The organism is Lentzea miocenica, from assembly GCF_033949945.1.
In the GTDB taxonomy this organism is placed as follows: Bacteria; Actinomycetota; Actinomycetes; order Mycobacteriales; family Pseudonocardiaceae; genus Lentzea; species Lentzea miocenica.
Window position 1 is genome coordinate 113,638 of the sequence record NZ_JAXAVW010000011.1, and the last position, 55,924, is coordinate 169,561.

A 55,924-nucleotide genomic window follows, 5' to 3' on the forward strand; every position below is an offset into this window, starting at 1 on the left:
GACCGAAGAAGCGCTGGCACAACAAGACATCGGCCGCGGCGCCTGCGGAACCGCCGCCGCCCAGCTCGAACGGCTCGTCGTCAGCCATCCGCTACGAGAACGCTTCTGGGAGCTGCTCGCCGACGCACAACTACGTGGCGGCCGACGCGCGGATGCGTTGAGCACGGTCAGACGAGCCCGCAACGTGCTCGTCGAGGAGCTCGGCGTCGACCCCGGACCTGGCCTGCGCGCGGTCGAGGCGGCAGCACTCGCCTGTCCCCCGCCGGACGAGAAGGCCGGTCTGGTCGGACGGCAGCGCGAAACCCAGGACATCATGCGGCTGCTGGACAAGGCGCGGCTCGTGACGCTCACCGGACCGGCCGGCTGCGGCAAGTCGCGGCTCGCCCAGCACGTCACGCCGTCGTCCACAGTGGTCGATCTGACCTCGGCGAACAGCGTGGAGGACGCGGTCGCGGCGGCGTTCGCCATCACGACCCGGGAACTCAACTCGCTCGGCAACACCGTGTTAGTGCTCGACAACTGCGAACGCCTAAGAGCGAAGTGCGCCGTGTTCGTCGCAGCGCACCCGCGGTTGCGTGTGCTCGCCACGAGCCGTGAACCTCTCAACGTCCCAGGCGAAACCGTCTACCCGATCCCGCCGCTCGCCGTGCCCGACCCCGACGTCCCGCGCTCGCTGACCGAACTGGCCGCGTACGACGCCGTGCAGCTGTTCCTGGACCGCGCCGCCCACGCGTACACCGACGCCGACGCACCGGCGATCGCCCAGCTCTGCGCGGCACTGGACGGGCTCCCGCTGGCGCTGGAACTGGCCGCCGCCCGCACCTCGGTCCTCACGCCCGCCCAGATCGTGCGCCGGCTGCGCGACAGGTTCGGTCTGCTGGGACCGCTGCGGGCCGCCATCGCGTGGAGCCACGACCTCCTGACGGCCTCGGAACGCTCGCTGTTCGCCGATCTCGCGGTGTGCGCGGGCGGATTCCCGGCAGACCTCGTGGAAGCGCTGGCCAGCTCGCTCGACGCACTGACGGGTTTGGTCGCGAAGTCACTCGTGCGGGTCTCACGGGTGGCAGGCGAAACCCGTTTCTCCATGCTGGAAACCGTGCACGCGTTCGCACTGGAACAGCAGTCGGCCGCACACGCCGGTGTCGCGGACTTCTTCTTACGTCTGGCCGAACGCGCCGAGGCTGACTCGACCGGCACGTTGCTCAACGAGTTGCGTGTGGAGCACGCGAACCTGCAACGCACCATGGACTGGTTCACGGCAGCAGGCGACACGGACAAGATCCTGCGTCTGGTCGTCGCGTTGAACCGCTACTGGCACCGCACCGGCAATTACCACGAGGGCCGGCAGTGGCTGCACATCGCACTGAAAGGCTCAGGACCGTTGCGCGGCAAGGCTTTGGCCTCCGCGGCAACGTTGGCGATGCTTGAATGCGACTACGCGGAGGCCGTCCGCTACGCTCGGGACGGACTGGAGGCCGACCCGTCGCTCGCCGGCCGGCTGCACCGGCTGCTCGGCTCGGTCGCCCGAGAACGCGGCCACTACGAAACCGCGCTGCACCACTACCAAGAGGCCGCGCGCGCGTCGAACCCCGTGCACGCCGCCTATGCCCGCCAACTCGCCGGGGCTACGTCCTGGCTGGCCGGTGACTTCGCGGTCGCGGAGGCCGATCTTCAGGCATCACTGAAGTCACTGCGAGATTTGGGTGATCAACGCGGCGCCACGTCCTCGCTCGCCTACCTCGGCGCCGTCGCCTGGTACCGGGGCGACGAGGCGGAGGCACGCGAACTGCTGGACGAGGCGCTGGACACGTTCGGCGAACTGGAGTTCAAGGAGGGCATCGCCTGGGCGCTCAACCTGCTCGGTGTCGTCGAACAGGGCACTGGCAACGTCGCGGCCGCACGGTCGTTGCTGGAACGCAGCCTCATGCTGCACCGCGAACTCGGCGACCGCTGGCGTCAGGCCAGCGTGCTGGAGGCGTTGGCCGACGTCACGCAGAACCGATCGCTGCGGGCCCAAGCGGCGGCGATCCGCACCGAGATCGGAGCGCCCGTGCCGACCGTGGAACTGGACATGGCGCGCTCCGGTTAGCGTTCGGGCAACGCACCACCGCGACTCTCAGGGCATGAGAATTCACACCACAGCAGCCATCTCGGCGCTCTGCATCGCATTCTGCACAGTCGGTGTCGCCCAGGCCGACGAGGTGCCACCGCCGTTCCAGAACCGCCCGACGCCCGCAGCCTGCTACAACTCCGTGCCGACGATCGTCGGCGCCGGAGTGATCGTCGGCGGTCCCGGCGCGGACGTCATCTTCGGCAGCGCGGGCCCGGACACCATCTTCGGCATGGGCGGCGACGACGTGATCGTGGGCCTGGGCGACAACGACACCGTGTTCGGCGGTACCGGTGACGACCTGATCTGCCTGGGCTGGGGCAACGACCAGGCCCAGGGCGGCGCGGACGACGACACCGTCTACGGCGAGCCCGGCGACGACGACATGCGCGGCGGCGACGGGATGGACCTGTTGTCCGGCGACCCGAACTTCGACCGCGGTGACGGCGAACTCGGCTTCGACTACTGCTCGCCGTCCACGGAGGTCCAGATCAGCTGCTGACCGACTGTCGCAGCAGGATCTCCGTGGCAGGATCGGGGCGTACCCCGAGCTGCCGCAACGAGTCCAGCACGCGCGCACGGGTCCGCGAGGTCCTTTGTGGATTCCGTGCGCGCAACGCGGCGGCGAGCGCCAGGCGGTGACCGCGCGGCTCGAACGGTTCCAGCGCCAGCGCGCGATCGGCCAGCCGCCACGCCTGGGCGGGATCCGCGCTGACGAGCCGGAGTTCGCCCAGCGCCAGCAGGTTGTGCACGTGCCGGGCCCTGATCCGGGCGATCTCGGCCTCGCACAGGTCGGCCAGTTCGGCGAGCGGCTCTCCTCGCCACAGCGCGATCGCCTGGTCGAGTTGGTCCGTGTCGCTGAGCTCGTGGAACGACCACAGGTCCACGCTCAGCATCTCACTGCGGACCAGACGGATCGTCTCGCCGTCGCTGCGCACGCAGTAGGTGGCCTCACCACCGGCACGCTCGGGTTCCAGGAGCCGCCGGAGATGAGTCATGGTCACACGCAGATTCCTTGCCGCACTGGCGGAATCGAGCTCCGGCCAGAGCAGGTCCATCGCCTGGTCCCGGTTGAGCACCGGACTCAGCACGAGCAGGCCCAGCAGCTGACGCACCCGTGCGCGCCGCAGCTCCGGTGCGTCCACAGCGACACCGTTGCGGGTCACGCGCATCGGTCCGAGGACCTCGATGCCGATCGGGTGGTCCGGCGGTGTGGGCACGGTGGCGAGCAGCTTGGCGGCACCGGCGGCGAGGTCCGGATCGTGAACGAGATCGCGGAGTTTCTGGTGCACCGCGGCGTGATCGGACAACCAGGCGCCCAGCTTCGTCTTGCCTGTGGCGGCCAGGCGCACGGCCAGTTCGATCGACCACGGCAACGGCAGGAAGCACAACGCGTGCGCTTCTGGCAGATCTGACGAGAGATCGCCTTGTCGGGCTCGCACGAACGCACGCCCCGCCGCCCGTGCCTTCTGATGTGACGGGCCCAAGTCCGTGTTGTCCCAACGCTCTCTCAGCTCGTCGCTCAACACGTATCCCAACGTCAGAAAGCGGCGCAGGTGCCGTTCGGCGACCTTGACGTCCGCGGGCCACTTCGCCAGATGCCGCTTGTAGACGTCACGGGCCAGCTCCTCGTCTCCGCGCGTCACGGCCACCGCCGCCTGTGCCGCACACGCCAGGACCGCGTCGCGCGGGTTGTCCTTCTCTGCGGGATCACCACACGGCAGTTCGGTCGTGGTGTCACCGAACGACGCGGCGATGACGGTGTGAAAGGCCCGCGCCACGAACGCGTCGCGTGCCGTGCTGTCCACGCTGTCCGGTGTAGTCGTGGGTTCGCCGTCGAACCACCGCGCCACGGCCGCGTGCCGGCGGGCGAGGTCGTCGTCCAGCATCCGTTCGGCGAGCTCGGCGGCCTCACGTCCGCGTCCGCACATGGCCAGGCAATGCACGTGGAACCGCGTGGTGGACACGGAAAGCGCCCTGGGCACTTCGCTGGTCGGCGCCTGGGCGAGGTGCACGAGTCCCTGCTCCGGGTCGCCCGCGAGTTCGGCGAGCACCGCGTTCGCGCTGTGCCGCAACAACCTGAGCACGGGTGTGGACGCGTCGAGGCGCTGGGCCCGATGCGCGATCTCGGCCAGCCTGACCAGGTCTCCCCTGGAGTGCGCGGTGATCACGGCCTGGCCCAGCGCCACCGCTGCCGAGTCCTGGTCGCCCTTCTCCACCATTTGTGCGCACGCGCGGTCGACCAGGCGGTCGATGGACGGGTCGGTGAAGTCGCGTGCGTGTGTCATCGCGGCCTGGAGCAACAGGAACGCCGGCTCTTCGCGGTGGCGGGCCGGCACCGCTTTCAGCCACCGCTGGGCTGTCGCGGCCGGCAACACCGACAACGTGGTCCGCACGAGTTCGACCGCGAGACGCGCCAGCAGCGGCCAGTCGTGCGCCCGGCAGGCGATCCGCCCGGCCCCGGCCAGCTCACCGCGAGCGGCCAGCACCTCGACCGCCTTGGCGCGCAGGTGATCGGCGGGCACGATGCCGGCCCACAGGTCGTGCGCCCGGTACCGGCCGTCGTCCAGCCGGACGACCAACGGGACTTCGCGAGCGAGGCGGTCGAGATCTACAGGCCCATCGGCGACCGTGCCGACCTCTTCCTCGGTCGCACACCCGAGGGTCACCAACGCGGCCAGTGCTCTTCGCACCGGCTCGGCGAGCCGGTGCAGCACCTCCTCCGCGGCATAGCGCCAGGACGCGGCGGGACCGGCGCACAGCGACAACCTGATGAGCGCGGGCCAGCCGTGCAGGTCCTGGGGGAGCTCGCGGCCGAACCTCGTGGCCAGGGCGGCGGTTTCGGCGTCGGTGAAGGCCAGGTCCTCGGTGCTGAGCGCGGCCAGCTCGCCAGCGGCCTCCCTGCGGGCCAGCGGCAGGTCCGGCGTGCGGCGCCCGGACAGCACCAGGTGTGCGGTGCCGGGCAGGGCACGTGCGATGGCGGCGAGCAGGGTCGCGCCCGGTGAGCTGCCGGGGATCTCGTGGACGTCGTCCAGCAGGAGACAGATGTCCAGCGGGGCCCGGCGCCGGAGGGCCTCGAGCACTTCCGGCGCGCCGGGTTCGGGGCAGGGAACCGTGTCGAGGGCGGCCAGGATCGTGCGGGCCAGGTGGCTCGCGTCCTCGTGGTCAGGGCCGCAGGTGACCCAGGCGTCGACGCCGCGGGGTTCGAGGAGGTTCGCGCGGACGGCCTGGGCCAGCGCGGTGGTCTTGCCGAAGCCGGGGCCAGCGACGACCAGCGTGATCGGGCTGGTCCAGCGTTGGCGCAGGCGGTCGACCAGCCGCAACCGCGGCAGCTCGACGTCCAGCGGCCGCGGCACCCCGTGCAACGGCAGGATCGTGTTGTCCCCCACGCACTACGGAGTCGCCCGGCACCTAGGAGATACCGCGAGCGCGCACACGGGCCACGAGAGGGCGCGCACCGAGACCCTCGAAGATCGCGAGCGCCTCGGCCAGGTCGCCGGGGTCGTCGCTCTCGAGGAGGGCGACGGCGTACCAGTGGTCGCACCCGGCCTGCTGCCACGTCTTGGCGGCCTCACGCCATCGGCCCGCCGCCAGCAACGCGTGAGGATGGCCGGAGTCGTCCACCGGCACCGGACAGCCCGCGATGCGCAACCAGTACGCCAGTTCCGCGACCAGCGCCCGCACGCCGAGCCGCTGTGCTTCCGCGTGCAGGGTTTCGAGCACCGCGGCCGCGACCTCGTCGCCGCGCAGCCACGCCGCCTCGGCACGGGCCGCGGCGACCGGGCCGATGTTCTGCAGCTCCCCGGTTTGTCGCGCGATGTCCCAGGCCTCCGCCAACACCGCCTCACCGCCGGGCAGACCGCGGCGCACCCGCACCCTGCCCAGTGCGGTGAGGGCGGGACACCGGGTCGGCGGGTTGGCCGGCGGTTGCGCTCCGGCCACCAGCTCCGCGTCCGTCGTCGCCTGGTCCCAGTCGCCCGTCTCCACCGCGACCGTCGCCCGGCACGTGTACATGCGGTTCAGGTACCGGAGCTCCTCCGCGTTGTCCGCCATCGCGATCGCCGTCGTGACGCAGTCCACGGCCTCGTCGAGGCGGAGCTCCCAGAGGAGGAACTCGACGACGTTGACGGTGAGCCGGCAGAAGTCGCTGACCGAGCCGGACGCCAGTGCCACCCGCCGGGCTTCCGTCAGAGTGGTCCACGCCTCCGCCAGACCCAGGTCGGCCTGCGCGGTGCCGACGCTCGTCAACGCGTGGGCGAGGATCTGCTGATCTCCGACCGCGCGGGCGAGGACCACCGCGCGCTCCCCCAGCATGAGACTCTCCTCCGCGCGGTAGGCGATCGACCGCAGGGCGCTCTGGTGGGTCAGCGCGCGGGCAAGCACCCTGTCGTCGCCCGCACCCTCCAGCAGTGCGAGGGCCTCGTCCGCGCTGCTGCCGGTGAGCTCGGGAATGCCCGCCTGCCAGCAGATCCGCGACAACCACGCCAGGTCGGCGCCGAGCGCGCGGACGTCACCGAGACCGCGCCGCAGTGCGACCGCCTCCCGCTGGGCCTCCACCGCCGGGCCCATGTCCCCGATGACGCTGTTCTCGATCGCATAGCGGCCCAGCAGGTCGGCCTGCCGCTCCTGATCGAGCAGTTCTCGCCGCTGCAGCACGAGACGCAGGTGCGCCGCCGCCTCCAGGTGCGAGCCGGCCCGGCTCGCGGCCTCGGCGGCCTCGGGGCCATGCCGCACGATCGCGCCGGTGTCACCGGCCTCGGCGGCGTGGTGCACGACGCGCGCCAGGTCGACACCGTCTCGTGCCACGAGTGCGGCGAGGACGTGGCGGTTCAGCTCGACCCGCCGGGCCACCTGCAACGCGTCCGCGACGGTGCGCCGGATGAGCTCGTGCCGGAACCCGGTGCGGGCCGGTGTCACGGTGAGCAACCCGTGCCGTTCCGCGGCCACCACGGCGGCGACCCCGTCCGGCAGCAGCGCGTCGACCAACCACCGCTCCACAGTGGATGGAATGACCGCGAGCTGCGCCAACGCCTCCTGACCGTCGCGGTCCAGCCGATCCAGCCGCGCGAGCACCGCGTCGGCGACCGTCGGCGGGACGCGGTCGAGGTGTCCTGCCGCGAGGATCTCGGTGACGAAGAACGGGTTTCCCCCTGTCACGGCGTACACCTCGCGCGGGTCGAGCCCGCTCGCCGTGACCAGCCGTCCGACCGCCGCGGCCGACAGCGGCGCCGGCTCGAACCGCCGCACCCGAGGCGCCGCGGCCACCTGCCCGAGCAGGCGCTGCAGCAACGGTCCTGCGGTGCGGTAGGTCAGCATGAGCAGCACGGGCAGCGAAGCCACTCGTCTGACCAAAAAGGACAGTGCGTCCACGGTGGCCTCGTCCGCCCAGTGGACGTCCTCGATGACGAGAACCGTCGGCCGGGCCAGCTCGGCGAGCAGCACCTCGAACACCTCGTCCCGGTCCCCCGCGGCACGCAGCCGTGGACCGAACAGGTCGCGGAACGGGCCGAGCGCGCGTGGCGTGGCGAGGTCGTCGCAGCATCCGACGAGCAACCGGGCCTGTCGCGGCGCCCTCCCCCGCACCGCGTCCACCAATGCCGACTTGCCGACGCCGGGCTCGCCGGACACCAGCACCACCGAGCCGTTCCCCGCGACCGCCTCCCGTGCGGCGGCGGTCAGTTCGGAGAGCTCGTGCTCGCGCTCCAGCAGAACACCGGCCCGCGACGTGAGCGCGACTCCCGGCAGGTCGAGTGCGACGTCCTGGCGCAGGACGGCCGCCTCCAGCTCCCGCAGAGCGGGGTTCGGGTCGATCCCCAGTTCCTCGCCGAGCGCGTGCCGCAGCCGCTGGTACGCCGTGAGCGCCTCGGCCTGACGTCCGCAGCGGTACAGCGCGAGCATCAGCTGTCCGTGCACGTGCTCGCGGAACGGCTGCTCCCGGCTGCGCCATTCCAGCTCCGGCACCAGCATCGCGTGCTCGCCGAGCGCCAGCCGCACCTCGGTCAACGCGTCCTCGGCCTCGGTTCTGAGCGCGGCGATGCGCTCGGCCTGCTCGTCCAGCCAAGCGTGCCCGGTCACGTCCACCAGTGGCCGGTCCCGCCAGCACGCGAGCGCCGCCCGCAGGTGCGCCGCTCGAGCGGCCGGGTCGGCCTCGCCCTTGCTCTGTTCGATCAACCGTTGGACCGCAAGGAGATCCGTGTCGGCGCCGAGCACGTACCCCGGCGCACGCACCGCGATCGCCGCACGATCGCCGAGCACGCCACGCAGATAGGACACGTGGTGCTGAAGCGTGTTCGCGGCCGTCCGGGGCGGATGGTCGCCCCACACCACCTCGCCCAGCCGATCCGTGCTCACGATCTCGCCCGCCCGCAGCGCCAGCACGGCGAGCACCGCCTTGCGGCGCAGGCCTCGCACCTCCCTCGGCATGCCGTCCACCGTCACGTCGACCGGTCCCAGAATCCGCACCCGCACACCAGGTAGTCGTCCGGCGACCCGGTGATGTCAGCCTGGAACGCCGTTTCCGTCAGGTTTCAGGTCCGTGCCAGGCCCGGCCGCCATGGTTCGGCCATGAAAATTCGGAGAAAGATGCTCGTCGTGCTGGCGGCGCTCGGACTGGCGCTCACGGCGACCGGCGGGGTCGCGAACGCCGCCGGTGTCTTCAAACCCATCAAGAACACGTGGAGCGGCCTGTGCCTGCAGCCCGAGGGCGGCAGCACGTTCGACGCGCGGATCGTGCAGATGCCCTGCGTTCCCGGCAGCGCCATCCAGAACTGGCACTTCGACAGGATCTCCAGCAACAACTACCAGATCATCAACGAGGCCAGCGGCCGCTGCTTCTACATGAACGGCCCGGTCCGCCGCGGGTCGCCCGTCGCCCAGGTGGCATGCCTGCCGCGGGTCAGCAACCACGTGTGGAAGACCATCCCGGCGCCGCCGAGCATCGCCGAGATCGAGTCGATGGCGGGCGGCGACCACAACCTGTGCCTCGACGTACCGGGTGCCCAGACCACCGTCGGGCTGGCCATGCAGACCTGGGACTGCAACAACACCCCCGCCCAGCGCTTCGTCATCGGTTTCTGACAGCGCGACGGCCCGCCTCCCGGCAGGGAAGCGGGCCGTGTCAGCGAACGATCAGCCGCCGGCGGCCTTGCGCAGGGCGTCGGCGCGGTCCGTCGACTCCCACGGCAGGTCGACGTCGGTGCGGCCGAAGTGGCCGTACGCGGCGGTCGGGGCGTAGATCGGGCGCAGCAGGTCGAGGTCGCGGATGATCGCGGCGGGCCGGAGGTCGAACACCTCGGTGATGGCCTGCTGGATCTTCTGCGGGTCGACGGTCTCGGTGCCGAACGTCTCGACGAACAGGCCCACCGGGGCCGCCTTGCCGATGGCGTAGGCGACCTGGACCTCGACGCGGGTGGCCAGGCCGGCCGCGACGGTGTTCTTGGCGACCCAGCGCATGGCGTAGGCGGCGGAGCGGTCGACCTTCGACGGGTCCTTGCCGGAGAAGGCGCCGCCGCCGTGGCGGGCCATGCCGCCGTAGGTGTCGACGATGATCTTGCGGCCGGTCAGGCCCGCGTCACCCATCGGGCCGCCGATGACGAAGCGGCCGGTCGGGTTGGTCAGCAGGCGGACGCCGGAGGTGTCCAGCGACAGCGCGTCGATCTCGGGCTGGACGACGTGCTCGCGCAGGTCGACGCCGAGCAGCTTCTCGAGGTCGATGCCGTCGGCGTGCTGGGTGGAGATGACGACGGTGTCGAGGCGGACGGGCTGGTCGCCCGCGTACTCGATGGTGACCTGGGTCTTGCCGTCCGGGCGCAGGTACGGGACGGTGCCGTCCTTGCGGACCGCGGTCAGGCGGCGCGACAGGCGGTGGGCCAGCGCGATCGGCAGCGGCATGAGTTCGGGCGTGTCGGTGCACGCGTAGCCGAACATCAGGCCCTGGTCGCCGGCGCCCTGCTTGTCGATCTCGTCGTCGGCACCCTCGACCCGGTTCTCGAACGCGGTGTCGACGCCCTGCGCGATGTCCGGGGACTGCGCGCCGATGGCGACGTTCACGCCGCACGAGTTGCCGTCGAAGCCCTTCTGCGACGAGTCGTAGCCGATCTCCAGGATCTTCTCGCGGACGATCGTGGGGATGTCCGCATACGCCTCGGTGGTGACCTCACCCGCGACGTGGACCTGCCCGGTGGTGACCAGCGTCTCCACCGCAACCCGGGAGCGCGGGTCCTTCGCCAGCAGCGCGTCGAGGATCGAGTCGCTGATCGCGTCGCAGATCTTGTCGGGGTGTCCCTCGGTCACCGACTCACTGGTGAACAGCCTGCTGCTGTGCTGGCTCACGGACACTCCTTATTAGCGGGTTGGACTGGAGAAAAGTCTACTGAGACTCAGTCAAGCGAGCGGTAACTGCGTCCCACACCACGGACGCCACTTGCGTCTTGGGCCCGTGCGGTATAGGGGTTTCCGCGCCTTCGCGGGTCAGCAGCCAGCCGGCGTTGTCCTCCTGCTCGAACGCCTTGCCGTCACCGACAGCGTTCACCACCAGGAGGTCGCAGCCCTTGCGGTGCAGCTTGGCGCGGCCGTAGTCGAGCACCGACGTGGTCTCGTCGCCGGTCTCCGCGGCGAACCCGACGATGACCTGACCCTCGCGACGTGCGGAAACGAGCTCCACGAGGATGTCGGGGTTCTTCGTCAGCGCGATCGGGTCGGGATCGGCGGAGGTCTTCTTGATCTTGTGGCCGGTCAGCGACAACGGCCGGAAATCGGCCACCGCGGCGGCCATCACGACCACGTCCGCGTCCGCCGCGACCTTGTGCATCGCCTCGCGCAGCTCGACCGCCGACCCCACCCTGACCAGGTCGACCCCGGCCGGCGTGGTCAGGTCCGCGGTGTTGCCGGCGACCAACGTCACCCGTGCACCGCGCTGGGCCGCCACCCGTGCGAGGGCATAGCCCTGCTTGCCGGACGAGCGGTTGCCGATGAACCGCACCGGATCGAGTGGTTCCCGCGTGCCACCGGCGGAGATCGCGACGTGCACACCTTCGAGTGTCCGCCGCAACGCCTCGGATTGCACCAAGAGCAGCCGGGCCAGTTCGACGATCTCGGCGGGGTCCGGCAGCCGTCCCTTGCCGGTGTCCTTGCCGGTCAGCCGGCCGGACGCGGGTTCGGCCACGACGACACCGCGCGACCGCAGCAACGCCACGTTGTGCTGGGTGGCCGGGTGCTCCCACATCTCCGTGTGCATCGCCGGCACCAGCAGGACCGGGCAGCGCGCGGTCAGCAGGGTGTTGGTCAGAAGATCGTCCGCGAGGCCGTGCGCGGCCTTCGCGATGAGGTTCGCGGTCGCCGGGGCGACCACCACGAGGTCTGCGTTCTGCCCGAGCTTGACATGCGGCACCTCGTGCACGTCGTCGAACGGGTCGGCGGTCACGACCTGGCCGGACAGCGCCTCGAACGTGGCGGCTCCCACGAACTTCAGCGCGCCCTCGGTGGGGATGACCCGCACGGAGTGGCCGGATTCGGTCAGCCGCCGCAGAACCTCACAGGCCTTGTACGCGGCGATGCCCCCGCCAACCCCAAGAACGATCTTGGGCTTGATGGGGGCATCGGCGTCAGATGCAGCGGAAGTCAACAGCTCTCCTGTGAGGAACGACCGGCCAGGGTCACGCCTCCGCGAGGAGGAACCCCGCTGGGGGTCCGGAGCCAGGCCCCGGCTGAGACGAGGTGAGGGCTCGGCCCCCTACTCGCCTTCGGTGTGCTCGAGCAGACCTGCGTGAATCTCGCGCAGGGCGATCGAGAGGGGCTTCTCACGCGGGCCCGGCTCGACGAGCGGGCCGACGTACTCGAGCAGGCCCTCGCCGAGCTGCGCGTAGTAGTCGTTGATCTGGCGGGCACGCTTCGCGGCGTAGATCACCAACGCGTACTTCGAGCTCACCTGCTCAAGCAGGTCGTCGATCGGCGGGTTGGTGATGCCCTCCGGGGAACCGGTCAGGTGACCGAGCTCGGTGTGGGTGATCACTCGTCAATCTCCTGAAATTCGTGGTCCGACCATCAAGGATAGCAAGTCGGCCGCCGCGGACTTCACGTCGGCGTTCATCACCACCTCGTCGAACTCCTTTTCGGCCGCGAGCTCCTCACGGGCGATGTCGAGCCTGCGCTCCACCACCGCCGGATCCTCGGTGCCACGGCCGGTCAAACGCCTCACCAGGTGCTCCCACGACGGGGGCATCAACATCACGAGCTGGGCGTTCGGCATCGCGACGCGGACCTGGCGCGCGCCCTGCAGTTCGATCTCGAGCAGGGCGGGACGGCCGGAGGCCAGGGCCTCCTCGACGGGCCTGCGGGGAGTTCCGTAGCAGTTTCCCGCGAACTCGGCGTGTTCGAGGAACTCGCCGGCCTCGATCATCTGCTGGAACTTCTCGCGGTCCACGAAGTGGTAGTGCACTCCGTCGACCTCGCCCGGCCTCGGCTTCCTGGTGGTCGCCGAGACGGAAAAGTAGATATCGGGTTGCTGCCTGCGCAGCTCCGCCAGAACGCTGGATTTCCCCACGCCTGACGGCCCGGACAAGACGGTGAGGCGGGAGCGGGCAGAACCCGCCCCCGCCTCGGTGCCAATCACTCTCCGCTGAACTCGGAGAGCAGGGCCTTGCGCTGGCGGTCACCAAGACCGCGCAGGCGACGGCTGGGAGCGATCTCGAGGCGCTCCATGATCTGCTGCGCGCGAACCTTGCCGACGCCCGGGAGGGCCTCGAGCAGCGCGGACACCTTCATCTTGCCCAGGACCTCGTCGCTCTCGGCGGCCTTGAGCACGTCCGTCAGGGTCGTGCCGCCGCGCTTGAGGCGCTCCTTGAGCTCAGCCCGAGCGCGACGAGCGGCAGCAGCCTTCTCCAGCGCTGCGGCTCGCTGCTCCTCGGTAAGCTGGGGAAGAGCCACGATTTCCTCCGTGGTGTGGATTCTTTTCGGATCGGTGCCGCGACCGTACCGACCGCAATTGCCTGAGTACAACGTGACCCAGTCAGGTAAATCTTCAGCGGTCATGATTGCGGCGGGTGGTAGTAGTACCAACACCCTCCGGCGGCCTGATCACCGCCCTCCGGCAACTCGTCGCCCACTCTAGGTGTGCTATGAGGCCGGTGACCAGCGGGGCAGCCGGTGGGCTGGACCCTACCAACACATGTTTCCCCAGGTGAGCGCGCCACACCCCAAAAGTTGCGGCGCGCCCCTCCTCAGAGGCTCTCCTGGACCCTCCGCACGGCGCTGACCAGCGACGATACGTCCGGGCCATGCCGGAGAACATCTCGTGAAGAAGTCGGAAAGACGTTGCGCATGTCGGGTCCGAAGAGCCGTTTTAGATCCGCCACCGAGCCTCCCTGAGCGCCGAAACCGGGCGCCAGGATCGGTCCGTTGAACCCGGAGAGGTCCACATCCGTTTCACCGATCGTGGCACCCACGACGAGACCAACATCGCCGCACGGGGAAATGCCGGAATTCCGAGCGGTGGCGAAATCGATGATCGTCCGGGCCACGGTTCGCCCGTCCGGAGCAACCGCGCGCTGCACCTCGGCCCCTTCCGGGTTCGACGTCAGCGCCAGCACGAACACGCCACGACCGGTCGCCCTGGCCGTGTCGAGGGCGGGCTGCAGCGACCCGAAGCCGAGGAACGGCGACACCGTGACCGCGTCACCGGCCAGCGGCGAGCCGTCGCCCAGGTACGCCTGGGCGTAGGCGGCCATGGTCGAACCGATGTCGCCGCGCTTGGCGTCCACCAGCACCAACGTGCCGGAGTCGCGCAGCTCCGCGATCACCCGTTCCAGCACGGCGACCCCACGCGACCCGTAGGCCTCGAAGAACGCCGCCTGCGGCTTCACCATCGCGACCTTGCCGCCGAAGGCCTGCACGGCCGTCAGAGCGAACCGTTCGAGGCCCTCCGCGGTCCGGGAGAGGCCCCAGGCGTCCAGCAGGCTCGGGTGGGGGTCGATCCCGACGCACAGAGGCCCGTGCGCGGCAACGGCTTTCGCGAGCTTGTCGCCGAACGTCATGCGTCACCCCTCAACGCGGCCTGGAGCGTCTGCAGCGACGTCACCCCGATGTCGCCCTGGATCAGCGCCTCGATGCCGTGCACGGCCGCGGCAGCGCCCTGGATCGTGGTGACGCAGGGGATGTCCTTCGCCACAGCGGCGGTGCGGATCTCGTAGCCGTCGATGCGCGGGCCGCTGTTGCCGTACGGCGTGTTGAAGATCATGTCGATCTCGCCCGCCAGGATCATGTCGACGACGTTGCCCTCGCCCTCGAAGTGCTTGCGCACCTCGGTGCACGGGATCCCGTTGCGCTTGAGCACCTCGGCGGTGCCGGAGGTCGCGAGGATCTGGAACCCGAGGTCGGCCAGCCGCTTGACCGGGAAGATCATCGCGCGCTTGTCGCGGTTCGCGAACGACACGAACACCTTGCCGGAGGTCGGCAGCGAGCCGTACGAGGCCGTCTGCGACTTCGCGAACGCCTTGCCGAACGAGGAGTCGATGCCCATGACCTCGCCGGTGGACTTCATCTCCGGGCCCAGCAACGAGTCGACGCCGTGGCCTTCCGGCGTGCGGAAGCGGTGGAACTGCATGACCGCTTCCTTGACCGCGACCGGCGCGTGCTCGGGCAGCCGGGCGCCGTCACCGGTGGCCGGCAGGATGCCCTCCACGCGCAGCTCCGCGATCGTGGCGCCGAGCATGACCCGCGAGGCGGCCTTGGCCATCGAGACCGCGGTCGCCTTGGACACGAACGGCACCGTGCGCGACGCACGCGGGTTTGCCTCCAGGACGTACAGCACGTCGTCCTTGAGCGCGTACTGGACGTTCAGGAGGCCCTTCACGCCGATCCCCTTGGCGATGGCCTCGGTGGAGCGGCGGACGTTCTCGATGTCGGAGGCGCCGAGCGTGATCGGCGGCAGCGCGCACGACGAGTCGCCGGAGTGCACACCGGCTTCCTCGATGTGCTCCATCACGCCGCCGATGAACACCTCCTCGCCGTCGCACAGCGCGTCGACGTCGATCTCGATGGCGTCGTCGAGGAACCGGTCGACCAGCACCGGGTGCTCGGGCGTCACCTCGGTCGCGCGGGCGATGTAGCCCGACAGCGACTCCTCGTCGTACACGATCTCCATGCCACGGCCACCGAGCACGTAGGACGGCCGCACGAGGACCGGGTAGCCGATCTCGTCGGCGATCTCCTTCGCCTCGTCGAACGACGTGGCGGTGCCGAACTTCGGCGCGGGCAGCCCGGCCTCGTTGAGCACCTTGCCGAACTGGCCGCGGTCCTCGGCGAGGTGGATCGCCTCGGGCGTGGTGCCCACGACCGGCACACCGGCGTCGGCCAGGCGCTGCGCGAGACCCAGCGGCGTCTGGCCGCCCAGCTGCACGATGACGCCCGCGACGGTGCCGGAGCGCTGCTCGGAGTGCACGACCTCCAGCACGTCCTCGAACGTCAGCGGCTCGAAGTACAGGCGGTCGGACGTGTCGTAGTCCGTCGACACGGTCTCCGGGTTGCAGTTGACCATGACGGTCTCGTACCCGGCCGCCCGCAACGCCATCGCCGCGTGCACGCACGAGTAGTCGAACTCGATGCCCTGCCCGATGCGGTTCGGGCCGGAGCCCAGGATCAGCACCTTCGGCTTCACCCGCTGCTCCGCGACCTCGGTCTCGGCGTTCGGGTCGAGCTCGTAGGCGGAGTAGTGGTACGGCGTCTCGGACTTGAACTCCGCCGCGCACGTGTCGACCGTCTTGTAGACCGGGCGCACGCCCAGACGGTGCCGCAGCCTGCGCACGCCGTCCTCACCGGCCAGCTCCGACCGCAGCACGGCGATCTGGCGGTCCGACAGACCAGCGCGCTTCGCCTTGCGCAGCAACGGTTCGTCCAGCACCGGCGCGTCCAGCAGCTCCTGGCGCAGGGTGCCGAGCCACGCGATCTGCTCGATGAACCACGGGTCGATGCCCGAGGCCTGGTAAACGTCCTCAATGGACGCACCGAGCCGCAGCGCGCGCTCGACCGTGTAGAGGCGGCCGTCGTGACCGCGCTCCAGCTGCTTCAGCGTGGATTCGAGGGTCGCGTCCTCCGGGTCGGGCTGCGTCCAGAACCCGACGGACTTGGTCTCCAGCGACCGCAGCGCCTTGCCCAGCGCCTCGACGAAGTTGCGGCCGATCGACATGGCCTCGCCGACCGACTTCATCGTGGTCGTCAGCGTGGGGTCCGCGCCGGGGAACTTCTCGAACGCGAACCGCGGCGCCTTCACGACCACGTAGTCGAGCGTCGGCTCGAACGACGCCGGCGTCTCCCCCGTGATGTCGTTGGTGATCTCGTCGAGCGTGTACCCGATGGCGAGCTTCGCGGCGATCTTGGCGATCGGGAAGCCGGTCGCCTTCGAGGCCAGCGCGGAGGAACGCGACACCCGCGGGTTCATCTCGATGACGACCATGCGGCCGGTCTCGGGCTGGATCGCGAACTGGATGTTGCAGCCACCGGTGTCGACGCCGACCTCGCGGATCACGTCGATGCCGACGTCGCGCATGTGCTGGTACTCGCGGTCGGTCAGCGTCATGGCGGGCGCGACCGTCACCGAGTCACCGGTGTGCACGCCCATCGGGTCGATGTTCTCGATCGAGCAGATGACGACGACGTTGTCGTTGCGGTCGCGCATCAGCTCGAGCTCGTACTCCTTCCACCCGAGCACGCTCTCCTCGATGAGCACCTCGGTGACCGGGGACTCCTCGAGGCCGATGGACGCGAGGCGCTCCAGCTCCTCCTCGGTGTACGCCATGCCGGAACCCAGGCCGCCCATGGTGAACGACGGCCGGATGACCACGGGCAGCCCGAGGTCGGCGACGGTCTTGCGCACCTCGTCCATCGACTTGCAGACCGCCGACCGCGGGACCTCGGCGCCGATCCTGCGCACCAGGTCCTTGAAGATCTGCCGGTCCTCGCCGCGCTGGATGGCGTCGATGTCCGCGCCGATCAGCTCGACGTTGTACTTCTCCAGCACACCGCGCTCGTGCAGCGCGATGGCCGTGTTGAGCGCCGTCTGCCCGCCCAGCGTCGCCAGGATCGCGTCCGGGCGTTCCTGCGCGATGACCTTCTCCACGAACTCGGCCGTGATCGGCTCGATGTAGGTGGCGTCGGCGAACTCCGGGTCGGTCATGATCGTCGCCGGGTTGGAGTTCACCAGGCTGACCCTGATGCCCTCCTCCCGCAGCACCCGGCACGCCTGGGTGCCGGAGTAGTCGAACTCGCAGGCCTGACCGATGACGATCGGACCGGAGCCGATGACCAGAATGTGCTTGAGATCAGTCCTCTTGGGCATCAGCGGGCCTCATTCATCATGGTCACGAACTCGTCGAACAGCGGCGCGGCGTCGTGCGGGCCCGCCGCGGCCTCGGGGTGGTACTGCACGGAGAACGCCGGCGCGTCGAGCAGCCGGACGCCCTCGACGGTGCCGTCGTTGGGGCAGTAGTGCGACAGCACGGCGCGGCCGAACTCGGAGGAGAACTCCTCCCCCGGCGTGCCCTCCAGCGCGAACCCGTGGTTCTGCGAGGTGATGGCGACCTTGCCGGTGGCCACGTCGATCACCGGGATGTTGATGCCGCGGTGGCCGTAGCGCATCTTGTACGTCCCGCGGCCGACCGCGCGGCCGAGGATCTGGTTGCCGAAGCAGATGCCGAACAGCGGCAGCTTGCGGCCCAGGGCTTCCTTGGTGAGCGCGATCGCGTGGTCCTGCGTGGCCGGGTCGCCCGGGCCGTTGCTCAGGAACACCCCGTCCGGGCTGACCTTCAGGATGTCCTCGAACGAGCTGGTCAGCGGCAGCACGTGCACCTCGATGCCGCGCGCCGCCATCATCCGCGGGGTGTTCGACTTGATGCCCAGGTCGAGTGCGGCGACGGTGAACTTCTTCTCGCCGATGGCTTCCACGACGTACGGCTGGTCGGTCGTGACGTCGACCGCGAGGTTCGCGCCGAGCATCTCGGCCGACGCCTTGACCTGCTCGACCATCGACGCGTCGTCGGTGAGCTCGGCGCCGGAGAACACGCCGGCGCGCATCGCGCCCTGCTCACGGATGTGGCGGGTGAGCGTGCGGGTGTCGAGGCCCGCGATGCCGACGATGCCCTGGTTCGTCAGTTCCTCGTCCAGGCCGCGCTTGGACCGCCAGTTCGACGGCGTGCGCGCGGGGTCGCGGACGACGTAGCCGGCGACCCAGATCTTCGACGACTCGTCGTCCTCGTCGTTCCAGCCGGTGTTGCCGATCTGCGGCGCGGTCTGCACCACGATCTGGCGGTGGTAGGACGGGTCCGTCAGGGTTTCCTGGTACCCGGTCATGGCCGTGGAGAACACGACCTCGCCGAGCGAGACGCCGGTCGCTCCGTACGCCTCACCGCGGAAGACGCGACCGTCTTCCAGCACCAATGCCGCGTTCGTCACGCCTTGCCTCCCACTAGAGCCGCAACCCATTCGTCGTAAACGTCTTTGTCGTCACCGCGGAAACCGGTGTCGAACAGGTGGCCGTCGTTCTCCCACTGGACCACCAGAAGTCCCTCTTCGCTGAACATGACCTTCCCGGCGAGCCCGCGGTCGGTGCGGGCGTCCCGGATGGACCCGGCCGGGATGAAGATCGGCGACGCGCCGGTCCGTTCGATCGCGATGCCTTCCGGCACAAGGCTCAGCGTGGCCTCCGCGCGGTGGCCGATGTCGCCGACCTGGACGCGGTCCTGCCAGTTGCCCGCGTTCGTCGTTCCGATGTAGACGCCCGTGGTGGCGAGCTTCGGCGCACCCAGGGTGTCCGGCGTCGAGGGGAACGCGGGGAGGTCGGCCTGCTTGCGCTGGCGTCGCTTCCAGCCGTGCCACATGCCATAGACGCACAGCGCGAAGAAGACCAAAACCGCCACGGAGAGAAGTACGCGGGTCATTCCGCAATCCTTCCCGCCATCGCGGTCACCCGGCCACGCAAGATGGTGGCCGTCACCGCGCCGGGCAGTTCCATGCCCTCGAACGGGGTGTTGCCCGCGATGCTCGCGAGCTGCGCGCCGTTCACCGTCCACGTCGTGTCCGGGTCGACCAGCACGAGGTTCGCGGGCTCACCGACGGCGATCGGACGGCCCTGGTCGGTCAGGCCGGCGATCTCGGCGGGCTTCTCGCTCATCACCCGTGCGACGCCGCGCCAGTCCAGCAGGCCGGTCCTCACCATCGTCTCGACGACGATGCCGAGCGCGGTCTGCAGGCCGAGCATGCCTGGCCGCGCTGCCGACCACTCGCAGTCCTTGTCCTGGATCGCGTGCGGGGCGTGGTCCGTGGCGACGCAGTCGATGGTGCCCTCCGCCAGTGCCTGCCGGAGGGCGTCGACGTCTTCCTGCGTGCGCAGCGGCGGGTTGACCTTGTTGACCGGGTCGTAGGTGCTCAGCCGGTCGTCGGTGAGGATCAGGTGGTGCGGGGTGACCTCGGCGCTGACCTTGGTGCCGCGTGCCTTGGCCCACTTCAGGACGTCCGCCGTGCCGGTGGTGCTGACGTGGCAGACGTGCAGCTTGGCGTCGACCTGCTTCGCGAGGATGCAGTCGCGGGCGACGATCGACTCCTCGGCCGCGGCCGGCCAGCCCTGCAGGCCGAGCCGGGACGCGTTCTCGCCCTCGTGCGCCTGGGCGCCGATGGTGAGGCGCGGTTCCTCGGCGTGCTGGGCGATCACGGCGTTGAGGGCCTTCGAGTACTCGAGGGCGCGGCGCATGATCAACGGGTCGTGCACGCAGTGGCCGTCGTCGGAGAAGATCTTCACGTTGGCCTTGGAGTTGGCCATCGTGCCGAGTTCGGCGAGCTTCTCGCCCTTGAGCCCGACGGTGACGGCGCCGACCGGGTGGACGTCGACCAGGCCGACCTCCTGGCCGCGGCGGGCGACGTGCTCGACGATCACGGCGTTGTCGGCGACCGGGTCGGTGTTGGCCATGGCGAACACCGCCGTGTAGCCACCAAGAGCGGCTGCACGCGAGCCCGTCTCGATGGTCTCGGTGTCCTCACGGCCGGGTTCGCGCAGGTGGGTGTGCAGGTCGACGAAGCCCGGCAGCAGAACCGCGCCGTTGCCTTCGATGACCTCCGCTTCTTCTCCGTGCTGGATTGAATCCTCTTGGCGAGCGATGACGCCGTCACGGATCAAGATGTCTTGCGGCTCCCCCTCGCCATAGGGACGTACTCCCTTGAGAAGCAAGGGTTTCACGCGTTTTCCTCCTCGTGGGCAAGCAGGTGGTACAGCACGGCCATGCGCACGTGGACACCGTTGCGGACCTGCTCGGTGATGGCGGCCTGCGGGCTGTCGGCGACCACGGAGGCGATCTCCATGCCGCGCAGCATCGGGCCGGGGTGCAGCACGACGGCGTGCTCGGGCAGCAGCTTCAGGCGGCGTTCGTTGAGGCCGTAGGCGATGGAGTACTCGCGGGCGCTCGGGAAGAACCCGCCGGTCATCCGTTCGGCCTGCACGCGCAGCAACATCACCGCGTCCTGCGACGCGAGCTCGGAGTCGATCTCGTGAGAGACCGTGACCGGCCACTTCTCCACGCCCGTCGGCAGGAGCGTGGGCGGGGCGACCAGCGTGACCTCGGCACCGAGCGTGGTGAGCAGGTGCACGTTCGACCGGGCGACCCGGCTGTGCAGCACGTCGCCGACGATCGCGACGCGGCGGCCGTCGAGGCTGCCGAGCCGGTCGCGCAACGTGGCGGCGTCGAGCAGCGCCTGCGTCGGGTGCTCGTGCATGCCGTCGCCCGCGTTCACGACGGACGTGTTGGTGTGCTTGAGCCAGCCCGCGAGCCGGTGGGCCGCACCGGACGCCGGGTGCCGCACGATCACGCAGTCCGCACCGGCGGCCTGCAGGGTCAGCGCGGTGTCGCGGAGACTCTCGCCCTTGCTGACGCTGGAACCGGAGCTGCTGACGTTGATCACGTCGGCGGACATCCACTTGCCCGCGATCTCGAAGGAGACGCGGGTGCGGGTGCTGTTCTCGTAGAACATCGTGATCACGGTGCGTCCACGCAACGTCGGCAGCTTGCGGACCTCGCGGCCGAGCAGCGCCTGCTTCAGGCGGTCGGCGGTGTCGAGGATCGCGATGGCCTGGTCGCGGTCGAGGCCGTCCGTGGAGAGCAGGTGCTTCACTTCAGCACCACTCCGTCGCGGCCGTCGAACTCGTCCAGCATGACCACGACGTCCTCGGTCTTGGACGTCGGGAGGTTCTTGCCGACGTAGTCCGCGCGGATCGGCAGTTCGCGGTGACCGCGGTCGACCAGCACGGCGAGCTGCACCGCGCGGGGACGGCCGTGGTCGCGCAGGGCGTCGAGCGCGGCGCGGATGGTGCGACCGGAGAACAACACGTCGTCCACCAGCACCACGAGCTTGTCGTCGATGCCGCCCTCGGGCAGCTTCGTCGTCTCCAGCGGCCGCGTCGGGCCACGGCGGAGGTCGTCGCGGTAGAGGGTGATGTCGAGCGTTCCCTCGTGCACCCGGTGGCCGGAGAACTCGGCGATCTTGGCGGCCAGGCGGCGCGCGAGAGGAGCACCCCGGCTGGGGATACCCATCAAGACGACGTCGGGTGCGCTCGGTGCATCGAGTGCGGTCTTCTCGATGATCTGATGGGCCATTCGGGCGACAGTGCGCGCGACGTCTCCGGCCGACAGGATCTCGCGATCCCCGGCCGGATCCGTCGCGCCACGTTGACGTGACGCCACGGCTGGACCTCCTTCCCCGCCTCACTGGACGGGTCCTTAAAGGACGTCGGACACCTAGTAATAACTAGGCTGACCTGCACCGTATCACCTACGGACGGTCAACCATCCGAGTGGTGTCGCACGCGTGGCGCTCGTCTCTCCTTGAGATCAGCTTGACCTGTCGACCACGGCGAGTAATCATTACTCTGCGTATCGATCGAAGCCTCCCCCGCAGCACTGCCGTACTGCTGTCGGGGCGAATGAACGGAGAACCGCCACATGGGCGACTACGCCAAGGCGCTGGGGGCCAAGCTCCGCGCTATCCGCCAGCAGCAGGGTCTGTCCCTGCACGGCGTCGAGCAGAAGTCCGGCGGTCGCTGGAAGGCCGTGGTCGTCGGCTCCTACGAGCGTGGTGACCGCGCGGTGACCGTGCAGAAGCTGGCCGAGCTGGCCGACTTCTACGGGGTCCCCGTCGCCGAGCTTTTGCCTGAAGGCCGCGTGCCCTCCGGCGCCGAGCCGGCCACCAAGATCGTGATCAACCTGGAACGGCTCCAGCAGCTGCCGGTCGAGAAGGTGGGCCCGCTGGCCCGCTACGCCGCGACCATCCAGTCGCAGCGCGGTGACTACAACGGCAAGGTGCTCTCCATCCGCACCGAGGACCTGCGTTCGCTCGCGATCATCTACGACATGACCCCGGGCGAGCTCACCGAACAGCTCATCGACTGGGGCGTGCTGCCTCCCGAGGCCCGCCCCGCGAAGGAAGACTGAGCTTCACCTCCTTCCTGGTTTTCACTGCACGTAGTGGCTTCCCCGACGTCCAGACAGTCGCCCAGCGGACGTCGAGGAAGCCACTGCTGCATTCGTGGCGGATGTGCTCATTCGGGTGAGAAAAGCCGGTCGACGTGCTGCCGGTCCGTGATCGCGTGGATCGCCGCGATCTTCCGCTCGCGCACCGTGAACGCCACCAGCGCGACCGGCCTGCCCTCCACCGTCGACACCAGCCCGGCCTCGCCTCCGACGACCGCGGGCTCCACGCACGGCGTCGCCCGCAGCACCGCCGCCCTGGGTGCCACCATCCCTGACCCGCGCAGCCAGATCTCCTCCGACCGCAGCGTCACGTCCGGATCCAGCACGTCCTTGCCCGCCATGAACGCGTCGACCACGTCGCGCTGCCCGTCGAGGTCCACATCGGACGCCGGCCGGCTCGCCACCCGCTGCCGCGCCCGTGCCTCCACCTGCAGCGCAGCGAGCGGCGTGCGGCCGATCAGCGGCGCGACCTGCTCGAACGGCTCCTCGAACATGTCGTGCAGCACGTACGCGACCCGTTCGTCGGGAGTCAGCGCGTCCAGTGCGGTCAGCACGCCCAGGCCCACCTCGTCGTTCGGACCTTTGCTCACCACCGGGTCCGGCATCGCGAAGCCTTTGTCCCGCACGCGCAGCATCGTGAGGCTCACGCGCGCCACCACCGTGCCCAGCCAGCTCGGCTCGCCGGTCTTCTCGATCTTGCGGCGTGCCTCGCGAACCGCGTCGGCGGCTTCGGCGAACCGGCCCAGCAGCCGGTAGGCGAGTCTGTCCTCCTGGTCCAACTCCCCGATCATCGTTGGTCCCCTTCACGTCGAGCGCCCACTTGGACAGACATCAGGTGGGCGCCGAACGTGACCAGCGACAGCAGTGGTCTTGCTCACGGAACAAGCGCGGCCAGTTGTTCTTTGTCCTGAATCACGTGAATTGCGGCGATCTGTCCGTCGCGGACCGTGAAGGACATCGCCGAGAACAGCACGCCGTCGACCCAGCTGATGAAGCCCGCCTCGCCACCGATGAGCGCGAACTGGACCTCGGCCATCGTCGCGAACTGGCGGAACGTGCTCGCCCGGCCGGCCACCTTCCGCCCGCCGATGACCTCCAGAGCACCCGCGCGCAGCACGACGTCCGGGTGCAGCACGGAGACCAGGCCCTCCAGGTCGCCTTCCTTGGAGGCCTTGAGGAACGCCCGCACCACTTCGCGCTGCTTCGGCAGGTCGACGTTGGGCTGCGGCCGGTCCTGCACACGTTTGCGCGCACGGGACGCGAGCTGCCGTGTGGTCGTGGGCGTCTTGTCGATCAACGGCGCGATGTCGTCGAACGGCACGGCGAACATGTCGTGCAACACGAACGCCAACCGCTCATCAGGCTTCAACGTGTCCAGCACGATCAGCATCGCCAGCCCGACCTCGTCCTTGGCGACGGCCTGCTGTTCCGGCTCGTCGCGGACGTCGATCACCGGGTCCGGCATCTCGAACGCGTGCTCACGCCTGTCGCGCAACATGTTCAGGCACACCCGGCCGACCACGGTGGTGAGCCACGCGGCGGGGTTCTCGACCGCGCTCGTGTCCGCGCGCTCGACCCGGAGCCACGCCTCCTGCAGCGCGTCGTCGGCCTCGGCGAACGACCCGAGCATCCGGTGGGCGACGGCGCGCAACCGTGTGCGCTCCCGCTCGAACTGCGCGATCAAAGCTTCCCCCTGTGGCCTGGCACACACCGTGTCACGTTTCCGGCCGCCGCCGGGTCGACCGGGCAACGACTCACTTTGGAGAGTAACCATGAAGATCCTCGTCACCGGCGGCACCGGCACCCTCGGCCGGCACGTCGTCCCCCTGCTCCGCGAGGCGGGCGCGGAGGTCACGACCCTCAGCAGGCACGGCGACATCGCCTGCGACCTGCTGGCAGGCGACGTCCCGCCGATCGACGCCGACGTCGTCGTGCACCTCGCCGGTGGGCAGAAGGGCGACGACATCGCGACCCGCAACCTGCTCGCGGCCTGCGCGGGCGTTCGCCACTTCGCCTACATCTCGGTGATCGGCGCGGACACCGTGCCCCTCGCGTGGTTGCGCACCAAGCTCACCTGCGAGCAGGCGATCGCCGACGCGGGCATCCCGTTCACGATCCTGCGCGCCGCCCAGTTCCACGACCTGACGCTGACCATGGTGCGCGCCATGGCAAAGCTGCCGATCGTGCCGGTGCCGGGCATGCGACTGCAGCCGGTCGACGCCCGCGACGTCGCCGCGCGGATCGTGGAACTGGCGCTCGGTTCGCCCGCCGGACGGGTCGCGGACATCGCCGGACCCGCGGTCTACGAGATGAGGCAGCTCGTGCGGGACTACCTCACGACCGCGGGCAAGCGCCGGCTCACCGTGCCGGTGCGGCTGCCGGGCAAAGCCGGAAAGGCTTACCGGGGCGGGCAGAACCTGACGCTGGCCGGCGACCACGGCACCCACACGTGGGAGGAGTTCCTGGCCGCCGGCTGATCGACGCTCACCGCGGGGTGTTCCAGCCGGAGGAGAACCACGTCACCTCGCCAGTAGCCGGGTCGTAGCGCCGACGTTCGATGGCACCGATGTCGGCTCCGTACACGTGAATCCCCACGGTCGGTATGTCGCCAACGGCTGCGACGGCGTGCACGTCGTCGTCGGTCGTGCAGCACACGGTGACTTGGCCCTGTGTCCACACCTGGTCGCCTAGTGGAACCAACGGCTCGTGTGCGTCCGCGGCGGGTTTGGCGAAGCGGAACTCGCGTTCGGAACCCGAGTAGATGCCGACGACACCCCACGTCTCGTGGCCGTGCACGGGTGTGCGTTGACCAGGGCTCCACACGACGGCGGCCAACGACCAGCGGCCGCCGGGCGCGATGTGCAGCGGGTAGTTGACGTGGTGCTCGGCCGACGGCTCGGTGAACTCGGGTGGGAGGCGGTAGTCGCCGGCCAGCAGGGCGGACAGCAGGTCCGCTACCAGCTTGGTGATCTCGTGTTCGTCGTCGGTGGTGCCGAGGACGTGTTCCACGTCGTCGATGAAGGTCTGCAGCGTCATGAGACGAGCGTGGAGCAGGAGCGATATGACGTCCAATGCCAATCCAGCGCACAACTCATCGACATCGTTGATGTGTCCGGATGAGATCCTGGCAGGGTGACCACTTCTGACGCAGGGCTGCTCGCCGACCTCAACCCGCTCCCGTCCGGCCTGGACGCACGGCTGCGCGACCACCTCACGTTCCTGATCGAGGTCGACAAGCTGAAGACGATCCTGCGCCAGTCCCCGCTCGCCGCGGCCCAGCGACGGGAGAACGACGCGGAACACTCGTGGCACCTCGCGCTGATGGTCATGGTTCTCGCCGAGTACGCCGACGAACCGATCGACGTCGGCCACACGATCAAGCTCGTGGTGGTGCACGACCTCGTCGAGATCTACGCGGGCGACACCCCGATCTACGACACCGAGGCGGGCGTGAGCCAGCAGGAACGCGAGGAAGCCGCCGCGGACCAGCTGTTCGGCATCCTGCCGGAGGACTCGGGCCGGGCGCTTCGGGCGCTGTGGGACGAGTTCGAGGCGCGCACGACGCCGGAAGCGCGGTTCGCGAAGGCCATGGACCGGTTCCAGCCGCTGCTGCTCAACTGGATGGCCAAGGGCGGGACCTGGCGCACTCCCGGTGTCACCGCGGAAGCCGTGCGCGGCCGCAAGGCGGTCATCGGCGAGGCGTCGAAGACCCTCTGGGAAACCGCGCGGCACCTGATCGACGAGGGTGAACGCCGGGGATGGGCGCGCGGGTAGCCCGCCTCGCCGTCAGGTCGTCCGTGAAGGTTCGTTCGAGCGAAAGCAGATCACGGCGACGGTGCGCCCGGCTCCGAGCAAAGGGCCAAGAGGCAGCGCGAAGCCGATCCAGTACGCGACCTCGAACGGAAGCAAGGCGAGCGCCAGCTTCTTCCCCGAACGGCGGCCGCGCCAGAGCAGGCTTCCGGCGATCACCTCCGCGCCGCACACGGCGCCGAAGCCGACGAGCAGGGGCACGGTGGTCGGGATCCCGATCTTCTCGAACGGCCCGTGTCCGTAGGTGGGGAATCCCATGAACTGCCAGACGTCACCAGTGCGCGCGAAGTACGCGATGCCGTACAGCGCGGGCAGTCCGAAGCCGAGCCCGGACAGCCACGAGAGACCTGCCGCCAGCCTGGCGGGGATCATTGTTGTGTCCGTGCCCGGGTTCGTCGTTCCGGGGCGTCGCGGATCTGCACGGCGTTGTGAAGGACGACCAAGGCGGCCTCCTCGTTCTCGCAGTACTAGAGGCTCCACTAGTGACGACATCAGCATCATCACCGGCATGGCACCGGTCAAGCCCACCGAGCACCAGAACGGCCGCTCCTCCCGGTCGGGAGCGAGCGGCCGTTTTCGGAGAAGACGTCAGAGAACCGCGCGCAGCTGGTCCGCGATGACCGCGATCCGGCCCAGCACACCGTTCACGAACCGCGGCGAGTCGTCCGTGGACAGGCCCTTGGCGAGCTCCACGGCCTCGTCGATGGCCACCGCGTCCGGCACGTCGGCCGCCCACAGCAGCTCGTACAGGCCGATGCGCAGGACCGCGCGGTCGACCGCCGGCATGCGCTGCAGCGTCCAGCCCTCGGCGTGCTCCGAGATGAGGTCGTCGATGCGCGTGCGGTGCGCGGTGACGCCCTCGACGAGCGTCACCGTGTAGTCGTTGATCGGCGGGACATCAGCAGACCCGATGCGCGAGGCCAGCAACGTCACGGCGTCGCCACCCAGCAGGTCGGCTTCGTAGAGGAAGTCGACCGCGCGCTTGCGGGCCTTGCTCCGAGCACCCATCAGGACTTGTCGCTGATGCGGCCGAGGTAACGGCCATCGCGGGTGTCGACCTTGATCTTCTCGCCGGTCGTGACGAACAGCGGGACCTGGATCTCGGCGCCGGTCTCCAGGCGGGCGGGCTTGGTGCCGCCGGTGGAGCGGTCGCCCTGCAGGCCGGGGTCGGTGTGCTCGATGACGAGCTCGACCGAGGTCGGGAGCTCGACGAACAGCGGGACGCCCTCGTGCGTGGCGACCATCGCCTCCTGGTTCTCCAGGAGGTAGTTCGCGGCGTCGCTGACGGTCTCGGCCGGGACCGGGATCTGGTCGTAGGTGTCGCCGTCCATGAAGATGAAGTCGGTGCCTTCCTTGTACAGGAAGGTCATGCCGCGCTTGTCCACGGTGGCGGTCTCGACCTTGGTGCCCGCGTTGAAGGTCTTGTCGACGACCTTCCCGGTCAGCACGTGCTTGAGGGTCGTGCGCACGAAGGCGCCACCCTTGCCGGGCTTGACGTGCTGGAACGCGGTGACGGTCCAGAGCTGGCCGTCGAGGTTCAGCACCAGGCCGTTCTTCAGGTCGTTCGTGGTGGCCACGGTGGAATTTCTCCTGTGTAGGACGGGGATGTCAGACGACCACGAGTTCCTTCGTGGTCAGGGTGAGGAGCTCCGGCCCGCTGTCGCGGACCACGAGGGTGTCCTCGATGCGGACTCCGCCCCGCCCCGACAAGTAGACGCCGGGCTCGACGGTGACCGCCATACCGGCCGAAAGTGTACCGTCACCCACCTTCGACAACGTCGGTGCCTCGTGGATCTCCAGCCCGACCCCGTGGCCCAGGCCGTGCAGGAACTCGCTCCCGTGCCCGGCCTTCTCGATCACCTCGCGGGACGCGTGGTCGACGTCGCCCACGTTCACGCCCGGCTTCAGCGCGCCGCGTCCGGCCGCCTGCGACCGTGCGACCAGGTCGTACAGCTCGCGCTGCCAGTCCGCGGGCTTGCCGAGCACCAGCGTGCGGGTCATGTCCGAGTGGTAGCCGTCGACGAGCGCGCCGAAGTCGAGCTTGATGAGGTCGCCCTGGTGCAGCGTCGCGTCGGTCGGCTGGTGGTGCGGGACCGCCGAGTTCGCCCCGAACGCCACGATCGAGGAGAACGACGGGCCTTCCGCGCCGTGGTCGAGCATGCGGCTCTCCAGCTCGCGCGCGACCTCGCGTTCGGTCCGGCCAGCCCGCAGGCCGCCGTGCCCGATCAACGCCGCCAGCGCCCGGTCCGCCGCCGCGCACGCCATCCGCAGCGCCTCGATCTCGACCTCGTCCTTGACCAGCCGCAGCTTCTCGACCAGGCCGCTCGCCCTGGTGAGCTCCGCGTCCGCGACCTGGGTCAGCGCCTCCAGGCCGTCCACCGTGACGTGGTGGCTCTCGAACCCGAGCCTGCCCTTGGCGCGCTTGGCCAGCGCGACGTCGCACGGCCGCTCGATCAGCCGCTCCAGGTCCGGCACCTGCTTCTTCGACTGGGTGAGATAGCGGCCGTCGGTGCAGAACACCGAGCTGTCGTCGCCGTTCACGTCGATCAGGACGGCGGCATTCGATCCGGTGAACCCGGTGAGGTACCGGACGTTCAACAGGTTCGTCACGAGGAGCGCGTCCAGGTTCGTGGCCTGGAGCTCTTGGCGCAATGCGATTCGGCGTGCGGCGTACGACGACATGTGTCGCAGCGTACGGCCAGTCCTAAGCTGTCCGCATGCGTCCTTGGTTCGTCCGTGCGTTGTGGATGGGGCTCCTGCACGGGGCCGTGCAGACGGGCGTGGCCGCGGTCGCCGTCCGCAGCCCCGAGGCCTCGTCGGTCGGCCCCATCGCCATCGGGTTGCTGATCGCCGCCGCCGTCATCTGGGGCGCCGTCGACACGCTGCGCGACCTGCCCTCGCGTGGCATGCAGTGGTTCATCGCCGCGCTGATCGCCGGTCCGTTCGCCGGGGCGCTCGGGGTGATCGGCTCGGCGGTGCTGGTCGATCAGACCGGGCAGGAGGCGCTCTGGGTGGCGCTGACGGGCGGGGCGGCGTTCACGGCGCTGCTGGTGCTGGCGCCGGCGGGGCTCGGGATGCTGCTGGGCGGGTTCCTCGTGCAGAAGAACACGGTCTAGTCCCCGGCGCTCGCCTTGAGCCGGTAGGTCGCCGAGGTCGAGAAGTCGCCCGACTCGCCCACGATCTTGAGTTCGTGCTCGCCCGCGCGCAACGGCGGCAGCCACGCCCACAGCCCGCACGCCTGGACCGTGTGACGCCCCGCGCTCTCGCCTGTCGCGTTGTCCCGCGCGGCCTGGAAGGTGATCTCGACTGCCTCGACCCGCCGCACCTCCACGACCTGCCCGTCGAGCGTCATCGACCCCTTCGCCGCGGCCATGAAGGACTTGCAGCTGGACGTGTTGGCGCTGTAGCGGTTGACGGCGGGCGCGGCGATCGGGCGACCGGCGGGCACCTCACACGTCCGTTCCACCTCGCCGCCGAACGTCCCGGCGAGGAACCACATGTCCTTCGGCTGGTTCTCGGCGCACCACTGCCCGGTGTCGTCGACCACGGGGTTGCGGTTCTCCGGGCTCGACAGCGCCCACGTCCACCACTTCGCCTGCAGGTCCGCGTCCGACGGCCGCTCGGCCGCGACCGGTGCCGCGGAGGCCGGTTCCCCGGAGTTCGAAAGAGATTCTGGCTTCGCGGTCCCGCACCCGGCCAGGAGCAGGGCGAACGCGGCGATGAGCAGTCTCGGCACGAGCGGCATCGTCGCACGATCAAGCGGCTACCAGCTCGATTTCGAACCCGTCCGTGTTCTCCAGGAACGCGGCGTAGTGGTCCGGTCCTCCCGCGTGAGGATGCCGGTCGGCGAACATGAGCCGCCAGCCGTTCTGCTCGGCTTCCGCGGTCAGGCGGTCGACGTCGGAGCGGGTGCCGGCGTGGAGGGCCAGGTGGTTGAGGCCGGATTTCATCCGATCGTGTGGACCTGTCAGAGCCGGGGACTGCTCGACCACGACGTAGGTCCTGTCGAGCTTCCAGCTGACGCCCGCGGTCCAGCGCTGGAACTCGGTCCAGCCGAGTGCCGGGAAGAGCCAGCCGAACGTGGCTTCGGCGCGGGTGAGGTCCGGCACCCATAGCTCGATGTGGTGAAGCATCGCGTCTCCCCCTGCGGTGTCCACTTATTGGCAATTGATCGATGCCGGTGACCTGCCGAAGTCGAATACATGTGCAACGAGGTCTCGGGTGAGGTCCGTGGCGGCACTGTGCTGCAGGTTCACCAGGTCACCGGCGACATCCTGCTTCACCGCGAACCGGCCCGCCGCGACTGGATCACCCCGGCGAGGGTGCTGGCGGTACGAGTGCTCCTGGTACTGCTGCTGACCTGCGCCCAGCAGTACGCCGTGACCGCGCTCGGCGACAGCACCTTCCCCGACGGCACCGCCGTCTGGCCGCTCGGCGTCGACGAGGACGAGGTCGCCGAGCTGGTCGCGGCGAGGATGCGGGACTGCGCGTCGGAGGTCGTCACGGCTCCCGTGAACTGCCCCCAGCGCGGCTCCGCCCAGCGCGTGCACTCCGTGAAGTGGGCGCTCATGGGGAACACGCGCGACGGCATGTGGGTGGTGTGGCACCGGGATCGGTTCTACGTGAGCGGCACCGCGGTCATGACCTTGGGCTACGTGACCAGTGGCAGCCACGGCTACGAGGTCGACGAGGTGCGGTTCACCGCCGAGGTCCGGTGGCGCGGCAGCCAGACCACGACCGCGGACGTGACCCTGGGACAGGGCATGTTCCCCGGTCTCATCCGCAAGGAGGGGTTCGAGCTCACCAGGGAGGAGATCGGTGCGGCGATCCGCCGCCGGTTCAACGCCTGCACGGCGACCACCGAGTCGCCGATGGGGATCGGCTGTCCCCTCGCCGCCGACGCGCCGCGGGTCAGCGGGGTGCAGTGGAAGCTCACCAACCTCCAGCTCGCCCACGCGCGCATCGAGCCCGACCCCGAGTTCGGCGTCGTCCGGGTCAAGGGGAGCTACTCGGTCACGGCGTCGTCCTGCGGCCCGCTGGACTCCCAGCCACAGCCGCTGTACACCCAGAGCGGCACCTACCGGGCGACGCTGATCGGCGTCGCCAAAGGTGCCGCTCGCCTGCTGGAGATCAAGCACGTCCCTTGAGCGACAGCCAGCGCAGCGCGAGCAGGTAGCCCTCGACGCCGAGCCCCACGATCACGCCGCTCGCGATCGCCGAGATGACGCTGTGGTGCCGGAACTCCTCGCGCTGGTGGATGTTCGAGATGTGCACCTCGACCAGCGGCGCGGTGAGCTGCGAGCACGCGTCGCGCACCGCGATCGAGTAGTGCGTCCAGGCGGCGCCGTTGAGCACCACCGGGATCGAGGCGTCGGCGGCCTCGTGCAGCCACGCGACCATCTCGCCCTCGTAGGCGGTCTGGCGGACCTCGACGTCGAAGCCGAGTTCCTTGCCCTCCGCCACGCACATCTCGACGAGGTCGGCGTGGGTGGTGCTGCCGTAGATGAGCGGCTCGCGGGTGCCGAGGCGGTCCAGGTTGGGGCCGTTCAGGACGAGGACCTTCACAGCAGCACCGTCCCGCCCGTGGACTTCGGCTCGGCCGCGACCGCGGAGTAGGCGGCGGCGATCAGGGCCGGGTCGGGGCCTTCCAGGCGGCCGGGCTTGGCGAGGCCGTCGAGGACCACGAAGCGGAGCACCCCCGCCTTGTTCTTCTTGTCGACCTTCATGCCCTCCATGAGCTGCGGGAGGGCGTCCGGGTCGTAGGAGGTCGGCAGGCCGAGCAGTTCCAGCACGCGCTTGTGGCGGTCGGCCGTGTCGTCGTCGAGGCGGCCGGCCAGGCGGGCCAGTTCGGCGGCGAACACCAGGCCCACGCTGATGGCGGCGCCGTGGCGCCAGCGGTAGCGCTCGCGGCGTTCGATGGCGTGGCCGAGGGTGTGGCCGTAGTTCAGGATCTCGCGCAGGGACGACTCGCGCAGGTCGTTCGTGACGACGTCGGCCTTGATCTGGATCTTGCGGCGGACCAGTTCGGCGAGCACCTCGCCGGTCGGGTCCAGGGCGAGCGCGGGGTCGGCCTCGATGAGGTCCAGGATCACCGGGTCGGCGATGAAGCCGCCCTTGACGATCTCGGCCATGCCGGCGATGAGTTCGTTGCGCGGCAACGTTTCGAGGGTGGCCAGGTCGACGAAGATGGCATCCGGCTCGTAGAACGTGCCGACGAGGTTCTTGCCCGCGTCGGTGTTGATGCCGGTCTTGCCGCCGACCGCGGCGTCGACCATGCCGAGCAGCGTGGTAGGGATGTTCACCAGGCGCACGCCGCGCATCCAGGTGGACGCGACGAAGCCCGCGAGGTCGGTGACGGCGCCGCCGCCGAGGCCGACCACGACGTCCTGGCGGGACAGGCCGATCTTGCCGAGCACGTCCCAGCAGAAGCCGGCGACGGCGAGGTCCTTGCCGTCCTCGGCGTCGGGGATCTCGACGCGGTGGGCGTCGGCGCCGCCCGCCTTCAGCTCGTCGACCAGCACCTCCGCGGTCGCGGCGAGCGTCGGCTGGTGGATGATCGCGATCTTGGCCGTGCCCTTGAGGAACTCGACGATGTCGCCGAGCAGGCCGCGGCCGACCACCACGTCGTAGGGCTTCTCGGCGGCGACCCGGATGCGGGCGGGCTCGGTCATTGCACAGCTCCCTTGATCACCGCTTCGGTCACCTGCTCCGGATCGAGGGCGTCGGTCAGCACCTCGATCGTCGCGACCTCGCGGTACAGCGGCAGGCGCGCGTCCAGCAGCGCCTTGAACGTCGCGCGCGGATTCATACCGGTCAGCAACGGGCGCGCGGACGACAGCCCGGTGCGGCGCACGCCTTCGGCCATGCCCACGTTGAGGAACACGACCGTGTGCTCGCGAAGACGCTCACGAGTGACGGCGGACAGCACCGCTCCCCCGCCCAGCGCGAGCACACCGTCGTGCTCCGCCAGGCCACGAGCGACGGCTTCTTCTTCCATGGCACGGAAAACCTGCTCGCCGTCGTCGGTGAAGATGTCCGAGATCGGCTTGCCCGCGGTCTCGACGATGTCCGCGTCGACGTCGCGGAAGGCGAGGTCCAGCTGCTTGGCCAGCAGTTCGCTGACGGTGGTCTTACCGGCCCCGGGAGGACCGACCACCACGTACCGAGGGCTCACATGCCCTCCCAGCGGGCTTCCAGGGCCTTCAGGTACGCGTGGGCGTTGCGGCGCGTCTCGTCCAGCGAGTCGCCGCCGAACTTCTCCAGCGCGGCCTCGGCCAGCACCAGCGCCACCACGGACTCCAGCACCACACCGGCCCGCGGCACGGCGCACACGTCCGAACGCTGGTGGATCGCGACGGCGGGCTCGCCGGTGCGGACGTCCACCGTGGACAGTGCGCGCGGGACGGTCGAGATGGGCTTCATGGCAACGCGCGCACGGAGGATCTCGCCGTTGGTGATGCCGCCTTCGAGGCCGCCGGCGCGGTTCGAGCGACGCGTGACGCCGACCGGGCCGCTGCCGCGGTCGATCTCGTCGTGAGCCTGCGAACCCCAGCGCTTGGCGGAGGTGAAGCCGTCGCCGATCTCCACGCCCTTCATCGCCTGCACGCCCATCAGGGCGGCGGCCAGGCGCGCGTCGAGGCGGCGGTCCCAGTGCACGTGCGAGCCGAGGCCCGGCGGCAACCCGTACGCGAGCACCTCGATCACGCCGCCGACGGTGTCGCCGGCCTCCTTCACGGCCTCGACCTCGGCGACCATGGCCTCGGTGCCGCGCGCGTCGAAGCAGCGCACCGGCGACTCGTCGATCGCGGGCAGGTCGTCCGGCGTGGGCAGCGCGGCGTCCTCGGGGGTCTCGGCCTTGCCGATCGACACCACGTGGCTGACGATCCGCACGCCGAGCAGCTGCTGCAGGAACTGCCGGGCGACCGTGCCCAGTGCCGTGCGGGCGGCCGTCTCACGGGCGGAGGCGCGTTCGAGCACGGGCCGGGCCTCGTCGAAGCCGAACTTCTGCATGCCCGGCAGGTCGGCGTGACCGGGCCGGGGCCGCGTCAGGGCCTCGTTGCGGCCGGTGGTCTTGAGCAGGCTGGGGTCGACGGGGTCCGGCGACATGACGGTCTGCCACTTGGGCCACTCGGAGTTGCCGATGGTGACCGCGACCGGTCCGCCCTGGGTCTTGCCGTGGCGCACGCCGCCGAGGATCTCGACCTCGTCCTGCTCGAACCCCATCCGGGGCGAGCGACCGAACCCGAGCCTGCGACGCCCGAGCTGGGTGACGAGGTCCTCGGTGGTCACCTCGACTCCGGCGGGCATGCCCTCCAGGACGGCGACGAGGGCGGGGCCGTGTGACTCTCCAGCGGTGATCCAGCGCAGCACGTTCACAATCCTTTCACAGCGTTGTCAAAGCCCAGGTGGCGGCCAGCAACCCGGGCCCGTGCGGCACTCTCCCGCGGCGTTTGCCGATCGCGAGGCAGAGCGTCACCGCACTGGACAGGATCGCCGCGGGTAGGAGCATCGGCAGCGCGAGCACGGTGCCGAGCCCGAACGCGAGCTTCACGTCCCCGCCGCCCATGACGGGTGGTCTCCAGCGCCTGACCGCGAGATGCACGCCACCGAAGATCGCCGCTCCGAGCACCGCGGCTCCCAGCCGGTGGAACTCGAGGAGCAGCAGCGCGGCACCCATCGGGAGGGTCAGGGCGTCCGGCAACCGGTGGTGCCGCAGGTCGATCAACGCGAGCACGATGCCGAACCAGGCCAGCAGGTACGAGGAGGGCGGTGCGTCCAGGACGTCGGCGACCGTCCACAACGAACCGAGCACAGACGCGAGCAGGACCGTGGTCATGACACCACGGTCCTGCTCGGCACGACTCCGGCACAAATCCCGGGCCGTCGTGAACGGTCCATTCACGCACGGCACCACGGTGCCTCAGTCCGGGCTGGGAGAACGCCCGGAAACAGCCGCCGGGACCGCACGCGGGGAGCTTTCGTGCGCTCCTACGGCACGCGAGGGCCCCGCGTGTGACAAGAAGGTTCAGCGAGACCAGTCGAACAGGGCGTCGTTCGCCGCCACGTCCACGTCCAGCGCGAAGTCACCGAGCACCTCGGCGGACGCGTCCAGCGCGATCACCGGGCAGATCGGCGCGAACCCGGCCGCCTCGACCTCGGCCGGGTCCCAGGTCACGATCCGCTGGCCGGCCCGGACCTCCTCGCCCTTCACGACGTGGAGTTCGAAGCCCTCGCCCTTGCGCTTCACGGTGTCGATGCCGAGGTGGACGAGCACCGCGGCGCCGTCACCCGTGGCCACCACGAACGCGTGCGGGTGCAGCGTCACGACCTTGCCGTCGATCGGCGAGACCACGTCGGCCGGTCCGCGAACCGGCTCGACCGCGACACCGGGGCCGACCATCGCCTGCGAGAAGACCGGGTCCGGCACGGCGGAGAGCGCGACCACCCGGCCGGTCACGGGGCTGCCGACGCGGAGGCTCACAGGATGTCCTCGATGTCGGACGCGATCGTGTCCGCCTCGGGGCCGACGACGACCTGGACGACGTTGCCGGAACGCATGACGCCGTGTGCCCCCAACGACTTCAGGGCCTTCTCGTCGACCAGCGAACCGTCTTCCAGCTCACACCGCAGGCGGGTGATGCACGGCTCGATCTCGACGATGTTGGACGCGCCGCCCAGCGCCTCGATGATCTTCTGCGCCTTCTCGTCAGCCACGTTCGTACCTCTCGTTCCCGTAACAGCGGTTGACACCCGCTCAGTACGCGGAGCATTCTCCCCCGCACCAACTGGTCTAGACCGGAAAGTACCACTGCGAGGAGGTGAGCGAATGCACGAGATCGTGGAGGGGCCCAAGCCCAAGCACGCGCAGCTCCGCGAGATCCTGCGCCGGCTCGCCGAGCAGGACCTCGCGCCGGGCTCACCCATCCCGTCCGAACGCGACCTCGCCGAGCGGTACGGAGTCTCCCGCATCACGGTGCGGGCCGCAGTCGGCCAACTGGTCGCCGAAGGCCTGCTCACCAGGGCGAAGGGCCGTGGGACGTTCACCGCGCGGCGGCGTTACGACCTGCAGCTCCTGCTGGCCTCGTTCACCTCGGACATGAAGGCGCGCGGGCTCGAGCCCAGCACCGAGGTGATCAGCTCAGGCCAGGCGGCTCCCGGCTCGAAGGCCTCACTGGGCCTGGACGCGGACGAGTACGCCTACCGCGTCGTGCGGCTGCGCAGGGCCGACGGGGCGCCGCTTGCCCTCGAAGCCGGCTGGTACAGCCCGCACCTGCTGCCGGAGCTCGACCGGTGCGACCTCTCCGGGTCGCTCTACGAGCTCTTCGCGGCGAAGTACGGGGTGCAGCTGGACGAAGCGAGGCAGACCGTGTGGGCCGAGACCGCCGACGCCGACACGGCCAAGGCGCTCGACGTCCGCAAGGGCAGCCCGTTGCTCGTGTTCCGAAGGGTCGCCAGCGCGCAGGGGCGGCCTTGTGAAGACGTTACTTCCTGGTACCGGGGCGATCTCTACCAGGTGACCATGCAACTGGACCGGACCGTCCCGGGTCCCGGACCGAACTCCGCCAAGGGAGGAACCCGATGAGCACGGACGCCGCGACCGGTGGTCGTGAGATCAAGGGCCTTGCCACGTTGCAACGCTTCGGTCGCAGCCTCATGCTGCCGATCGCCGTGCTGCCCGCCGCAGGTCTGCTGCTCCGCTTCGGTCAGCCCGACATGCTGGGCAAGGACGGCCTGGGCTGGAACGCCGTCGCCTCGGTGATCGGTGCCGCGGGCGACGCGCTGTTCAGCAACCTCGCCCTGCTGTTCGCCGTCGGCATCGCCGTCGGTTTCGCCCGGCGAGGTGACGGTTCCACGGCGCTCGCCGGCGTCGTCGGCTACGTCGTGCTGACGAGCGTCTTCAAGGCGATGTCGCCGCTGGTCCTCGACCAGCCGACCGACCCGGCCGCGAAGCCCGAGGTGATCAACTACGGTGTCCTCGGCGGTATCGTCGTCGGCCTCATGACCGCCTTGCTGTGGCAGAAGTACCACCGCATCAAGCTGCCTCCGTACCTGGCGTTCTTCGGTGGCCGCCGGTTCGTCCCGATCATCGTCGCCGGTGTCATGACGCTCGTCGGCGTCCTGCTCGGCCTGGTGTACCCGTGGTTCGACGCGGGCCTGACCGCCATCGGTGAGTGGGTCACCGGCAGCACGATCATCGGCGCGTTCATCTACGGCGTCGTCAACCGCCTGCTGATCCCGCTGGGTCTGCACCACATCGTCAACAACGTCGTGTGGTTCCAGTTCGGCGAGTACAACGAGAAGACCGGTGACATCCCGCGCTTCCTCGCGGGCGACCCGACCGCCGGCACGTTCCAGACCGGCTTCTTCCCGATCCTGATGTTCGCCCTCCCGGCCGCGGCTCTCGCGATCGTGCACACCGCGAAGCCCAGCCAGCGCAAGATCATCGGCGGCATCATGGGCTCCGCCGCGCTCACCGCGTTCATCACCGGTGTGACGGAGCCGCTCGAGTTCGCGTTCATGTTCGTGGCGTGGCCGCTGTACCTGATCCACGCGTTCCTGACCGGTACCTCGCTGGCGATTTCGAACGCCTTGGGCGCCCACGACGGCTTCTCGTTCTCGGCGGGTGCGATCGACTTCATCCTGAACTGGAACATCGCGACGAAGCCGTGGCTGCTGATCGTCCTCGGCGTGATCTACGCGGCGATCTACTACTTCCTGTTCCGCTTCGTCATCACCAAGTGGAACCTGAAGACGCCGGGTCGCGAGGACGACGAGTCGCCAGAGGCGGACGAGAGCGTCGTCAGCACGTCCGAGCGCACGTCGGAGCGCACGTCGGCAGGCGAGAAGCCCGCCAAGAACGAACAGTAGTCAGCACAACCAGCTCTACCGGGAGGAACCATCATGGCCGAGCGACGGGTCACCGTGGCCAGCAAGGTCGGACTGCACGCCCGACCGGCCGCACTGCTGGCGAAGGCCGCCGCCGACCAGCCGGTGACGGTCACCATCGCCAAGGACGGCGGCGAAGCCGTTGACGCGGCGAGTGTTCTGGGTCTGATGACCCTGGGCGCCATGCACGGTGACGAGGTGGTGCTCAGCGCCGATGGGGACGGAGCGGACGCTGCTCTGGAGGCCATCGCCGAACTGATCGCCACCGACCACGACGACTGAGTCGTGCCCGGTCCGTGAGTGGTCCTGGTCGCCCCGACGACTGTCTCCCGAAAGACGGGGACCACTCACGGACCACCCGAAGTGCAGAACGACACCCGCGGTCACGACGCCGGCCAAGGTCGACGGCGTGGCCTGCGGGTACGTCACCATCAGCCACACCCCGCCCGCCGCGAGCGCGGGAGGCACGACCAGTCCCGCGGTCCACTTGCGCAGCACCAGGAACGCGAGCATCGATACCAGCAGCGCCGCGCCGAGCGTGTCGCTGAACCGGTGCCAGCCCAGCGACACGGTCTCCGCCGCCACCGCGCCCGCCCCGAGCGCGCCGGGCACGGCGACCAAAAGGGCAAAACGCTTCGGCACCGCCATGGTCACCGCGATCACCGCCGCCACCGCCGCCGTCGTGTGCCCGCTCGGGAAGCTGTTGTGCACCAGCACCGCTTCCTCGTCCAGCTCGGGCCGCGTGAGCACGTAGAGCTTCAGCATCTGCGCCAGCAACACCGAACCGCCGAGCACGAGCAACGGCGGAAACGCCTTCTTGCGCGCTACCAGGATCACGATGATCGCGGCGATGACGATCACCATGTCCACGTTGGACGCCCACGAGCGTTGGAGTGAGAGCTCGGGCAACGCGGCGTTCTCCGCCTTCTGCCCGAACGACGTCCACACCAGCGCGAAGTACGTGAAGAGGAATCCCAGCAAGCTTCCGGCCATGCGATCGAGACTCCGCGAGCCGCTCAACGGGAACGTCCACGCCATGTCATGGTTCCGCTACAGAACCAGCACAGGTGCCGTTACCCACCGATAATGGATCTCGTGGCGATGGTCTTGCTGGTCGAGGACGACCCCTCTGTGCGCGAAGGGCTGGGTCTGGCGTTGCGCCGCCAGGGACATGACGTCCGAGCGGCCGGAACAGGCGAGGAAGGCGTCGAGAAGCTGCGCGAGTCACGCCCCGACATCGTCGTGCTGGACATCATGCTGCCGGGCATCGACGGCTTCGAGACGTGCCGCCGCATGCGCACCCAGGCCGAGGTGCCGATCATCATGCTCACCGCGCGCGGTGACGACTTCGACGTGGTCGCGGGCCTGGAGGCGGGCGCGGACGACTACGTGGTGAAGCCCGTCGAGCCGCGCGTCCTGGAGGCCAGGATCCGCGCTGTGCTGCGGCGGACCGTCTCCGAACCGTCCTCCGTGGAGCGTCACGGGTCGCTCGTGATCGATCGCGCCGGCCTGCAGGTGCTCAAGGACGAGGCGAAGGTCGGGCTGACCCCGACCGAGCTGAAGCTGCTGCTGGAGTTGTCCCGCACGCCGGGCCGCGTGCTCACCCGCCAGCAGATCCTCGAAGCCGTCTGGGAGCACGACTACCTCGGCGACTCGCGGCTGGTCGACGCGTGCGTCCAACGGCTGCGCGCCAAGATCGAGGACGTGCCCTCCGAACCCCGCTACGTCCACACCGTGCGTGGCTTCGGCTATCGCTTCGGCCCCCGATGAGGTCTGTCCTCCGCGGCCTCAGGCCCCGGCTGATGGCCGCTTTCCTGCTCCTGACCCTGCTGGGCGCGGTGGCCGCGGCGGGTGCTTCCTACGCCACGGCCCGGAACCTGCTGCTGGAGGACGCCCAGGACGGGTTCATGAACCCGTTGGTGGAGGACGTCCGCAACTACGCGCCCCGCCTCACCGTCCCGCCCGCGCAACAGGACATCGACGAGTTCGCGTCGTACCTGCGCGGCGCGGCGACCGTGATCTCCGGGGAACTGCGTTCCCGCACCGGCCCCGATCTCGGGATCGTGCCCGCGGACATGCGGGAGTCGTTGAAGTCCAGCAAGACGGTGATCTGGCAGCGCCGCACCGACCGCCCCGAGCCGTACGTGGTGATCGGCATCCCGCTGGTCCACGCCGACGGCAACACGACCGGTGTCGAGGTGTGGGCGGTGTCGTCCCTGGGCGCCCCGCAACGCGCCATCGACAGCTTCTCGACGGCCGCCTGGGTCGGTGTCAGCCTGGTCCTGCCGCTGGCGCTGGGTCTGGCGCTCTTCACCGCCAGAGGCGTCCTGCGCCCGGTGCGCCGCCTGGGAGCCGCGGCGCGCGCACTCGGTTCCGGGCGCCTGGACACCCGTGTCGACGTACGGGGCTCCGACGAGCTCTCCGACCTGGCCCGCACGTTCAACCAGGCCGCGGAGCAACTGGAGGCCACCCAGGCCGCCTCCCGCCGGTTCGTCGCCGACGTCTCACACGAACTCCGCACACCCCTGACGGCCATGAGCGCCGTGACCGCCGTGCTGGACGAGGACGCCGACACGCTCCCACCGGACACGGCCGTGGCGGCCCGCCTGGTGTCGACCGAAACGCGCAAGCTCACCCGCCTGGTCAACGACCTGATGGAGATCTCGCGCTTCGACGAGGGCGGCAACCTCCTGGAACTCGACGAGTGGGACATCAGCACGGCCGTGCGCGACTCTCTGGCCGCACGCGGGTGGACGTCGTCGGTGGACGCCACACTCCCGGACGGCGTGATGGGCCGCGTGGACCGCCGACGGCTGGACGTGATCGTCGCGAACCTCGTCGGCAACGCCCTGAAACACGGCGGTGCACCCGTGCGCCTCGTCGTGCGTCCTGGTGTCATCGAGGTGTCCGACCACGGCCCCGGCATCCCACCCGATGCCCTCCCCCACATCTTCGACCGGTTCTACAAGGCAGACACGGCCCGCTCCCGTTCCGAGGGCAGCGGTCTGGGATTGGCGATCGCATGGGAGAACGCCCGCCTGCACGGCGGCACCATCGAAGCGGCCAACGCACCCTCGGGCGGCGCGGTCTTCACGTTGCGCTTGCCCTGGTGACGCTCTCGGCCTGCGGAGTGCGCCCCACCCCGGTCCTGACCGGCGCCGAGGCCCCCACGGTCTCGTCCCACGAGCTGACCGTCTACCTGATCTCAGCCGAACAGAACGGCCTGGTCCGCCGAACCCGCGCCTACTCCGGCACGGTGGAAACCGCCACGGCCATCAACCTGCTCGTGGCCGGCCTCACCGACGAGGAGAAGAAGCTGGGCCTGCAGACCGAGGTGCCCACCACCTCGTCACGGATCTACGCGGTGTCCAACGTCGTCCTGCTGCCCGAGGACATGCCGCCCCTGTCGAAGTGGGCGCAGTTCCAGCTCTACTGCACGGCCATCGCCAGCCGGGCGAAGGTGGAGGGCGTGCAGGTGTCGGACATCGACTGCCCGTAGCGAACGTGAACGACGTCCTCGAGTCCCGATGGCAACGCCCGTGTGCGATGCGCCGATGGGTACGCGGTGGCCGAGGCGCGGATGGCTGCACTGTCGGCATCACCGCGATGGGCGAGCCCGCTGCCGATGGACCGCTGGGTAGCGGTGCACCCCCAGGCCTTGCGATTGGGGCTTTACCTTGAGGGGGCGGGATGCTTCCCTGTTCGGGTTCGGCCGGGGCGCTTCTCACCCCGCCTTTTGAGGCCGTGTCAGCATCCCGCCAGAGGCTCGAGGTCAAGCCCCAATCGCAATCGTCGCGCAGCGGCGATGCACTCCCACGCCTCGTCAATGCCCACGCGACCACCCTCGCAAGGTGACCACCCGCACGGCAGGCGACCACCCCGCTGGAACGCGACCCCACAACGCGACCCGACCCGCACCGGGCGGGAAGCCGAAGGCGGGACGCACCGGCGGCCGTGGTGTGTCCCGGTCGCCCCGCCCAAGCGGAGGCACCCGGCGGACACAACCCGCGCGTCCCGCCCACCGATGTCCGTCGAGGCAGGACACCGGCATGCGATGACCCACGAACGACTCACGGTCATCCGGAGCCAAACGAGTCACCGCTTCAGGCAACCACACGACCCGCGCACGCCGGTATTCCACAACGCCAGATGTAGACGAAAGCTGCGAAACGCTAGGAACGCACGGCCAGCTCGGCGGCCAGGGCCGACCGCATGACCTCCTGCGGCGCGGGCAACCCGGTGAACTGCTCCACCTGCCCGAAAGCCTGATGCAGCAACATGTCCAGCCCGGTGGCCAGCCGCGCCCCCGAAGCCTCCACCGCCGAGGCGACCGGTGTGGGCCACGGGTGATAGATCACGTCCAGCACGTACGGCGCCCGAGCCAACGCCGCGGCCAACGGCGCGGTGGCCTCGGCCGGCACCGTGGACACCAGCACGTCCGCCGAACCGGCCAGCACTGCGAGGTCCACAGAGGACAAAGACAGAACTTCCACCGCTACCCCGACCCTTGCAGCCGTCGCGACGGCCTCGGCAGCGCGGGAAGGATCGCGCACCACAAGGGAAACCGAGGAAATCCCGAGTTCGGCGAACCCGGCGAGAACAGCCGTGGCCGTTCCTCCCGCGCCGATCACGACACCGGTCGAACCGCCGGAGAATCCCTTCTCCCGCAACGCTCCCACGACACCGTCCACATCGGTGCAGTCCGCGTGCCATCCGGAATCGGTGCGCACCAACGTGTTGGCCGCACCTACGGCGGCAGCACGCGCAGTCACCGACGAGGCGACGGCCAAGGCCGCGCGTTTGGTCGGCATGGTGCACGAAAGCCCGACCCACTCCGGTCCCAGCGAGGCGACCAGAGCGGGTACGTCGGCTTCCGCGCACTCCAGCCTTGTGTACTCCCAGTCCAGGCCCAGCGCGGCATAAGCGGCGTTGTGCAGCACCGGGGAGAGAGAGTGCTCGATCGGCGAGCCGATCACCGCGGCCTTGCGCACTAGTAGATGCCGTCCCTCTGGGCCTTCTGGTCGTTCGCGTTGTGTTCGTCGAACGTCTTGGCGAAGCAGGAAGTGCCGTCCGCCTGGCACTTCACGAAGTACAGGATGTCGCCGCCCTCGGGCTTCAGCGCCGCGGCGACGGCCTGCTGGGAGGGTGAGCCGATCGGGGTCGGCGTCAGGCCCTGGTTGATGTAGGTGTTGTACGGGCCGTTCGCCTCGCGGTCCGCGTCGGACGTCCGGATGTGCGGCTGGTTGTTCTTGTAGTTGATGGTCGAGTCGAACTGCAGCGCCATCGGCTTCTTCAGGCGGTTGTAGATGACCTGGGAGACCTCGGGGAAGTCCTTCTCGATGGCTTCCTTCTCGATCAACGAGGCCATGACCAGCACCTCGTAGGGCCGGAAGCCGGTGTTCACGGTGCCGCCGGGGATGCCGGCGCCCTGCAGTTTCTGGGCAGAGGAGACGATGACGCTGCGGATGAGCTCGACGGCCGAGACGCCGGGTTTGACCTGGTAGACGCCGCGCATGATCAGGCCTTCGAGGCGGAACTGGGGTTCGGCGCGCTTCACGTCGGCGAGCGCCCAGTCCGGGACGCCGAGGGCGACCGGGTCGGTCTGCTCGGCCGCGGCCTTGATCTCCTCGACGCTCAGGCAGACCTTCTGGCCGTCCTTCTCCGTGCAGCTCGCGGCGGCGAGCTGGGAGTAGATGCCCGGGACGGTCTTGCCGTTGGCCTGGATGTCGGTGAGCTTCAGGCCGCCGACGATCTGGACGGCCGGCACCCTGGTCTTCGGGTCGACCATGCGGGCCACGGCCTGCTGGCCCGACATCTTCGTCTTCATCAGGTAGAAGCCCGGCTGGATCGACGTCACGCGGGCGTCGGTCTTGCTGGCCTCGATGAAGGCACGCGCGGAGGCGACGACGCCGTTGTCGTACAGGGTCGACGCGATCTTGCTGACCACGTCGCCGTCCTGGACCTCGACGATGGCGTCGGTCTCGCCGCTACCGGCGTAGTCGTCGAACGAACCGATGCCGCGCAGCTCGCGGTAGCCGTAGTACGCGCCGCCCATGCCCACGGCGAGGACCAGCGCCACGACCAGCCACAGGACTGTCTTCTTGCGCTTCTTCGCCTTGTCACGGGCGACGCGGTCGCGCTTGAGAGGACGTCGTTCGTCCACTTCGGGGTCGGTGAACAACCCGAGATCGTCGCTCACATCTCGTCCTTTCGGGCGGCCACCACGCGTGCCCGTGCGTCCAGCCAAGACTGCAGGATCTCGACAGCGGCCGCCTGATCTACCACAGCGCGCTGCTTCTTGCCCTTCACACCGCGTTGTGCCAGTACCCGGCTCACCACGACCGTCGTCAGGCGTTCGTCGCTGAACCGCACCGGCACAGGGGCGATCCGTTCGGCCAGGGCCGCAGCGTACGCGGTCGCCGCGTCCGCTGCGGGGCCGTGCCGACCGGCCAGTGTCTTGGGCAGACCGACCACGACCTCGACGACGTCATGTTCGGCCACGAGACGTACGAGCTCGGTGAGGTCCGTGCCGCGCTTCTCGTCCCGCTGCAGGGTAACCAGCGGAGTCGCCAGAAATGCCGATGGATCGCTGAGGGAAATTCCCACGCGAACCGATCCGACGTCGACGCCGAGCCTCCGTCCGGGGCCCGGATCGCCGACACCAGGTGAGTCAGTGCTGCTCAAGCACCTTGTCCAGTTCGTTCGTGAGGGCCGTGATGGCGTCGGAGACACCAGCCGGGTTCGTGCCGCCACCCTGGGCCAGGTCCGGCTTGCCGCCACCGCGGGCGGCGATGGCCGGGCCGAACACCGGGACCAGCTTGCCGGCGGCCAGGCCCAGGTCACGGGCGGCGGCCGTGGTGGCGACGACGAAGCTGACCTTGTCGCCGTCGACCGAGAACAGGGCCACCACGCCGGGCTTGTTGCCCAGCCGGTTGCGGACCTCGCCGCCGAGGGTGCGCAGGTCGTTGCCCGACACGCCCTCCAGGCCGAGGGCCACCAGCGACAGGCCGCGGATGTCCAGGGCCTTGTCGGCGAGGGACCCGGCGTTGCCCAGCAGCTGGGCGGCGCGGACCTTCTCCAGCTCCTTCTCGGCGGACTTCAGGCGCTCGACCAGCGACTCGATCCGCTCGGGCAGGCCTTCGGAGCCGACCTTGAGCATGTCGGAGAGGTTCTGCACGATGGCGCGTTCCTTGGCGAGGAACCGCATGGCCTCGATGCCGACGTAGGCCTCCAGGCGGCGCACGCCGGAGCCGACCGAAGATTCACCCAGCAGGGTGATCGGGCCGATCTGCGACGAGTGCTCGACGTGGGTGCCACCGCAGAGCTCACGCGACCACGGGCCACCGATCTCGATGACGCGCACGGTCTCGTCGTAGGTCTCGCCGAACAGGGCGACGGCGCCCATGTCCTGGGCACCGGCCATGTCGGTGTAGACGATGCTGACCGGGAGGTCCTTGCGCACGGCGAGGTTCGAGACCTCCTCGATCTCGCTCTTGGCCTCGGTGGACAGGCCACCGGTCCAGGCGAAGTCGAGCCGCAGGTAGCCGGGCTTGTTGTACGAACCGCTCTGCAGGGCCGACGGGCCGAGCACCTGGCGCAGGGCGGCGTGCACGACGTGCGTGCCCGAGTGGCCCTGGCGGGCGCCGACGCGCCACTCCGGGTCGACGCGGGCCTCGACGTGCTCGCCCTCGGCGACCTCGCCGGACTTGACGCGCACCTGGTGCACCCACAGCTTGCGGGCGACCTTCTGCACGTCGAGCACCTCGAGCTCGGCGTTGCCGGTCACGATGGTGCCGGCGTCGGACTCCTGGCCACCGGACTCGGCGTAGAGCGGGGTGCGGTCCAGCACGACCTCGACGATGTCGCCCTCGCGAGCCGACTTCACCCGCTGGCCGTTCAGCACGATGCCGCGCAGCGTGGCCTCGGAGGCCAGCTCGGTGTAGCCGGTGAACTCGGTCGGGCCCTGTTCCAGCAGCTCGCGGTACACCGACTGGTCGCCGTGACCGGTCTTCTTGCCGGCGGCGTCGGCCTTGGCACGAGCGCGCTGCTCGGCCATCAGCTTGCGGAACCCGTCCTCGTCGACGCTGAGACCGGCCTCGGAGGCCATCTCCAGCGTGAGGTCGATCGGGAAGCCGTACGTGTCGTGCAGCTGGAAGGCCTTGTCACCGGGCAGCGTGGCGCGGCCGTCGGCCTTCACCTCGGCGGCGGCACCCTCGAAGATCCGCGAACCGGCGTCGAGCGTGCGGAGGAACGTCTCCTCCTCGGCCTTGAGCACCTGCTGGATCCTGGCGTACCCGCTGACCAGCTCCGGGTAGGCCTCGCCCATCGAGTCGCGGACGACCTCGGCGTACTGCAGCAGCACCGGCTCGGTCACGCCGAGCAGGCGCGACGACCGGATGATGCGACGCAGCAGGCGGCGCAGCACGTAACCACGAGCCTCGTTGCCCGGAGTGACACCATCGCCGACCAGCAGCACACCGCTGCGGGCGTGGTCGGCGATGACGCGGAACCGGACGTCGTCGACCTCGTTGGCGCCGTACTTGCGGCCGGAGAGCTCCTCGGCCTTGTTGATGACGGCGCGGACCAGGTCGGTCTCGTAGACGTTGTCGACGCCCTGCAGCAGGTAGGCGACGCGCTCGACGCCCATGCCGGTGTCGATGTTCTTGGCCGGCAGCTCGCCGAGGATGGGGTAGTCCTTCTTGGCGCCACCCTCACCGCGGACGTTCTGCATGAAGACGAGGTTCCAGATCTCCAGGTACCTGTCCTCGTCGACTACCGGGCCGCCCTCCTTGCCGTACTCGGGGCCGCGGTCGTAGTAGATCTCCGAGCACGGGCCGCACGGGCCGGGCACGCCCATGGACCAGAAGTTGTCCTCCATGTCGCGGCGCTGGATGCGCTCGAGCGGCATGCCGGCGACCTTCTGCCACAGCTCGATGGCCTCGTCGTCGTCCAGGTAGACGGTGACCCAGATGCGCTCGGGGTCGAAGCCGTAGCCGCCCTCGTCCTGGGACTTGGTGATCAGTTCCCAGGCCAGCCGGATGGCGTCTTCCTTGAAGTAGTCGCCGAGCGAGAAGTTGCCGGCCATCTGGAAGAACGTGAGGTGGCGCGTGGTCTTGCCGACCTCGTCGATGTCGGGTGTGCGCACGCACTTCTGGATGCTCGTCATCCGCGGGGCGGGCGGCGGGGCCTCACCGAGGAAGTACGGCTTGAACGGCACCATGCCGGCGTTGACGAACAGCAGGTTCGGGTCGTCGAGCAGCAGCGAGGCGCTGGGGATGTACTTGTGCCCGGCGTTCTCGAAGTGCTCGCGGAAGCGCTTGATGATCTCGTGGGTCTGCACGGGAAGTTCCTTGCTGTGAAGAAAGGGTTGTCAGGGGCCCGCCCAAAAGGGCATGTGTCAGTGGCGAACGACTAGTGCTTGCCGTTCGCCCTGGGCGCTCGACGCCCCGGCGTGAAGCCCGTCTGACGTTCCACGGTCTCCTGCAACTCCTGTTCCCGTTCGGCCATGCCCGCGCGCACCTCGGCCCCGAAGGAACCGATCGCGCCGGCGAGCTCACGCAGGCCTTCACCCACATTAGCGCCGATACCGGCGGGAGTCGCTTGCTTTGTCACCTCGGCGGCCTTCTTGGCGGCGAAGAGCCCGGCCGCGGCACCCAGTCCGAACCAGAAGAGGCGGCTCACCTGACACCTCGCTTCTGACGGCGCTTGGCGTGCTTGTTCGGCTGTTCGGCGGCCTTGCGGCGGGCCTTCACGGCCTTGCTCACGCCGTAGGACAGCGCGGCGGCCTTGACCAGCGGCCCGCCGAGCGTGGCGGTGAACAGGCTGGTGAGCGCCGAGACGTTGCCGGTGACGGCACGCGCGTTCGCGGTGATGCCGTCGACGCGTTCCAGCTGCGTGTTCACGTGCGTGAGCGTGGTGTTCGCCTCGGTGAACAACGGGTCCGTGTTCTCGTGCGCCTTGCGCATCGCGATCGTGGCCTCGTCGAAGAAGCGCGCTGCCTTGATGGCCACGATCGCCAGCACGAGCACGAGCAGCACGAACGCACCGGCGGCGACCAGCGCTGCGATCTGCCCTGGCGACACGGATCCTCCTGGTTACCGGACGTTTTGGCTTGATTGCGAGTGAGATTACCGGGTGGGTCCGACACTCATCCGAGGGGCATCAGCAGTTGATCTTCAACGGCCGGTGGCGCCGTCGATCCGCTCCCGGATGATGTCCGCGTGACCCGCGTGCCGGGCCGTCTCGGTGGTCATGTGCGCAAGGAGCCAGCGCAGCGACTTGCGGTGGCCGTCGATCGGGATCGCCATCAGCACCTCGGGACCTCCCGCGGCCGTGATCGCCCTGTCGCTCGCCTCGATCGCCGCGCGGTACTCCGCGATCACCTCTTCGGCGGACCGGCCGGCGGGCACGGCCATGCCCAGTTCGGCCGCCTCGTCCCAGTCCGTGCCGCCGAGGTGGTGGCCGAACCAGCCGCGCTCGGCCTCGGCGAGGTGCTGGATCAGCCCGAGGATCGAGGTGCCGCTCGCGACCATCGGCCGGCGGAGCTGTTCCTCGGTCAGCCCCTCGGCCTTCTTGAGCACGCAGTGCCGCTGGAACTTGAGGAACGCGTGCGCGACGTCGAGTTCGCCCGTGTCGACGCGCGGCACGGGTTCACGCTGGGTCTCCGGCATGACACAAGAACGTAGCGCGGCAGCTCATTGACTCACGGCCGTCACAGCCTGTGAAATACCCGTCACACAGGGCTTGACACCGGCTGCCCGCGGTTATCAAGTTAGGCAACCCTAAGTTCGATGGCGCAGGAGGCCGAGTGAAGCCGGTATCGCACCTGGACTCCTACCGGAGGCACGCCCTGGCAGGGGCCCCGCCGATCCCGGAGCTCCCGGACCCGTGGGAGGCCCGCCTCGCCCGTCCGGACGGCTACGACCTGCACCTCGTCCACCGCTGGAACCAGGCGCCGCACGTGGCGGCGTTCTGGCGGCAGGCGTGGCCGTTGCCGCGCTGGGAGGAAGAGCTTCGAACCCACCTCGACGGCGACGACGTCCGCCCGTTGCTGATCAGCTGGCACGGCCGCCCGGTGATCTACACCGAGCTCTACCGCGCGGCCCGCGACGCGGTCGCCGAGACCTACCGGGCGCGGCCGCACGACCTCGGGCTGACCGTGGCGGTCGGCGAGCTCGCGATGACCGACCGCGGCCTCGTGCGGTCGCTGCTCCCCCGCCTCACCGACGCGCTGTTCGAGGCCGACCCGCACTGCACGCGGATCGTGATGGCGCCGGACGTCCGCAACAAGCGCGCCATCAGTTCGTTCGAGGCAGGCGGGTTCGTGGCCGCGGACGAGATCATGCTGCCGAACCGGGTGGCGGTGCTGATGGTGTGTCGCCGCTAGAACGCGGTGATGTCCCGCGGTGCGCGTTCCTTGCGGCTGAGCGCGCGCACCACGTCGATCGCCCGATGCTTGTTGAGCGCCATCCGGGTGAGCAGGTCGATGACCGTTTCGTTGACGTGGCGCGGAAACTCCGGCGTGTCCACGCCGACGCTCACCGCGAGGTCGTCGGAGTGCACGACGAACTCCATCATCCGGCTGACGAGGTACTCGTCCAGCGACACCGCCCACGGACCCCAGTGCGGCATCCGCACCGGCCGGTTCTCCTGCCCTGGCAACGTCTTCTCGAGGTTCCGCAGCGTTTCCCCGAACCGGTCGCAGAGCGCGTCCTGACCTTCGGTGGCGATCTTCTCGCCGCCGGCGCGGATGCGGGTGTGGAACTCGGAGCCGACGTCCAGCTCGGTCCAGTTCGCCCGCGCGTAGTGCTCCATCAACGGCACGACGGGCTCGTCGCCGACGGGCGCCGCGATCATGTCCGGCAGCGGCAGGACCTGGTAGCCGATGTGACCGGCGAGCCCGCTGACGCCGAACTCGGGCAGGGCGCTCGGCAGGCCCCAGTTCTTCGCCACCTGAGGGTCGCGCAGGAGGTCCAGGGTGATGCGGGCGGTGGTCAGAAAGTCTTCCCTGATCGTCACTTCGCCGAAGTTACGCGATACTTCCGGATCGCCTGACGGATTTCTTCTGCCTGCTCCGGCCCGAACGCACGCGCGTTGACTGGTCGGGGTCGGACAGCGCGGACGTCGCGCACCCGGAGAGGACTCCGACCACGTGATCTACAAGCTCTACCTGCACCCCGAAGCGCGCGGCGAGGTCGAACGGATCGAGAACGGCATCGTGTGGCGCTCCCGCCCGATCACTCGCCCCTGATCACCTTGCGCAGCCTGGGCAACCGCTCCGCCACCGCGCGTTCGGCACCACGCCCCGTCGGCTCGTAGTAGTCGCGCCCCACCAGGTCGTCCGGCGCGTACTGCTGCGTCAGCACACCCTCAGGAACGTCGTGCGGGTACCGATAACCCTGAGCGTTCCCCAGCTTCGCCGCTCCGGCGTAATGCCCGTCCCGCAGATGGGCGGGCACAGCACCGATCGCACCCTTCCGCACATCCGACATGGCAGCGTTGATCGCGGTCGTCACGGCGTTGGACTTCGGCGCGGTAGCGAGGTGGATCGTGGCCTGCGCGAGGTTCAGCGTGCACTCGGGCAGCCCGATGAGCTGCACGGCCTGTGCCGCGGCCACACACGTCTGCAGCGCGGTCGGGTCCGCCATGCCGATGTCCTCGCTGGCGTGGATCACCAACCGCCGCGCGATGAACCGCGGGTCCTCCCCCGCCTCGATCATCCGGGCGAGGTAGTGCAGCGCCGCGTCCACGTCCGAGCCGCGGATCGACTTGATGAACGCCGAGGTCACGTCGTAGTGCTGGTCGCCGTCGCGGTCGTAGCGGACGGCCGCCTTGTCCACAGTGGACTCCAGCAGCGGCAGCGTGACGACGCCGCCGTTCGAGGCCAGCGCCGAGTCCGCCGCGGCTTCCAGAGCGGTCAGCGATCGGCGCGCGTCACCGCCGGCCAGCCGCACGAGGTGGTCCTCGGCGTCCTGCTCCACGACGACGGTGCCGCCCAGCCCGCGTTCGTCGGACACCGCGCGGCGGATCACGGCCCGCACGTCGTCGTCGGACAACGACTTGAGTTGCAGCACCAAGGACCGTGACAACAGCGGCGAGACCACGGAGAAGAACGGGTTCTCCGTCGTGGCCGCGACCAGCAGCACGATCCGGTCCTCGACAGCGCCCAGCAGAGCGTCCTGCTGGGTCTTGGAGAACCGGTGCACCTCGTCGATGAACAGCACGGTCGACTCGCTGGTCCGCACCAGCCGCCGCCGGGCCTCGTCGATGACCGCCCGCACCTCCTTGACGCCCGCGGACAGCGCCGACAGAGCGACGAACCGGCGGCCGGTCGCCTTCGACACGAGGGTCGCGAGGGTCGTCTTGCCGGTGCCGGGAGGGCCGTAGAGCATCACGGACGCCGGGGTGGCGCCCTCGACCAGGCGGCGCAGCGGCGCGCCCGGCCCGAGCAGGTGGTCCTGGCCGACGACCTCGTCCAGCGTGGCCGGGCGCATCCGCACGGCCAGCGGGGCGTTGGCCGCGATGCGCTCGGCCTTCTCCTCGTCGGTCGCGCCGAAGAGGCCCTCGTCGAACAGACCTTCGCTCATGCGTTCGAGCGTAGTTGACGTGCTCCTCGTCCTCACGGACGGGGATTTCCGCACGGCTGCGGCGTGTCCCTGGTGCTTCCTGGTTCAACGCCCTGTGCCGCCCCGCAGGGTGGTCTTACCTGGGCTCCGCAGGCGTTTAGTCTCTCCGCACGTCCTGCGGCGAGTATGTTGCGGGCGGCGTTGTGGTCCCGGTCGTGAGCAGTGAGACAGCCGGGGCACGTCCACTGCCGGATGTTGAGCGGCATGCTCTCCACTCGGTGCCCGCACGCCGCGCACGTCTTGGAGCTGGGCAACCACCGCGACACCGTGTGCACGGTGCGGCCATAGCGCTCGGCCTTCTGCTTGAGCAACTGGACGAACTGGCCCCATCCAGCATCGTGAATGGCCCGTGCCAGTCTGCGGTTGCGCACCATGCCGCTGATGTTGAGGGCCTCCAGGTGAACCGCTTGGTTGTCGCGGACCAGGCTCAAGGCCTGCTTGTGGTGGAAGTCCCGGCGTGCGCGGGCGATCTTGCCGTGCTGGACGGCGACAACGCGCCGTGCCTTGGCGCGGTTGCGGCTGCCCTTGGCCTTGCGCGCCAAAGCGCGTTGAGCGCGGGTGAGCTTGCGTTGCCCTCGGGCCAGGTGATTCGGGTTGGCGACCTCGCGCCGTGTTCCACTGGTGCAGGCGATTGTGGCCAGTCGGGTAATGCCCAGGTCGATCCCCGATTCCCGCTCGATCAGCGGCAACGGGGTCGGCTCGATCTCCACTACGAAGGACGCGTAGTACCGGCCGTCCGGTTCGCGGATGATCGTGACCGACGAAGGTTCGCAGGGCAGGTCGCGTGACCAGCACACCGCGACGTCGCCGATCTTCGCCAGGTACAGCCGCCCACTCGGACGCAGGCGAAACCCGTTGCGGGTGAGCCTGAACGACTGCCGGTGGTCCTTGCTGGACTTGAACCTGGGTCTTCCCATCTTGCCGCCACGGCGCTTGCCTGACAGCGAGTCGAAGAAGTTGCGGTAAGCGCGATGCGAGTCCTGCACGGACTGCACCAGCGCCACCGAGGCCACCTCAGACAGCCAAGCGCGCTGCTCGGTGGTCTTCGCAGCGGTGATGACACGCCGTTGCACCTCAGCCGGTGAGATCTTCTCTCCGGCCGCCTGGGCCTCGTCGCGGCAGCGGATGGCGTCGTTGAACACCACTCGGGCACACCCGAACGTGCGTGCCAGCATCCCGCGTTGAACCGCAGTGGGTTCAATCCGGTAGCGGTACCTGGCCAACACGACGATCATGATAATCCGTGGCAACGAGCACCAACGGGACCAGCGGGCGGGTGTATCGGGCCTGTCGGCGCGATCCCTGCTCGTCTGGGTCATGTGCGAAAATCGCGTCTCGTGCCCATGCCCCGTGCCGTTCTCCTCGCCGGACCTTCCGGCTCCGGGAAGTCGACGCTCGCCGCCCACCTCGGCTGGCCCGTGCTGCGCCTGGACGACTTCTACCGCGACGGCGACGACCCGCTGCTGCCCCGCGACGAGCACGGGCGCGCGGACTGGGACGCCATCGGCTCGTGGAACGCGGACGCGGCACTCAAAGCGATCGTCGAACTGTCCGACACGGGCCGCACCGACGCCCCGGTCTACTCCATCAGCGAGGACCGCAAGGTCGGCACCCAGACGATCGAGCTCGGCGACGCGCCCGCGTTCATCGCGGAAGGGCTGTTCGCGGATCTGCTGGTGGAGGGCGCCCGCGAGGCCGGTGTGCTCAGGGACGCCATCGTGCTCGCGCCGAGCCCGCCGGTCACGTTCGTGCGCAGGTTCGCCAGAGACGTGGCCGAGGCCCGCAAGCCGGTTCCGACGCTGCTCCGGCGCGGTCTGCGGCTGATGCGTGAGCAACCTCAGGTGGTCAAGAGGTGCGTCAACGCGGGCATGCGACGCACGACACCCACGAGGGCGCGGACCGAGCTCGTTTCGTGATCGGCTTGCCCGGTGCCGGTCGCCCTGGTCTGGCAGGATGCCGCTCACACACGACCCGGGGGTAGCCGCGATGTCCGAAACGCCTGGCTGGTCCTCACCCGACCAGCAACCCAACCAGCCGCAGCAGCCGCAGCAGCCGCCGCAGCCCCCGCCGGGCTACTACGCCCCGCCGCCTCCCGGACCGGGCCCGACGATCAAGCCCGGCGTGATCCCGCTGCGCCCGCTCGCCGTCGGTGAGATCGTCGACGGCGCGATCACGACGATGCGCCGCTACCCGAAGCTGCTCATCGGCGCGGCCGCGGTGGTCGCGGCGATCACGCAGATCGTCGGCCTGCTGGTGCAGCTGCCGTTCCTGGACGACCTCACCGCGGTCGTGACGCTCGACCCGAACACGGTGACGCAGGAACAGGCCGTCAACCAGTTCACGGACGCCATCGTCGGCTTCCTCACCGGCACGTTGCTCAGCGTCCTGCTGGCGCTGATCGGCACGGTGTTCCTGTCCGGCTTCATCACCGTCATCGTGGGTCACGCGGTGCTGGGCAAGCCCGTCACGTTCGCGCAGGCGTGGGAGGAGTTCAAGCCGCGTCTGCTGCCGCTGCTCGGCGCGACGCTGCTGGCCGCTCTGGTGATCGCCGTCGGCCTGCTGTTCTGCATCGTGCCCGGCATCTACCTGTGGGTGCTGTTCGCGCTCGTCACGCCCGCGCTGGTGCTGGAGCGCTGCGGCGTCGGTGCCGCGTTCGGCCGCTCGAAGACCCTGGTGAACGGCGCCTGGTGGCGGACGTTCGGCATCCTGCTGCTCACCGTCGTGATCGGCTGGGTCATCAGCTGGATCATCAGCCTGCCGTTCGGCCTGCTGGGCGCGGCGAGCACCGGCTTCAGCGACGACCCGACCGCGGCGCTGAGCATCGGATCGCTGGTCCTGTCCACGATCGGCGGAATCATCGCGTCGACGATCACGCTGCCGTTCAGCTCCGCGGTGACCGTGCTGGTCTACGTCGACCGCCGGATGCGCTCCGAGGGCATGGACATCGAACTCCAGCGGGCCGCGGGGCATGGCGGTATCTGACGTACCGGTAGATCTCGACCGCGACGACGCCAGGGACGCTGCCGTCCGGGAGCTCAGCGACCCGGCGTACGTCTCGGACGACCCGAACCCGATCGAGCGCGCCTTCGAGTGGGTGCTGGAGAAGCTGGGCGAGTTCTTCGCGGGCGCCGGCGGCATGAGCGGCATCACCGCGATCACGATCCTCGTCGTGGTCGCGGTGATCGTCGTGATCGTCATCAGGCTCCGGATCGGGCGCACCGGCCGTTCTCTGCGTTCCGGCGACAAGGTGTTCGGCTCGACCGTCATGACGGCTGCCGAGCACCGGGCCGCCGCCGAACGCGCCGCGGCGGCCGGTGACCTGGCCGAGGCCGTGCGCGAACGCTTCCGCGCGGTGGTGCGGGAACTGGAGCAGCGCGGCGTCCTCGACCCGCGCGCCGGACGTACTGTCGACGAGGTGGCACTCGAAGCGGGCAGGGCACTCCCGGTGCTCGCGGACGACCTGCGCGGCGCGGCGGTGCAGTTCGACGACGTCTGGTACGGCGGCAGGCCCGCCACCCCCGAGGGCTATCAGCAGCTCGTGACGGTGGACGGCAGGGTGCGCGGATGACGGCGGTCTCCCCCGACGCCGGGCGGATCTGGACGGCCGCGCGCGGCCCGTTGCTGATCGGCATGATCATCCTGTGCACGGCCGTCGTGATCACGTTGCTGCGCGGCGGTGGTGAGGGCGGTTCGCTCGACCCGCGATCGTTCCGCCCGGAAGGCAGCCACGCGGTCGCCCGTTTGCTGGAACAGAACGGCGTGCGCGTCGAACTCACCGACAACGCGTCCGCTGTGGACGGTGCGACGCTGTTCGTGACGCAGCCGAACCTCATCGATCCGGCACGGTTGCGGGACCTGAGCGAGCAGGCGGCGGCCACGGTCTTGCTCGCTCCGGCGACCGGGGTGAGCCGGATCGAGGTCGAGACGCGGCAGCCGGGCTGCCCGCTGGCGTCGAAGGCGGGCGCGGCGACCACCGGCGGGTTCGTCTACGA

At 69.5% G+C, this 55,924-nt stretch carries 59 protein-coding genes and 1 pseudogene (2 of these 60 running past the window's edge); 19 read left to right on the forward strand and 41 right to left on the reverse strand.

Going from position 1 to position 55,924, the window contains the following annotated elements:
* Together SK803_RS15055 and SK803_RS15060 are read left to right on the forward strand one after the other, a co-directional pair.
* Positions 1 to 2,089 carry the 3' portion of an AfsR/SARP family transcriptional regulator gene (locus tag SK803_RS15055; protein WP_319966600.1) on the forward strand. It extends 437 nt beyond the left edge of the window, so 2,089 of the gene's 2,526 nt are visible here — the last part of the coding sequence; its start codon lies beyond the left edge, outside the window; the stop codon is at positions 2,087 to 2,089.
* A 34-nt stretch (positions 2,090 to 2,123) separates the two neighbouring features.
* Positions 2,124 to 2,612, forward strand: a complete 489-nt coding sequence (locus tag SK803_RS15060) for a calcium-binding protein (protein WP_319966601.1) — start codon at positions 2,124 to 2,126, stop codon at positions 2,610 to 2,612.
* Here SK803_RS15060 and SK803_RS15065 read toward each other — a convergent pair.
* Complete coding sequence (locus tag SK803_RS15065; RefSeq protein ID WP_319966602.1) at positions 2,602 to 5,499, reverse strand: hypothetical protein; 2,898 nt, start codon at positions 5,497 to 5,499, stop codon at positions 2,602 to 2,604. The genes SK803_RS15060 and SK803_RS15065 overlap by 11 nt on opposite strands.
* Positions 5,500 to 5,521: 22 nt before the next feature.
* On the reverse strand, positions 5,522 to 8,572 hold the full coding sequence (locus tag SK803_RS15070; RefSeq protein ID WP_319966603.1) for a BTAD domain-containing putative transcriptional regulator: 3,051 nt from the start codon (positions 8,570 to 8,572) through the stop codon (positions 5,522 to 5,524).
* Between the two features lie 102 nt (positions 8,573 to 8,674).
* Between SK803_RS15070 and SK803_RS15075 the strand changes: the two genes are divergently transcribed.
* Entirely contained in the window at positions 8,675 to 9,187 is a 513-nt protein-coding gene (locus SK803_RS15075) for an RICIN domain-containing protein (protein ID WP_319966604.1), read from the forward strand.
* Between the two features lie 51 nt (positions 9,188 to 9,238).
* Here the strand turns inward: SK803_RS15075 and metK are convergent, their stop codons facing one another.
* The 12 genes from metK to pyrR all read right to left on the reverse strand — a co-directional run bounded on the left by metK (position 9,239) and on the right by pyrR (position 21,825).
* Positions 9,239 to 10,441, reverse strand: coding sequence for a methionine adenosyltransferase (gene metK, locus SK803_RS15080; protein WP_319966605.1), 1,203 nt, complete (start codon positions 10,439 to 10,441; stop codon positions 9,239 to 9,241).
* 37 nt (positions 10,442 to 10,478) lie between these two features.
* Positions 10,479 to 11,732: a bifunctional phosphopantothenoylcysteine decarboxylase/phosphopantothenate--cysteine ligase CoaBC gene (coaBC, locus tag SK803_RS15085; RefSeq protein ID WP_319966606.1), complete on the reverse strand. Its 1,254-nt coding sequence runs from the start codon at positions 11,730 to 11,732 to the stop codon at positions 10,479 to 10,481.
* Positions 11,733 to 11,840: 108 nt separating this feature from the next.
* Positions 11,841 to 12,119: a DNA-directed RNA polymerase subunit omega gene (rpoZ, locus tag SK803_RS15090; protein ID WP_045313812.1), complete on the reverse strand. Its 279-nt coding sequence runs from the start codon at positions 12,117 to 12,119 to the stop codon at positions 11,841 to 11,843.
* Positions 12,120 to 12,122: 3 nt separating this feature from the next.
* Positions 12,123 to 12,719, reverse strand: a complete 597-nt coding sequence (gene gmk / locus SK803_RS15095; protein WP_319966607.1) for a guanylate kinase — start codon at positions 12,717 to 12,719, stop codon at positions 12,123 to 12,125.
* Positions 12,716 to 13,033, reverse strand: coding sequence for an integration host factor, actinobacterial type (mihF, locus tag SK803_RS15100; RefSeq protein WP_030471603.1), 318 nt, complete (start codon positions 13,031 to 13,033; stop codon positions 12,716 to 12,718). The genes gmk and mihF overlap by 4 nt, the downstream gene beginning before the upstream one ends.
* A 293-nt stretch (positions 13,034 to 13,326) precedes the next feature.
* Positions 13,327 to 14,139, reverse strand: coding sequence for an orotidine-5'-phosphate decarboxylase (gene pyrF / locus SK803_RS15105; protein ID WP_319966608.1), 813 nt, complete (start codon positions 14,137 to 14,139; stop codon positions 13,327 to 13,329).
* Positions 14,136 to 17,438, reverse strand: a complete 3,303-nt coding sequence (carB, locus tag SK803_RS15110; RefSeq protein WP_319966609.1) for a carbamoyl-phosphate synthase large subunit — start codon at positions 17,436 to 17,438, stop codon at positions 14,136 to 14,138. Before carB ends, pyrF begins: the two co-directional genes overlap by 4 nt.
* Complete coding sequence (gene carA, locus SK803_RS15115; protein WP_406601536.1) at positions 17,438 to 18,550, reverse strand: glutamine-hydrolyzing carbamoyl-phosphate synthase small subunit; 1,113 nt, start codon at positions 18,548 to 18,550, stop codon at positions 17,438 to 17,440. The genes carB and carA overlap by 1 nt, the downstream gene beginning before the upstream one ends.
* Positions 18,547 to 19,035 carry a PH-like domain-containing protein gene (locus tag SK803_RS15120; protein WP_319966611.1) on the reverse strand — a complete coding sequence of 163 codons (489 nt, stop codon included), beginning with the start codon at positions 19,033 to 19,035 and terminating at the stop codon, positions 18,547 to 18,549. Before SK803_RS15120 ends, carA begins: the two co-directional genes overlap by 4 nt.
* Complete coding sequence (locus tag SK803_RS15125) at positions 19,032 to 20,327, reverse strand: dihydroorotase (RefSeq protein WP_319966612.1); 1,296 nt, start codon at positions 20,325 to 20,327, stop codon at positions 19,032 to 19,034. Before SK803_RS15125 ends, SK803_RS15120 begins: the two co-directional genes overlap by 4 nt.
* The gene (locus SK803_RS15130; protein ID WP_319966613.1) at positions 20,324 to 21,256 is read right to left on the reverse strand and encodes an aspartate carbamoyltransferase catalytic subunit; all 933 of its coding nucleotides are present in this window, start codon (positions 21,254 to 21,256) and stop codon (positions 20,324 to 20,326) included. Before SK803_RS15130 ends, SK803_RS15125 begins: the two co-directional genes overlap by 4 nt.
* The gene (gene pyrR / locus SK803_RS15135) at positions 21,253 to 21,825 is read right to left on the reverse strand and encodes a bifunctional pyr operon transcriptional regulator/uracil phosphoribosyltransferase PyrR (RefSeq protein ID WP_319966614.1); all 573 of its coding nucleotides are present in this window, start codon (positions 21,823 to 21,825) and stop codon (positions 21,253 to 21,255) included. Before pyrR ends, SK803_RS15130 begins: the two co-directional genes overlap by 4 nt.
* A gap of 258 nt (positions 21,826 to 22,083) precedes the next feature.
* Between pyrR and bldD the strand changes: the two genes are divergently transcribed.
* Entirely contained in the window at positions 22,084 to 22,572 is a 489-nt protein-coding gene (gene bldD / locus SK803_RS15140) for a transcriptional regulator BldD (protein ID WP_030471611.1), read from the forward strand.
* 107 nt (positions 22,573 to 22,679) lie between these two features.
* On the opposite strand, the gene SK803_RS15145 is transcribed toward bldD, so the two are convergent.
* On the reverse strand, positions 22,680 to 23,402 hold the full coding sequence (locus SK803_RS15145) for a sigma-70 family RNA polymerase sigma factor family protein (protein WP_319966615.1): 723 nt from the start codon (positions 23,400 to 23,402) through the stop codon (positions 22,680 to 22,682).
* 83 nt (positions 23,403 to 23,485) lie between these two features.
* Positions 23,486 to 24,295, reverse strand: coding sequence for a sigma-70 family RNA polymerase sigma factor (locus tag SK803_RS15150; protein WP_319966616.1), 810 nt, complete (start codon positions 24,293 to 24,295; stop codon positions 23,486 to 23,488).
* Between the two features lie 88 nt (positions 24,296 to 24,383).
* Between SK803_RS15150 and SK803_RS15155 the strand changes: the two genes are divergently transcribed.
* Positions 24,384 to 25,088, forward strand: coding sequence for an SDR family oxidoreductase (locus SK803_RS15155; protein WP_319966617.1), 705 nt, complete (start codon positions 24,384 to 24,386; stop codon positions 25,086 to 25,088).
* Between the two features lie 7 nt (positions 25,089 to 25,095).
* On the opposite strand, the gene SK803_RS15160 is transcribed toward SK803_RS15155, so the two are convergent.
* Entirely contained in the window at positions 25,096 to 25,647 is a 552-nt protein-coding gene (locus SK803_RS15160; RefSeq protein WP_319966618.1) for a cysteine dioxygenase family protein, read from the reverse strand.
* A gap of 96 nt (positions 25,648 to 25,743) precedes the next feature.
* On the opposite strand from SK803_RS15160, the gene SK803_RS15165 reads away from it, so the two are divergent.
* Positions 25,744 to 26,385, forward strand: coding sequence for an HD domain-containing protein (locus SK803_RS15165; protein ID WP_319966619.1), 642 nt, complete (start codon positions 25,744 to 25,746; stop codon positions 26,383 to 26,385).
* A 12-nt stretch (positions 26,386 to 26,397) separates the two neighbouring features.
* Here the strand turns inward: SK803_RS15165 and SK803_RS15170 are convergent, their stop codons facing one another.
* From SK803_RS15170 to SK803_RS15185, 4 genes are all read right to left on the reverse strand, one after another.
* Positions 26,398 to 26,793 (reverse strand): hypothetical protein, encoded by a 396-nt coding sequence (locus SK803_RS15170; RefSeq protein ID WP_319966620.1) that lies wholly within the window; start codon positions 26,791 to 26,793, stop codon positions 26,398 to 26,400.
* Between the two features lie 216 nt (positions 26,794 to 27,009).
* Entirely contained in the window at positions 27,010 to 27,429 is a 420-nt protein-coding gene (nusB, locus tag SK803_RS15175) for a transcription antitermination factor NusB (RefSeq protein ID WP_319966621.1), read from the reverse strand.
* Positions 27,429 to 27,998, reverse strand: a complete 570-nt coding sequence (efp, locus tag SK803_RS15180) for an elongation factor P (RefSeq protein WP_319966622.1) — start codon at positions 27,996 to 27,998, stop codon at positions 27,429 to 27,431. The genes nusB and efp overlap by 1 nt, the downstream gene beginning before the upstream one ends.
* A 31-nt stretch (positions 27,999 to 28,029) precedes the next feature.
* Positions 28,030 to 29,103 (reverse strand): M24 family metallopeptidase, encoded by a 1,074-nt coding sequence (locus SK803_RS15185; protein ID WP_319966623.1) that lies wholly within the window; start codon positions 29,101 to 29,103, stop codon positions 28,030 to 28,032.
* 35 nt (positions 29,104 to 29,138) lie between these two features.
* Between SK803_RS15185 and SK803_RS15190 the strand changes: the two genes are divergently transcribed.
* A complete protein-coding gene (locus SK803_RS15190; RefSeq protein ID WP_319966624.1) occupies positions 29,139 to 29,537 on the forward strand; it encodes a B-4DMT family transporter in 399 nt (132 codons plus the stop codon).
* On the opposite strand, the gene SK803_RS15195 is transcribed toward SK803_RS15190, so the two are convergent.
* Complete coding sequence (locus SK803_RS15195) at positions 29,534 to 30,157, reverse strand: hypothetical protein (protein ID WP_319966625.1); 624 nt, start codon at positions 30,155 to 30,157, stop codon at positions 29,534 to 29,536. The two genes, SK803_RS15190 and SK803_RS15195, sit on opposite strands and share 4 nt — an antisense overlap.
* Positions 30,158 to 30,176: 19 nt before the next feature.
* Positions 30,177 to 30,554, reverse strand: coding sequence for a VOC family protein (locus tag SK803_RS15200; RefSeq protein WP_319966626.1), 378 nt, complete (start codon positions 30,552 to 30,554; stop codon positions 30,177 to 30,179).
* Between the two features lie 69 nt (positions 30,555 to 30,623).
* Between SK803_RS15200 and SK803_RS15205 the strand changes: the two genes are divergently transcribed.
* On the forward strand, positions 30,624 to 31,568 hold the full coding sequence (locus SK803_RS15205) for a hypothetical protein (RefSeq protein WP_319966627.1): 945 nt from the start codon (positions 30,624 to 30,626) through the stop codon (positions 31,566 to 31,568).
* On the opposite strand, the gene aroQ is transcribed toward SK803_RS15205, so the two are convergent.
* From aroQ to SK803_RS15240, 7 genes are all read right to left on the reverse strand, one after another.
* Entirely contained in the window at positions 31,552 to 31,986 is a 435-nt protein-coding gene (gene aroQ / locus SK803_RS15210; protein WP_319966628.1) for a type II 3-dehydroquinate dehydratase, read from the reverse strand. The two genes, SK803_RS15205 and aroQ, sit on opposite strands and share 17 nt — an antisense overlap.
* Positions 31,983 to 33,092 (reverse strand): 3-dehydroquinate synthase, encoded by a 1,110-nt coding sequence (gene aroB / locus SK803_RS15215; protein WP_319966629.1) that lies wholly within the window; start codon positions 33,090 to 33,092, stop codon positions 31,983 to 31,985. Before aroB ends, aroQ begins: the two co-directional genes overlap by 4 nt.
* Entirely contained in the window at positions 33,089 to 33,595 is a 507-nt protein-coding gene (locus SK803_RS15220) for a shikimate kinase (protein ID WP_319966630.1), read from the reverse strand. Before SK803_RS15220 ends, aroB begins: the two co-directional genes overlap by 4 nt.
* The gene (aroC, locus tag SK803_RS15225; protein ID WP_319966631.1) at positions 33,592 to 34,791 is read right to left on the reverse strand and encodes a chorismate synthase; all 1,200 of its coding nucleotides are present in this window, start codon (positions 34,789 to 34,791) and stop codon (positions 33,592 to 33,594) included. The genes SK803_RS15220 and aroC overlap by 4 nt, the downstream gene beginning before the upstream one ends.
* A 13-nt stretch (positions 34,792 to 34,804) precedes the next feature.
* Positions 34,805 to 35,257 (reverse strand): A24 family peptidase, encoded by a 453-nt coding sequence (locus SK803_RS15230; protein WP_319966632.1) that lies wholly within the window; start codon positions 35,255 to 35,257, stop codon positions 34,805 to 34,807.
* 189 nt (positions 35,258 to 35,446) lie between these two features.
* Positions 35,447 to 35,902, reverse strand: coding sequence for a PTS sugar transporter subunit IIA (locus SK803_RS15235; protein ID WP_319966633.1), 456 nt, complete (start codon positions 35,900 to 35,902; stop codon positions 35,447 to 35,449).
* On the reverse strand, positions 35,899 to 36,135 hold the full coding sequence (locus SK803_RS15240; RefSeq protein ID WP_319966634.1) for a PTS glucose/sucrose transporter subunit IIB: 237 nt from the start codon (positions 36,133 to 36,135) through the stop codon (positions 35,899 to 35,901). Before SK803_RS15240 ends, SK803_RS15235 begins: the two co-directional genes overlap by 4 nt.
* Before the next feature lie 112 nt (positions 36,136 to 36,247).
* Here SK803_RS15240 and SK803_RS15245 point away from each other — a divergent pair, with 112 nt between their 5' ends.
* From SK803_RS15245 to SK803_RS15255, 3 genes are read left to right on the forward strand one after another with little or no spacing between them, the layout of a single operon-like run.
* Positions 36,248 to 37,003 (forward strand): GntR family transcriptional regulator, encoded by a 756-nt coding sequence (locus tag SK803_RS15245; protein WP_319966635.1) that lies wholly within the window; start codon positions 36,248 to 36,250, stop codon positions 37,001 to 37,003.
* Positions 37,000 to 38,289, forward strand: a complete 1,290-nt coding sequence (locus SK803_RS15250; protein ID WP_319966636.1) for a PTS transporter subunit EIIC — start codon at positions 37,000 to 37,002, stop codon at positions 38,287 to 38,289. Before SK803_RS15245 ends, SK803_RS15250 begins: the two co-directional genes overlap by 4 nt.
* A 33-nt stretch (positions 38,290 to 38,322) precedes the next feature.
* A complete protein-coding gene (locus SK803_RS15255; RefSeq protein WP_319966724.1) occupies positions 38,323 to 38,589 on the forward strand; it encodes an HPr family phosphocarrier protein in 267 nt (88 codons plus the stop codon).
* 219 nt (positions 38,590 to 38,808) lie between these two features.
* On the opposite strand, the pseudogene SK803_RS15260 reads toward SK803_RS15255, so the two are convergent.
* Positions 38,809 to 39,345 (reverse strand): annotated as a pseudogene (locus SK803_RS15260) (phosphatase PAP2 family protein); the annotation flags it as partial.
* A gap of 57 nt (positions 39,346 to 39,402) precedes the next feature.
* Here SK803_RS15260 and SK803_RS15265 point away from each other — a divergent pair.
* The 3 genes from SK803_RS15265 to SK803_RS15275 are packed head-to-tail and all read left to right on the forward strand — an operon-like array spanning position 39,403 to position 41,806.
* Entirely contained in the window at positions 39,403 to 40,077 is a 675-nt protein-coding gene (locus tag SK803_RS15265) for a response regulator transcription factor (protein WP_319966637.1), read from the forward strand.
* 32 nt (positions 40,078 to 40,109) lie between these two features.
* Positions 40,110 to 41,420, forward strand: coding sequence for an ATP-binding protein (locus SK803_RS15270; protein WP_319966638.1), 1,311 nt, complete (start codon positions 40,110 to 40,112; stop codon positions 41,418 to 41,420).
* The gene (locus SK803_RS15275) at positions 41,417 to 41,806 is read left to right on the forward strand and encodes a hypothetical protein (protein ID WP_319966639.1); all 390 of its coding nucleotides are present in this window, start codon (positions 41,417 to 41,419) and stop codon (positions 41,804 to 41,806) included. Before SK803_RS15270 ends, SK803_RS15275 begins: the two co-directional genes overlap by 4 nt.
* 673 nt (positions 41,807 to 42,479) lie before the next feature.
* Here the strand turns inward: SK803_RS15275 and SK803_RS15280 are convergent.
* The 7 genes from SK803_RS15280 to SK803_RS15310 form a co-directional block, all read right to left on the reverse strand.
* Positions 42,480 to 43,298, reverse strand: coding sequence for a shikimate dehydrogenase (locus tag SK803_RS15280; RefSeq protein ID WP_319966640.1), 819 nt, complete (start codon positions 43,296 to 43,298; stop codon positions 42,480 to 42,482).
* Entirely contained in the window at positions 43,298 to 44,506 is a 1,209-nt protein-coding gene (mltG, locus tag SK803_RS15285) for an endolytic transglycosylase MltG (RefSeq protein WP_319966641.1), read from the reverse strand. Before mltG ends, SK803_RS15280 begins: the two co-directional genes overlap by 1 nt.
* Positions 44,503 to 44,991: a Holliday junction resolvase RuvX gene (gene ruvX, locus SK803_RS15290; RefSeq protein ID WP_319966642.1), complete on the reverse strand. Its 489-nt coding sequence runs from the start codon at positions 44,989 to 44,991 to the stop codon at positions 44,503 to 44,505. The genes mltG and ruvX overlap by 4 nt, the downstream gene beginning before the upstream one ends.
* The gene (alaS, locus tag SK803_RS15295) at positions 44,978 to 47,647 is read right to left on the reverse strand and encodes an alanine--tRNA ligase (RefSeq protein WP_319966643.1); all 2,670 of its coding nucleotides are present in this window, start codon (positions 47,645 to 47,647) and stop codon (positions 44,978 to 44,980) included. The genes ruvX and alaS overlap by 14 nt, the downstream gene beginning before the upstream one ends.
* A 71-nt stretch (positions 47,648 to 47,718) precedes the next feature.
* Positions 47,719 to 47,988 (reverse strand): hypothetical protein, encoded by a 270-nt coding sequence (locus SK803_RS15300; RefSeq protein ID WP_166046713.1) that lies wholly within the window; start codon positions 47,986 to 47,988, stop codon positions 47,719 to 47,721.
* Complete coding sequence (locus SK803_RS15305; protein ID WP_319966644.1) at positions 47,985 to 48,389, reverse strand: DUF948 domain-containing protein; 405 nt, start codon at positions 48,387 to 48,389, stop codon at positions 47,985 to 47,987. Before SK803_RS15305 ends, SK803_RS15300 begins: the two co-directional genes overlap by 4 nt.
* Before the next feature lie 93 nt (positions 48,390 to 48,482).
* On the reverse strand, positions 48,483 to 48,977 hold the full coding sequence (locus tag SK803_RS15310) for a DinB family protein (protein ID WP_319966645.1): 495 nt from the start codon (positions 48,975 to 48,977) through the stop codon (positions 48,483 to 48,485).
* A 137-nt stretch (positions 48,978 to 49,114) separates the two neighbouring features.
* Here SK803_RS15310 and SK803_RS15315 point away from each other — a divergent pair, with 137 nt between their 5' ends.
* Positions 49,115 to 49,693, forward strand: a complete 579-nt coding sequence (locus tag SK803_RS15315) for a GNAT family N-acetyltransferase (protein WP_319966646.1) — start codon at positions 49,115 to 49,117, stop codon at positions 49,691 to 49,693.
* Here the strand turns inward: SK803_RS15315 and SK803_RS15320 are convergent.
* From SK803_RS15320 to SK803_RS15330, 3 genes are all read right to left on the reverse strand, one after another.
* Positions 49,690 to 50,325 (reverse strand): maleylpyruvate isomerase N-terminal domain-containing protein, encoded by a 636-nt coding sequence (locus SK803_RS15320; RefSeq protein WP_319966647.1) that lies wholly within the window; start codon positions 50,323 to 50,325, stop codon positions 49,690 to 49,692. The two genes, SK803_RS15315 and SK803_RS15320, sit on opposite strands and share 4 nt — an antisense overlap.
* 218 nt (positions 50,326 to 50,543) lie before the next feature.
* A complete protein-coding gene (locus SK803_RS15325) occupies positions 50,544 to 51,893 on the reverse strand; it encodes a replication-associated recombination protein A (RefSeq protein ID WP_319966648.1) in 1,350 nt (449 codons plus the stop codon).
* 32 nt (positions 51,894 to 51,925) lie between these two features.
* Positions 51,926 to 53,167, reverse strand: coding sequence for an RNA-guided endonuclease InsQ/TnpB family protein (locus SK803_RS15330; protein WP_319966649.1), 1,242 nt, complete (start codon positions 53,165 to 53,167; stop codon positions 51,926 to 51,928).
* 108 nt (positions 53,168 to 53,275) lie between these two features.
* Between SK803_RS15330 and SK803_RS15335 the strand changes: the two genes are divergently transcribed.
* From SK803_RS15335 to SK803_RS15350, 4 genes are all read left to right on the forward strand, one after another.
* The gene (locus SK803_RS15335; protein ID WP_319966725.1) at positions 53,276 to 53,848 is read left to right on the forward strand and encodes a uridine kinase family protein; all 573 of its coding nucleotides are present in this window, start codon (positions 53,276 to 53,278) and stop codon (positions 53,846 to 53,848) included.
* Positions 53,849 to 53,918: 70 nt separating this feature from the next.
* The gene (locus tag SK803_RS15340) at positions 53,919 to 54,914 is read left to right on the forward strand and encodes a hypothetical protein (RefSeq protein WP_319966650.1); all 996 of its coding nucleotides are present in this window, start codon (positions 53,919 to 53,921) and stop codon (positions 54,912 to 54,914) included.
* Positions 54,901 to 55,500: a DUF4129 domain-containing protein gene (locus SK803_RS15345; protein ID WP_319966651.1), complete on the forward strand. Its 600-nt coding sequence runs from the start codon at positions 54,901 to 54,903 to the stop codon at positions 55,498 to 55,500. Before SK803_RS15340 ends, SK803_RS15345 begins: the two co-directional genes overlap by 14 nt.
* Positions 55,497 to 55,924, forward strand: partial view of a DUF4350 domain-containing protein gene (locus tag SK803_RS15350; RefSeq protein ID WP_319966652.1) — the beginning only. It continues 604 nt past the right edge of the window; 428 of the gene's 1,032 nt are visible here — the first part of the coding sequence; it begins with the start codon at positions 55,497 to 55,499; the stop codon falls past the right edge of the window. Before SK803_RS15345 ends, SK803_RS15350 begins: the two co-directional genes overlap by 4 nt.

What these genes read in the sequence shown, in the direction of transcription:
- pyrF (WP_319966608.1), bottom strand. Translation starts at nt 14,139, where the DNA reads ATGACGTTCGGCGACAAGCTCGCGAAAGCCGTTGCCGCGCACGGGCCT.
- SK803_RS15075 (WP_319966604.1), top strand. Translation starts at nt 8,675, where the DNA reads ATGAAAATTCGGAGAAAGATGCTCGTCGTGCTGGCGGCGCTCGGACTG.
- carB (WP_319966609.1), bottom strand. Translation starts at nt 17,438, where the DNA reads ATGCCCAAGAGGACTGATCTCAAGCACATTCTGGTCATCGGCTCCGGT.
- SK803_RS15230 (WP_319966632.1), bottom strand. Translation starts at nt 35,257, where the DNA reads ATGACCACGGTCCTGCTCGCGTCTGTGCTCGGTTCGTTGTGGACGGTC.
- bldD (WP_030471611.1), top strand. Translation starts at nt 22,084, where the DNA reads ATGGGCGACTACGCCAAGGCGCTGGGGGCCAAGCTCCGCGCTATCCGC.
- SK803_RS15145 (WP_319966615.1), bottom strand. Translation starts at nt 23,402, where the DNA reads ATGATCGGGGAGTTGGACCAGGAGGACAGACTCGCCTACCGGCTGCTG.
- SK803_RS15120 (WP_319966611.1), bottom strand. Translation starts at nt 19,035, where the DNA reads ATGACCCGCGTACTTCTCTCCGTGGCGGTTTTGGTCTTCTTCGCGCTG.
- nusB (WP_319966621.1), bottom strand. Translation starts at nt 27,429, where the DNA reads ATGGGTGCTCGGAGCAAGGCCCGCAAGCGCGCGGTCGACTTCCTCTAC.
- SK803_RS15335 (WP_319966725.1), top strand. Translation starts at nt 53,276, where the DNA reads ATGCCCCGTGCCGTTCTCCTCGCCGGACCTTCCGGCTCCGGGAAGTCG.
- SK803_RS15060 (WP_319966601.1), top strand. Translation starts at nt 2,124, where the DNA reads ATGAGAATTCACACCACAGCAGCCATCTCGGCGCTCTGCATCGCATTC.
- SK803_RS15340 (WP_319966650.1), top strand. Translation starts at nt 53,919, where the DNA reads ATGTCCGAAACGCCTGGCTGGTCCTCACCCGACCAGCAACCCAACCAG.
- SK803_RS15255 (WP_319966724.1), top strand. Translation starts at nt 38,323, where the DNA reads ATGGCCGAGCGACGGGTCACCGTGGCCAGCAAGGTCGGACTGCACGCC.
- SK803_RS15160 (WP_319966618.1), bottom strand. Translation starts at nt 25,647, where the DNA reads ATGACGCTGCAGACCTTCATCGACGACGTGGAACACGTCCTCGGCACC.
- SK803_RS15170 (WP_319966620.1), bottom strand. Translation starts at nt 26,793, where the DNA reads ATGATCCCCGCCAGGCTGGCGGCAGGTCTCTCGTGGCTGTCCGGGCTC.
- SK803_RS15205 (WP_319966627.1), top strand. Translation starts at nt 30,624, where the DNA reads ATGTGCAACGAGGTCTCGGGTGAGGTCCGTGGCGGCACTGTGCTGCAG.
- SK803_RS15155 (WP_319966617.1), top strand. Translation starts at nt 24,384, where the DNA reads ATGAAGATCCTCGTCACCGGCGGCACCGGCACCCTCGGCCGGCACGTC.
- SK803_RS15250 (WP_319966636.1), top strand. Translation starts at nt 37,000, where the DNA reads ATGAGCACGGACGCCGCGACCGGTGGTCGTGAGATCAAGGGCCTTGCC.
- SK803_RS15190 (WP_319966624.1), top strand. Translation starts at nt 29,139, where the DNA reads ATGCGTCCTTGGTTCGTCCGTGCGTTGTGGATGGGGCTCCTGCACGGG.
- SK803_RS15270 (WP_319966638.1), top strand. Translation starts at nt 40,110, where the DNA reads ATGGCCGCTTTCCTGCTCCTGACCCTGCTGGGCGCGGTGGCCGCGGCG.
- SK803_RS15245 (WP_319966635.1), top strand. Translation starts at nt 36,248, where the DNA reads ATGCACGAGATCGTGGAGGGGCCCAAGCCCAAGCACGCGCAGCTCCGC.
- SK803_RS15330 (WP_319966649.1), bottom strand. Translation starts at nt 53,167, where the DNA reads ATGATCGTCGTGTTGGCCAGGTACCGCTACCGGATTGAACCCACTGCG.
- SK803_RS15345 (WP_319966651.1), top strand. Translation starts at nt 54,901, where the DNA reads ATGGCGGTATCTGACGTACCGGTAGATCTCGACCGCGACGACGCCAGG.
- SK803_RS15310 (WP_319966645.1), bottom strand. Translation starts at nt 48,977, where the DNA reads ATGCCGGAGACCCAGCGTGAACCCGTGCCGCGCGTCGACACGGGCGAA.
- SK803_RS15185 (WP_319966623.1), bottom strand. Translation starts at nt 29,103, where the DNA reads ATGTCGTCGTACGCCGCACGCCGAATCGCATTGCGCCAAGAGCTCCAG.
- aroB (WP_319966629.1), bottom strand. Translation starts at nt 33,092, where the DNA reads ATGACCGAGCCCGCCCGCATCCGGGTCGCCGCCGAGAAGCCCTACGAC.
- SK803_RS15200 (WP_319966626.1), bottom strand. Translation starts at nt 30,554, where the DNA reads ATGCTTCACCACATCGAGCTATGGGTGCCGGACCTCACCCGCGCCGAA.
- SK803_RS15325 (WP_319966648.1), bottom strand. Translation starts at nt 51,893, where the DNA reads ATGAGCGAAGGTCTGTTCGACGAGGGCCTCTTCGGCGCGACCGACGAG.